Origin of the sequence: Arcticibacter tournemirensis, assembly GCF_006716645.1 — a bacterium.
Lineage (GTDB): Bacteria > Bacteroidota > Bacteroidia > Sphingobacteriales > Sphingobacteriaceae > Arcticibacter > Arcticibacter tournemirensis.
In genome coordinates this window covers 1-57,671 of sequence record NZ_VFPL01000002.1, presented here as the reverse complement: position 1 = coordinate 57,671, position 57,671 = coordinate 1, and the positions used below count along the sequence as shown (strand labels likewise).

38 protein-coding genes, 2 tRNA genes and 3 rRNA genes (1 of these 43 running past the window's edge) are annotated in these 57,671 nt (G+C 44.9%); 31 read left to right on the top strand and 12 right to left on the bottom strand.

Features of this window, described 5'->3' with window-relative positions; genetic code table 11:
- From BDE36_RS21950 to BDE36_RS21930, 5 genes are all read left to right on the top strand, one after another.
- Positions 1–7,841, top strand: the final stretch of a protein-coding gene (locus BDE36_RS21950; RefSeq protein WP_141816700.1) for a hypothetical protein. Its footprint begins 11,023 nt before the window's first position; the window shows 7,841 of its 18,864 coding nt (coding positions 11,024–18,864); the start codon falls outside the window, past its left edge; the stop codon is at positions 7,839–7,841.
- Positions 7,842–7,860: 19 nt separating this feature from the next.
- Positions 7,861–9,294 carry a TlpA family protein disulfide reductase gene (locus BDE36_RS21945; RefSeq protein ID WP_141816699.1) on the top strand — a complete coding sequence of 478 codons (1,434 nt, stop codon included), beginning with the start codon at positions 7,861–7,863 and terminating at the stop codon, positions 9,292–9,294.
- Between the two features lie 37 nt (positions 9,295–9,331).
- The gene (locus BDE36_RS21940; RefSeq protein ID WP_161987779.1) at positions 9,332–10,552 is read left to right on the top strand and encodes a T9SS type B sorting domain-containing protein; all 1,221 of its coding nucleotides are present in this window, start codon (positions 9,332–9,334) and stop codon (positions 10,550–10,552) included.
- Positions 10,553–10,671: 119 nt separating this feature from the next.
- On the top strand, positions 10,672–11,583 hold the full coding sequence (locus tag BDE36_RS21935; RefSeq protein ID WP_420837437.1) for an IS982 family transposase: 912 nt from the start codon (positions 10,672–10,674) through the stop codon (positions 11,581–11,583).
- A 46-nt stretch (positions 11,584–11,629) separates the two neighbouring features.
- On the top strand, positions 11,630–12,577 hold the full coding sequence (locus BDE36_RS21930; RefSeq protein ID WP_141816697.1) for a PorP/SprF family type IX secretion system membrane protein: 948 nt from the start codon (positions 11,630–11,632) through the stop codon (positions 12,575–12,577).
- A gap of 90 nt (positions 12,578–12,667) precedes the next feature.
- Here BDE36_RS21930 and BDE36_RS21925 read toward each other — a convergent pair whose 3' ends face one another.
- The gene (locus BDE36_RS21925) at positions 12,668–13,015 is read right to left on the bottom strand and encodes a HesB/IscA family protein (RefSeq protein ID WP_128770771.1); all 348 of its coding nucleotides are present in this window, start codon (positions 13,013–13,015) and stop codon (positions 12,668–12,670) included.
- Positions 13,016–13,108: 93 nt separating this feature from the next.
- Here BDE36_RS21925 and BDE36_RS21920 point away from each other — a divergent pair, with 93 nt between their 5' ends.
- The 4 genes from BDE36_RS21920 (at position 13,109) to dnaA (ending at position 16,938) form a co-directional block, all read left to right on the top strand.
- Positions 13,109–13,642, top strand: a complete 534-nt coding sequence (locus tag BDE36_RS21920; RefSeq protein WP_141816696.1) for a DUF7935 family protein — start codon at positions 13,109–13,111, stop codon at positions 13,640–13,642.
- 49 nt (positions 13,643–13,691) lie between these two features.
- Entirely contained in the window at positions 13,692–14,468 is a 777-nt protein-coding gene (locus BDE36_RS21915; protein WP_141816695.1) for a 5'-nucleotidase C-terminal domain-containing protein, read from the top strand.
- Positions 14,469–14,479: 11 nt separating this feature from the next.
- On the top strand, positions 14,480–15,403 hold the full coding sequence (locus BDE36_RS21910; protein ID WP_141816694.1) for a bifunctional metallophosphatase/5'-nucleotidase: 924 nt from the start codon (positions 14,480–14,482) through the stop codon (positions 15,401–15,403).
- Between the two features lie 107 nt (positions 15,404–15,510).
- On the top strand, positions 15,511–16,938 hold the full coding sequence (dnaA, locus tag BDE36_RS21905; protein WP_128770767.1) for a chromosomal replication initiator protein DnaA: 1,428 nt from the start codon (positions 15,511–15,513) through the stop codon (positions 16,936–16,938).
- A 76-nt stretch (positions 16,939–17,014) separates the two neighbouring features.
- Here dnaA and BDE36_RS21900 read toward each other — a convergent pair whose 3' ends face one another.
- The 7 genes from BDE36_RS21900 to BDE36_RS21870 form a co-directional block, all read right to left on the bottom strand.
- Entirely contained in the window at positions 17,015–17,872 is an 858-nt protein-coding gene (locus BDE36_RS21900; RefSeq protein ID WP_141816693.1) for a bestrophin family protein, read from the bottom strand.
- Between the two features lie 54 nt (positions 17,873–17,926).
- Positions 17,927–18,733 (bottom strand): MOSC domain-containing protein, encoded by an 807-nt coding sequence (locus tag BDE36_RS21895; RefSeq protein WP_141816692.1) that lies wholly within the window; start codon positions 18,731–18,733, stop codon positions 17,927–17,929.
- A 71-nt stretch (positions 18,734–18,804) separates the two neighbouring features.
- Positions 18,805–19,356 (bottom strand): NUDIX hydrolase, encoded by a 552-nt coding sequence (locus BDE36_RS21890; protein WP_141816691.1) that lies wholly within the window; start codon positions 19,354–19,356, stop codon positions 18,805–18,807.
- Positions 19,349–19,759, bottom strand: coding sequence for a hypothetical protein (locus BDE36_RS21885; RefSeq protein ID WP_141816690.1), 411 nt, complete (start codon positions 19,757–19,759; stop codon positions 19,349–19,351). The genes BDE36_RS21890 and BDE36_RS21885 overlap by 8 nt, the downstream gene beginning before the upstream one ends.
- Positions 19,760–19,805: 46 nt before the next feature.
- Positions 19,806–20,609 carry a TPM domain-containing protein gene (locus BDE36_RS21880; protein ID WP_141816689.1) on the bottom strand — a complete coding sequence of 268 codons (804 nt, stop codon included), beginning with the start codon at positions 20,607–20,609 and terminating at the stop codon, positions 19,806–19,808.
- Between the two features lie 57 nt (positions 20,610–20,666).
- Positions 20,667–21,095: a TPM domain-containing protein gene (locus BDE36_RS21875; protein ID WP_128770761.1), complete on the bottom strand. Its 429-nt coding sequence runs from the start codon at positions 21,093–21,095 to the stop codon at positions 20,667–20,669.
- Positions 21,096–21,180: 85 nt separating this feature from the next.
- On the bottom strand, positions 21,181–21,759 hold the full coding sequence (locus tag BDE36_RS21870; RefSeq protein ID WP_141816688.1) for a LemA family protein: 579 nt from the start codon (positions 21,757–21,759) through the stop codon (positions 21,181–21,183).
- Between the two features lie 91 nt (positions 21,760–21,850).
- Here BDE36_RS21870 and BDE36_RS21865 point away from each other — a divergent pair, with 91 nt between their 5' ends.
- The 3 genes from BDE36_RS21865 to BDE36_RS21855 are packed head-to-tail and all read left to right on the top strand — an operon-like array spanning position 21,851 to position 24,236.
- The gene (locus tag BDE36_RS21865; RefSeq protein WP_141816687.1) at positions 21,851–23,398 is read left to right on the top strand and encodes an NAD(P)/FAD-dependent oxidoreductase; all 1,548 of its coding nucleotides are present in this window, start codon (positions 21,851–21,853) and stop codon (positions 23,396–23,398) included.
- A gap of 4 nt (positions 23,399–23,402) precedes the next feature.
- Complete coding sequence (locus BDE36_RS21860) at positions 23,403–23,867, top strand: DinB family protein (RefSeq protein ID WP_128770758.1); 465 nt, start codon at positions 23,403–23,405, stop codon at positions 23,865–23,867.
- 9 nt (positions 23,868–23,876) lie between these two features.
- Positions 23,877–24,236, top strand: a complete 360-nt coding sequence (locus tag BDE36_RS21855) for a CoA-binding protein (RefSeq protein ID WP_128770757.1) — start codon at positions 23,877–23,879, stop codon at positions 24,234–24,236.
- 30 nt (positions 24,237–24,266) lie between these two features.
- Here the strand turns inward: BDE36_RS21855 and BDE36_RS21850 are convergent, their stop codons facing one another.
- Positions 24,267–25,622: a methyltransferase RsmF C-terminal domain-like protein gene (locus tag BDE36_RS21850; protein WP_141816686.1), complete on the bottom strand. Its 1,356-nt coding sequence runs from the start codon at positions 25,620–25,622 to the stop codon at positions 24,267–24,269.
- 444 nt (positions 25,623–26,066) lie between these two features.
- Here BDE36_RS21850 and BDE36_RS21845 point away from each other — a divergent pair, with 444 nt between their 5' ends.
- The 18 genes from BDE36_RS21845 to BDE36_RS21760 all read left to right on the top strand — a co-directional run bounded on the left by BDE36_RS21845 (position 26,067) and on the right by BDE36_RS21760 (position 52,439).
- The gene (locus BDE36_RS21845) at positions 26,067–26,324 is read left to right on the top strand and encodes a hypothetical protein (RefSeq protein ID WP_141816685.1); all 258 of its coding nucleotides are present in this window, start codon (positions 26,067–26,069) and stop codon (positions 26,322–26,324) included.
- A gap of 496 nt (positions 26,325–26,820) precedes the next feature.
- Positions 26,821–28,342, top strand: a 16S ribosomal RNA gene (locus BDE36_RS21840).
- A 203-nt stretch (positions 28,343–28,545) separates the two neighbouring features.
- Positions 28,546–28,620: transfer RNA gene (locus tag BDE36_RS21835), tRNA-Ile, on the top strand.
- Between the two features lie 89 nt (positions 28,621–28,709).
- Positions 28,710–28,783 (top strand) — tRNA-Ala (locus BDE36_RS21830).
- A gap of 254 nt (positions 28,784–29,037) precedes the next feature.
- Positions 29,038–31,910, top strand: a 23S ribosomal RNA gene (locus BDE36_RS21825).
- A 187-nt stretch (positions 31,911–32,097) separates the two neighbouring features.
- Positions 32,098–32,209 (top strand): 5S ribosomal RNA (gene rrf, locus BDE36_RS21820).
- The 16S, 23S and 5S rRNA genes sit together here with 2 tRNA genes alongside, the layout of an rRNA operon.
- A gap of 226 nt (positions 32,210–32,435) precedes the next feature.
- A complete protein-coding gene (locus tag BDE36_RS21815; protein ID WP_141816684.1) occupies positions 32,436–34,187 on the top strand; it encodes a S8 family serine peptidase in 1,752 nt (583 codons plus the stop codon).
- Between the two features lie 108 nt (positions 34,188–34,295).
- A complete protein-coding gene (trhO, locus tag BDE36_RS21810; protein ID WP_141816683.1) occupies positions 34,296–35,273 on the top strand; it encodes an oxygen-dependent tRNA uridine(34) hydroxylase TrhO in 978 nt (325 codons plus the stop codon).
- Entirely contained in the window at positions 35,270–35,641 is a 372-nt protein-coding gene (locus BDE36_RS21805; RefSeq protein ID WP_141816682.1) for a DMT family protein, read from the top strand. The genes trhO and BDE36_RS21805 overlap by 4 nt, the downstream gene beginning before the upstream one ends.
- 61 nt (positions 35,642–35,702) lie before the next feature.
- Positions 35,703–38,612, top strand: a complete 2,910-nt coding sequence (locus tag BDE36_RS21800) for a triple tyrosine motif-containing protein (RefSeq protein ID WP_141816681.1) — start codon at positions 35,703–35,705, stop codon at positions 38,610–38,612.
- Between the two features lie 246 nt (positions 38,613–38,858).
- Positions 38,859–41,867, top strand: coding sequence for a SusC/RagA family TonB-linked outer membrane protein (locus BDE36_RS21795; protein WP_141816680.1), 3,009 nt, complete (start codon positions 38,859–38,861; stop codon positions 41,865–41,867).
- 78 nt (positions 41,868–41,945) lie between these two features.
- On the top strand, positions 41,946–43,376 hold the full coding sequence (locus BDE36_RS21790) for a RagB/SusD family nutrient uptake outer membrane protein (protein WP_244939638.1): 1,431 nt from the start codon (positions 41,946–41,948) through the stop codon (positions 43,374–43,376).
- A 69-nt stretch (positions 43,377–43,445) separates the two neighbouring features.
- Positions 43,446–44,285 (top strand): LamG domain-containing protein, encoded by an 840-nt coding sequence (locus BDE36_RS21785; protein ID WP_141816678.1) that lies wholly within the window; start codon positions 43,446–43,448, stop codon positions 44,283–44,285.
- A 53-nt stretch (positions 44,286–44,338) separates the two neighbouring features.
- The gene (locus BDE36_RS21780; RefSeq protein WP_141816677.1) at positions 44,339–45,991 is read left to right on the top strand and encodes a glucoamylase family protein; all 1,653 of its coding nucleotides are present in this window, start codon (positions 44,339–44,341) and stop codon (positions 45,989–45,991) included.
- Positions 45,992–46,004: 13 nt separating this feature from the next.
- On the top strand, positions 46,005–47,360 hold the full coding sequence (locus tag BDE36_RS21775; protein ID WP_141816676.1) for a glucoamylase family protein: 1,356 nt from the start codon (positions 46,005–46,007) through the stop codon (positions 47,358–47,360).
- A gap of 44 nt (positions 47,361–47,404) precedes the next feature.
- A complete protein-coding gene (locus BDE36_RS21770) occupies positions 47,405–49,126 on the top strand; it encodes a family 43 glycosylhydrolase (protein ID WP_141816938.1) in 1,722 nt (573 codons plus the stop codon).
- A 21-nt stretch (positions 49,127–49,147) separates the two neighbouring features.
- Complete coding sequence (bglX, locus tag BDE36_RS21765; protein WP_141816675.1) at positions 49,148–51,430, top strand: beta-glucosidase BglX; 2,283 nt, start codon at positions 49,148–49,150, stop codon at positions 51,428–51,430.
- A 223-nt stretch (positions 51,431–51,653) separates the two neighbouring features.
- Entirely contained in the window at positions 51,654–52,439 is a 786-nt protein-coding gene (locus BDE36_RS21760; protein ID WP_141816674.1) for a carboxylesterase family protein, read from the top strand.
- A 48-nt stretch (positions 52,440–52,487) separates the two neighbouring features.
- Here the strand turns inward: BDE36_RS21760 and BDE36_RS21755 are convergent, their stop codons facing one another.
- The 3 genes from BDE36_RS21755 to BDE36_RS21745 are packed head-to-tail and all read right to left on the bottom strand — an operon-like array spanning position 52,488 to position 55,067.
- Entirely contained in the window at positions 52,488–53,354 is an 867-nt protein-coding gene (locus BDE36_RS21755; RefSeq protein WP_244939637.1) for an endonuclease/exonuclease/phosphatase family protein, read from the bottom strand.
- Positions 53,355–53,397: 43 nt separating this feature from the next.
- Positions 53,398–54,462 (bottom strand): FecR family protein, encoded by a 1,065-nt coding sequence (locus BDE36_RS21750; protein ID WP_141816673.1) that lies wholly within the window; start codon positions 54,460–54,462, stop codon positions 53,398–53,400.
- 53 nt (positions 54,463–54,515) lie between these two features.
- Positions 54,516–55,067 (bottom strand): RNA polymerase sigma factor, encoded by a 552-nt coding sequence (locus BDE36_RS21745; RefSeq protein ID WP_141816672.1) that lies wholly within the window; start codon positions 55,065–55,067, stop codon positions 54,516–54,518.
- Positions 55,068–55,373: 306 nt separating this feature from the next.
- Here BDE36_RS21745 and BDE36_RS21740 point away from each other — a divergent pair.
- On the top strand, positions 55,374–57,671 hold a 2,298-nt coding region (locus BDE36_RS21740; protein ID WP_211360933.1), incomplete at its 3' end, for a carboxypeptidase-like regulatory domain-containing protein.

Here is a 57,671-nt window from a genome sequence, read left to right as displayed (position 1 = left end):
GAACGGTGTTGACACCGTCAACAGGATGGGTTACAACTATCAATGAAAGTCTGAATTGGACATCAGCTACCGATCCATGTAACTTGTTGCTGAGCACAGGGTGGCGTATACCCACGGCAACGGAATGGACGAATGCAGTTGGTAATGGAGGATGGAGTTCGAAAAACGCGTATGCTTCTGAATTGAAACTGCATTATGGAGGGCAGCTGAAATTAGGAGCTCTAAGTGATCGTGGCAGCTATGGGATGTTCTGGAGTGCGACACAGGCAAGTACTACGAGTGGATCTTACCTGGAATTCAGTGCGGCAACAGGAGTGAGTAAGGTTGCAAGTTACACTAAAGCAGACAGGGGATGGTCGTTGAGATGTATAAGAGATGCACTTGTTATTGCTCCGCCCCAGGTGAGTAATGTAACGATTACTAAAATGACAGACAGCCTTGCAATCGGAACAGCTACGGTAACGCCGGACGGAGGGGCACCTGTAACGAAAAGAGGATTAGTTTGGAATGCTACTGGAAGTCCGACAGTTAATGATAACGTTGTTGCCGTTGATACAACAGGGCTCGGTGATTTCACCGCTGCAATCAATGGATTGGAGGATGGAAAAACATATTATGTTAGAGCTTTTGCGACAAATAGCGCCGGCACTGGTTATAGTCCTACTTCGGTACGATTTAAGATTTGTAAACCAATAGATGCCATACATGTCGCCGGACTTAATGGTGCGCCGGAAAATAAGACTGTTAAATATAATGCAATCAGTACTGAAATATCTGGAGCTTTAATGTGCTGGATAACTCAGAATTTAGGATCTGACCGTCAGGCGCTGGCAGTGAACGACGATACAGAAAGTTCATCGGGTTGGTACTGGCAGTTCAACCGGTCACAGGGTTACAAGCATGACGGAACAAGTTACAGTCCGAAGAATGGTTGGACAGCGTGGACGACGAGTATTTCGGAATGGAATGTAGGATGGGCTTATGCGAACGATCCGTGCGGGCTTCTGTTAGGATCAGGGTGGCGCTTGCCGACCTCTACGGAGTGGTCAACGGCGGATGCACCTCCACAGAACTGGAACAGTAGTGTTGATGCGTACAAGTCGGTTCTTAAGCTTCATTTGGCGGGATACCTGACGGCAGGAGCAGGGGCATTAACAGGTCGTGGAACAACCGGCTATTACTGGAGCAATAGCTTCGTAGGCAGTACGTATGTAGATGCGTATGCGATGCTGATCACAGGGACGAGCAGTTCAGTTGTAGGTCTGAACAAGGCCAATGCCACGCCTGTTCGTTGCGTTCGGGATGCGATCGTGCCGGCATTACCATCGGTGAGCAATGTGAGTATTCCGACCAGTACGATGACCGACAGCACGGCGCTGGGTACGGCAACAGTAGCACCCGACGGAGGTTCGGCTGTTACGGACCGGGGACTATGCTGGAGTACCTCGAAGGCCATACCGACGATTGCCGACAATATCATCAAGGCAGGTACGGGTATCGGCACCTTCACTTCGAAGCTGGAAGGCCTGGTACAAGGGACGACTTATTATGTGCGGGCCTACGCAACCAATGGAGTAGGTACAGCGTACAGTCCGGTGGTGAGCAGCTTTAAGATCTGTCCGACAGAGTTTACGGTGATCCATACAGAAGGGTTGAACGGGGCTCCGGAAGATAAGACAGTGACCTATCATTCGATCAGCAGCGGGATCAGTAAATCGGCTTTATGCTGGTTAACACAGAACCTGGGGTCGAGCCAGGAAGCCTCCGGGGCGACCGATGCGAGTGAGGCATCCTCAGGCTGGTACTGGCAGTTCAACCGTTCGCAGGGATATAAGCATGACGGGACGAACTACAGTCCGAAGAATGCCTGGACAGCCTGGGTTACCAGTATCTCGGAATGGAACGTGGGCTGGGCAGCGGGTAGCGATCCATGTATCCTTTTATTAGGATCAGGCTGGCGTTTGCCGACTGCCACAGAGTGGGACAGTGCAGATGATGCACCTCAGTTCTGGCAGAACTACACAGATACGTACAAGTCGGTACTGAAACTACATGCCGGGGGTTACCTGACAGCAGCAGGAGGAGTGCTGACGGGCCGTGGCACGACAGGTTATTATTGGAGCAGCAGTTTTGTGGGTAGTACGTATGAGAACGGATATGCCTTAGGTATCGGCAGCGGGAGCAGCGGGCTTGTAAGCCTGAATAAGGCGAACGCCACACCGGTACGGTGTGTTCGGGATGCCGTAGTGATCAATCTTGCATCGGTGAGCAATGTGGACATCCCGACCTCGACGATGACCAGCTCAACAGCAATTGGGACTGCTACCGCAGGACCTGACGGCGGGGCATCTATTACCGAGCGGGGACTATGCTGGAGTACGACGAATGTCACTCCTACGGTAGCAGACAATAAGATCCTGTCGGGTTCGGGAGTAGGGACTTTCAATACAACGATCAGCGGACTGACGGAAGGTCCGACCGTATATGTGCGGGCATATGTTATTAACAGTAAGGGTGTAGCCTACAGCCCTTCAGTGACCAGCTTCAAAATATGTCTTCCTTTAACGGTGACTCACGTGGGAGGACTCAACGGAGCCCCGGAAACCAAGACAATAACATACGGAACAATCAGTAGTAATATAGGAGGATTCTCCAGGTGCTGGATAACCCAGAACTTAGGATCTGACCGTCAGGCGCTGGCAGTGAACGACGATACAGAAAGTTCATCGGGTTGGTACTGGCAGTTCAACCGGTCACAGGGTTACAAGCATGACGGAACAAGTTACAGTCCGAAGAATGGTTGGACAGCGTGGACGACGAGTATTTCGGAATGGAATGTAGGATGGGCTTATGCGAACGATCCGTGCGGGCTTCTGTTAGGATCAGGGTGGCGCTTGCCGACCTCTACGGAGTGGTCAACGGCGGATGCACCTCCACAGAACTGGAACAGTAGTGTTGATGCGTACAAGTCGGTTCTTAAGCTTCATTTGGCGGGATACCTGACGGCAGGAGCAGGGGCATTAACAGGTCGTGGAACAACCGGCTATTACTGGAGCAATAGCTTCGTAGGCAGTACGTATGTAGATGCGTATGCGATGCTGATCACAGGGACGAGCAGTTCAGTTGTAGGTCTGAACAAGGCCAATGCCACGCCTGTTCGTTGCGTTCGGGATGCGATCGTGCCGGCATTACCATCGGTGAGCAATGTGAGTATTCCGACCAGTACGATGACCGACAGCACGGCGCTGGGTACGGCAACAGTAGCACCCGACGGAGGTTCGGCTGTTACGGACCGGGGACTATGCTGGAGTACCTCGAAGGCCATACCGACGATTGCCGACAATATCATCAAGGCAGGTACGGGTATCGGCACCTTCACTTCGAAGCTGGAAGGCCTGGTACAAGGGACGACTTATTATGTGCGGGCCTACGCAACCAATGGAGTAGGTACAGCGTACAGTCCGGTGGTGAGCAGCTTTAAGATCTGTCCGACAGAGTTTACGGTGATCCATACAGAAGGGTTGAACGGGGCTCCGGAAGATAAGACAGTGACCTATCATTCGATCAGCAGCGGGATCAGTAAATCGGCTTTATGCTGGTTAACACAGAACCTGGGGTCGAGCCAGGAAGCCTCCGGGGCGACCGATGCGAGTGAGGCATCCTCAGGCTGGTACTGGCAGTTCAACCGTTCGCAGGGATATAAGCATGACGGGACGAACTACAGTCCGAAGAATGCCTGGACAGCCTGGGTTACCAGTATCTCGGAATGGAACGTGGGCTGGGCAGCGGGTAGCGATCCATGTATCCTTTTATTAGGATCAGGCTGGCGTTTGCCGACTGCCACAGAGTGGGACAGTGCAGATGATGCACCTCAGTTCTGGCAGAACTACACAGATACGTACAAGTCGGTACTGAAACTACATGCCGGGGGTTACCTGACAGCAGCAGGAGGAGTGCTGACGGGCCGTGGCACGACAGGTTATTATTGGAGCAGCAGTTTTGTGGGTAGTACGTATGAGAACGGATATGCCTTAGGTATCGGCAGCGGGAGCAGCGGGCTTGTAAGCCTGAATAAGGCGAACGCCACACCGGTACGGTGTGTTCGGGATGCCGTAGTGATCAATCTTGCATCGGTGAGCAATGTGGACATCCCGACCTCGACGATGACCAGCTCAACAGCAATTGGGACTGCTACCGCAGGACCTGACGGCGGGGCATCTATTACCGAGCGGGGACTATGCTGGAGTACGACGAATGTCACTCCTACGATAGCAGACAATAAGATCCTGTCGGGTTCGGGAGTAGGGACTTTCAATACAACGATCAGCGGACTGACGGAAGGTCCGACCGTATATGTGCGGGCATATGTTATTAACAGTAAGGGTGTAGCCTACAGCCCTTCAGTGACCAGCTTCAAAATATGTCTTCCTTTAACGGTGACTCACGTGGGAGGACTCAACGGAGCCCCGGAAACCAAGACAATAACATACGGAACAATCAGTAGTAATATAGGAGGATTCTCCAGGTGCTGGATAACCCAGAACTTAGGATCTGACCGTCAGGCGCTGGCAGTGAACGACGATACAGAAAGTTCATCGGGTTGGTACTGGCAGTTCAACCGGTCACAGGGTTACAAGCATGACGGAACAAGTTACAGTCCGAAGAATGGTTGGACAGCGTGGACGACGAGTATTTCGGAATGGAATGTAGGATGGGCTTATGCGAACGATCCGTGCGGGCTTCTGTTAGGATCAGGGTGGCGCTTGCCGACCTCTACGGAGTGGTCAACGGCGGATGCACCTCCACAGAACTGGAACAGTAGTGTTGATGCGTACAAGTCGGTTCTTAAGCTTCATTTGGCGGGATACCTGACGGCAGGAGCAGGGGCATTAACAGGTCGTGGAACAACCGGCTATTACTGGAGCAATAGCTTCGTAGGCAGTACGTATGTAGATGCGTATGCGATGCTGATCACAGGGACGAGCAGTTCAGTTGTAGGTCTGAACAAGGCCAATGCCACGCCTGTTCGTTGCGTTCGGGATGCGATCGTGCCGGCATTACCATCGGTGAGCAATGTGAGTATTCCGACCAGTACGATGACCGACAGCACGGCGCTGGGTACGGCAACAGTAGCACCCGACGGAGGTTCGGCTGTTACGGACCGGGGACTATGCTGGAGTACCTCGAAGGCCATACCGACGATTGCCGACAATATCATCAAGGCAGGTACGGGTATCGGCACCTTCACTTCGAAGCTGGAAGGCCTGGTACAAGGGACGACTTATTATGTGCGGGCCTACGCAACCAATGGAGTAGGTACAGCGTACAGTCCGGTGGTGAGCAGCTTTAAGATCTGTCCGACAGAGTTTACGGTGATCCATACAGAAGGGTTGAACGGGGCTCCGGAAGATAAGACAGTGACCTATCATTCGATCAGCAGCGGGATCAGTAAATCGGCTTTATGCTGGTTAACACAGAACCTGGGGTCGAGCCAGGAAGCCTCCGGGGCGACCGATGCGAGTGAGGCATCCTCAGGCTGGTACTGGCAGTTCAACCGTTCGCAGGGATATAAGCATGACGGGACGAACTACAGTCCGAAGAATGCCTGGACAGCCTGGGTTACCAGTATCTCGGAATGGAACGTGGGCTGGGCAGCGGGTAGCGATCCATGTATCCTTTTATTAGGATCAGGCTGGCGTTTGCCGACTGCCACAGAGTGGGACAGTGCAGATGATGCACCTCAGTTCTGGCAGAACTACACAGATACGTACAAGTCGGTACTGAAACTACATGCCGGGGGTTACCTGACAGCAGCAGGAGGAGTGCTGACGGGCCGTGGCACGACAGGTTATTATTGGAGCAGCAGTTTTGTGGGTAGTACGTATGAGAACGGATATGCCTTAGGTATCGGCAGCGGGAGCAGCGGGCTTGTAAGCCTGAATAAGGCGAACGCCACACCGGTACGGTGTGTTCGGGATGCCGTAGTGATCAATCTTGCGTCGGTAAGCAATGTGGACATCCCGACCTCGACGATGACCAGCTCAACAGCAATTGGGACTGCTACCGCAGGACCTGACGGCGGGGCATCTATTACCGAGCGGGGACTATGCTGGAGTACGACGAATGTCACTCCTACGGTAGCAGACAATAAGATCCTGTCGGGTTCGGGAGTAGGGACTTTCAATACAACGATCAGCGGACTGACGGAAGGTCCGACCGTATATGTGCGGGCATATGTTATCAACAGTAAGGGTGTAGCCTACAGCCCTTCAGTGACCAGCTTCAAAATATGTCCAACAGAGTTTAACGTTATTCATACTGAAGGACTTAATGGATCACCGGAGAGCAAGACGATAACATATCATTCTATTAGTAGCGGAATAAGTAAGTCTGCATTATGCTGGCTTACTCAAAATCTTGGTGCAGAGAAACAGGCGACTTCTGTGACAGATGCTTCTGCATTATCCTCTGGCTGGTATTGGCAGTTTAACCAACTGCAAGGCTACAAGCATGACGGGACAAGCTATAGTCCGAAGAATGGCTGGACCCCATGGATAACAAGTATCTCGGAATGGAATGTTAGCTGGGCGTCAACAAATGATCCTTGTGTTCGTCTTTTGAGCTCGGGATGGAGATTGCCTACAGTTTCTGAATGGGTTAATGCAGACGACGCTCCTCAATTCTGGCTGAATTATAATGATGCTTTTGGATCTGTATTGAAGTTGCACGCAGCAGGCTATTTAACCGCAGCAGCAGGGGCATTGACAGGTCGTGGAGCAACCGGCTATTACTGGAGTAACAGTCACGTAGGAAGTACCTATGTTGATGCCTACGCCATGCTGGTAACTAGCAATAGCAGCTCAGTTGTCGGTCTGAACAAAGCAAATGCAACCCCCGTTCGATGCGTGCGTGACGCTCTGGTTCCCGCTTTAGCTTCAGTAAGTTCAGTAGATGTGCCTACAATAACAATGACTGGTTCAAGCGCCAAATGTACGGCCATAGCTGGGCCGGACGGAGGTGTAAATATCACAGAAAGAGGTTTCTGCTGGAGTACTACTAATCCAATACCAGCTATAACAGATAATAAAATAATGTCTGGCTTGGGAGTAGGATCTTTTACGGAAACAATTTCTGGTTTAAACGAAGGAGTTACTGTTTATGTAAGAGCCTACGTTATGAATAGTAAAGGCACCTCTTATAGCCCAAGTGTTAGCAGCTTTAAAATATGCCTGCCAGTGAGCGTAATTCATGAAATAGGAATAAACGGAGCTCCAGAGTCAAAATCGATTACTTATCAGACAATAAGTACCAATATAAGTGGATTAGCTAAGTGCTGGATAACCCAAAATTTAGGTTCTGCACAGCCTGCTTTATCAGTGAGTGATGCCACAGAATCATCGTCTGGCTGGTATTGGCAGTTTAACAGACTACAGGGATACAAGCACGATGGAAACAGCTATATTCCGGTTAGAGCATGGATTACAAGTATTTCTGAGTGGAATGTCGGATGGGCGGCATCAATAGATCCATGTACACGACTTCTTGGTAACCGATGGCGTTTGCCGACGTATACAGAGTTTTATAATGCCGATGATCAGCCGCAATATTGGCAAAATGCAGGACATGCATTTAATTCCGTGTTGCGACTCCATCCAGCGGGATACCTAGCTGCAGCGAACGGAGCATTGGTAGGTAGAGGGGTGACAGGGTATTACTGGACAAGTAGTTATGTTGGAAGTACTTATGAGAATGGGTATGCATTAGGTTTTGGTAGTGGGAGCAGTTCTGTTGTCAGCTTAAACAAGGCGATTGCAACTCCATTAAGATGTTTAAAAGATTAACGATGATAAAAAATAAAGGATGAAAAAGAGTTTGATTGTGAATGCTGCATTGTTATTCTTTCTTATAGATAGTGTAACTGTCAATGCGCAAAATGTTGAACTAAAAGTTCACATTTCAGAAGTTTATTCAACAAAGATAAGCTTGATGCCATTATCTGGTTCTGGAGCATTAAAACCTATAATAGAAAAGGATAATATTAAAAAGGGAGAGGTTTCTGTTTTAAGTATACCTTCAGAACGTACTCCTGGTCAATTCGTACTCCGCTTTGACTACAAGGAAAAGGAGTCAAGTACTCCTTACCCTTCTGAACGATATTTTTTTGTAGGGAAGCAAGGCTTAGAGCTTTGGGTCAATCCTAAAGCTGTAAATAACCCTGACAGTACCTGGTTCCAAAAAGGAGAGAAAGAGAATACACTCTTTGCTGAATTTTCTAAACAGAATTCGAAAAGGCGAACTCAGATTTCTCTTCTTCAGAGTTTTCTTGTCAGTTATGATCAGCCAGAGTCTGGTTTCTATAAGAATGGTATTGATGAATATGAAAGACGTCGGAAGGAATACAACGCCTGGCTAGCAGAGGAGATACAGCGACATTCCGACGCGTTTGTGTCAAAGGTTTTTCAATTTCAATACATTCCTCAAACTGAATTCAAAGGTACAGATGCAGCGAGAATGCAAAGTATAATGGATCATTATTTTGACTATATGGATTTTAAAGACCCCCTGCTGGCAAAAACTGCAGATCTTAAAGATTGGATGAACGCATATGTGAATCTCTATGGTGCAATGGCAACAACTGTTGCCCTTCGTGACTCTCTCTTTACCCTCGCTGGTCAGCGAGCAATTAAAAAAGCAAAATCAGGTCACCCTCTCGTCTACGGATGGATGGTCGATTATTTTTACAAGGGTTACGAGGGATTTAACATAGCTTCCGGCATTAAAATGCTTGAGCCTTACCTTCAGGATCCAAGATGTATAACAACCAAGCGCCTTGAGATCGAAAAGAGACTTCAGGGAATAGAAACAATCAGGCCGGGTACGGTCGCTCCTGATTTTGCAACAACGGATGCTTCAGGGAAACCTGTTCAATTCCATAGCTACAACACCACCTCTCCTTACAAGCTCGTCATGTTTTGGTCGGCCGACTGTCAGCACTGTAAGGAGCTTGTGGAAAAGCTATATCCATGGTATCAAAAGGCAGGCGGGAAAAAAGTGATGGAGGTTTTTGCCATAAGTGTAGACTTTACAGATACGGAAATCAAGGTTTGGGAGGATGCAAAACTTAAACTGACTGGCTGGAAGCATAGCAGAGCAAACGGTGGAATAAACAGTCCGGAGGCAAGTGCTTATTATATCCTTTCTACTCCCGTTTTGGTTCTTGTGGATTCTAAAACAAATAAAATAGTCGGCCTTCCTGAGACGGTTGAGGATCTTGAAAAAGCTATCCGAAAGTAAGAGAATGCGAAGGCAGGACAGATTTATAACTAATAAAATGAAGAAACTGATTGTATTTATGGTCTGTGTGATGGCGGTTTCCTTAAATAAGGACGCGAGAGCACAGCTCAAGGCAGACGGGCAGGGAGTCTATATTAAAAGCGGTACACTTTTTAGTACCGATGGCTTATCTCTTATTCCGTCTGTAGATTTTGAACTTAAAAACCTCACTGTCTTAAGAGGTAATTCCCCGGTTTCGTGGCCGCAGTATAATAGTATCACCCGGATATATCATTTTAGCAGCCCCGTGCTTTTTCGTGGAACGATGGCTCTCGACTTTTTAAATACGGAATTAAATGGGAATAATGCATCTTCGCTCAATCTGGCTTACACGAACACCACTGGGAGCAATAATTACAAAGATTATCTGCTCGCTAGCGGAAGTATCTCAAATGCGTACGATAAGTATGTAAGTCAGCTTTTCAGCGACGCTGTTAACGTCTCGGACGTTACAGCTGTATCTTCGGGCTTTGTTATCCCTCCCGTAATTGCATCAGGTAGTACCACTTTTTGTAAAGGATCGTCGGTAACGCTGAGCACGGTCTTGGCCTCTTCATGGCAATGGTACAGAAATGGAGTTCAGTTGCAGGGAGCAACCCAGAGAGAGTTAACGGTGATAGATAACGGTGACTACTCAGTGCAAACTGTTCTTGCAAATGGAATTTCCACTATTTCAGATCCTGTTACAGTTAAGGTGGTTCAGGCACCTAATGGGAAGATCTTAGCCGACAAAGGAGAAAACTTATCACTGGGAGATGAAGTGGTTTTAACAGCGAATGGCGGAACGACTTATCTCTGGGATGTCAGTGAAGGATTAATTGGTGGTCACACTACAGATTCTTCCATTGTAGTAAGACCGGTAAAAACCACTACTTACAAAGTAATAGTCAATAACGGCGCGGGATGTAGCGTTACACAAAGTATTGTAATTAACGTAGTAAACGACTATAAAACGCTTGTTGCCAACAACATGGTGACCCCTAACAGCGATGGGGTAAATGACGTATGGATCGTTAAAAATATTGACCTGTACCCTAATAACGAAGTTAAGATTTTTGACAGGGCTGGCCGGGTTGTGTTTAGCCAGAACGGATATAATAATACCTGGGATGCAACTTTTAATGGCGTTCCTGTTCCTGAAGATACTTTTTATTACGTTTTGTCGATCGATTCAGGGAAAAATAAAATGACAGGTTTTATTTCGGTGGTCAAAGAATAGTATAAGTAAACCCGTTGTGCGGTTTGAGTAAAAGTAAATAAATGAAAAAAGAAGAAGGAATAAAGTTGTGCACGTTACTGATAAGCAGTAAATTAAGAAAGTATTCGACATTTTCTTACATGCACAACTTAAAGACCAATTTCGATAAGATTCTTGAGATTAGCAAACTTGCTTTGACAGAATATATGTTAGCGGATGGCAACTTCTTCAAGTACAGGAATTTGCCAAAACTGTCAGATATAGAGATAGTTGCTTTGTCTATTACTTCCGAAGCACTGGGTATTGACTCGGAAAACCTGCTGTTTTCTAAACTTAGAACAGAATATAGCGGGGAGTTTCCTAATTTAATAGACCGGTCTAATTACAACAGAAGGCGAAAGAGACTTCAGGATTATATTGCCCTGGTGGCTCAACCTATATCGGAAATAATCAATCCCGATAACCGCCAGTTTATTATAGATTCGGTACCTGTTCCTATTTGTCAGAATGTAAGGATTTCCAGGACCAGCATTTGCAGAGAAGATTTGCATGTACAACCTTCCAGAGGGTATCATGCATCTCACAGGCTGCATTATTACGGCTTCAAAATGCAACTGATTATTTCGAAAGCCGGTGTTCCGGTATCAATGGGAATAACGGCTGCTAATGTACATGATGTACACTATCTCAGCCAGCTTGAAAATCTGGAACTAAATGAATGTGAATTAATTGCAGATAAAGGATATTTATCCCTGCCCTATCAAACCACTCTTTTTGAACAGGACAGGATTCGGTTAATCACCCCTTTAAGGAATAATATGAAGAAAAGAACAACGCTCTGGAATCCTTCTTACCGATACGTCCGCAAGAGAGTGGAAACTCTGTTTTCTCAGCTTTGCGACCACCTTTACATCAAAAGGAATTATGCAAAATCGCTCAGCGGGCTCTTCACAAGGATGTGTTCAAAGATAAGTGGCGTAGCCGTTCTGCAGTTGATCAATTTCAAAAACAACAAACCCATTAATCACTTAAAACATGCCCTTGCCGCTTAAACCGCACAACGGGTTAAGTAAGAAATCAGGGAAAATCATTGTCTATATGATACAGAAAATAAAGAAACAGACACATTGGAGAATAATACAACTGACGGGACTTGTTTTTGTCTGCGGATTTATGCAACTGTCGCAAACTGCAGCGCAAATAACACCTCTCGCGACACAATATTATCAGAATCAATATGTAGGAAACCCTGCATTGGCAGGAATGAGTGAGAATTTGATAGTTAATCTCGACTATCGTAATCAGTGGCGTGCAATACCGGGCTCTCCGGTAACTCAGTCGTTTACTGCTGATTATAAGATAAAAGAAAAGGTTGGGGTGGGGCTTAATCTTTATAATGATAAAGCGGGATTAATCAGACGCACCCGGGTAATGGGAAGTTATGCATATCATTTGCCATTAAACGGCGAAAAGCGGAGTGTTCATTTTGGTCTTTCTGTAGGTGCGTTGATTGAACGTCTGGATGATGGAAGTGTAATTGCCGCGCCGAATGATATATCGGCTGCCCGTTATAACGAACGTAAGGCATATCTCGACGGGGATTTTGGAATCGCTTATATCAGCGACAAGCTTACATTACAGGGAGCGTTGCCAAACCTGAAAAAGTTTTTGAAAAAGGACATCAGTAATTCTGCCGATGGCTCTACTTACTTTTTGTCTGTGGCTTACAATATGGGGAAAGATAACGATATGGTGGCTCTCGAGCCTAAGTTATATATACGTGGAGCGCGTGGATTTAACAACCTGTGGGACCTTGGTACTGCAATTAAATTTCCTAATAACCTTATTTCACTAGTTGGAATGTATCATAGCAGCAAAAGTACGACGCTGGGTTTCGAACTGAATATTGAAAACAGGGTTTTCTTTCATGGCTTTTATTCAAGCCAGTTAGCGGCACTGGGCGAAGATACAGGAGGAAGTTTTGAAATTGGATTCCAGCTTCCACTGAATATTATAAAGCTTACGCCAGCTAATCAGGGAAAATAGGATTGGCGGCAACTTCAGTGTCTGTATAATAACGAAGGGCCCCTTGATTAATCATCCAGGAACCCTCATTAAAAATTTGTAAACTGTTTACTATACTGAAAATGAAGTACCGCAACCGCAGGTCTTCGATGCATTTGGGTTGTTAAATGTAAACCCGCGGGCGTTTAACCCATTCTGGAAATCTACTTCCATCCCAGCCAGGTACAAGCCATGTGCTTTATGCATAAATACCTTTATGCCGTCAACAATAAACTCGTCATCCCCTTCTTTTTTCTGATCAAAGCCGAGTATGTAATTCATTCCGGCACATCCACCACCTTCTACGCCTAATCGTACACCGAATTCTTCACCGAGCTCCTGCTGATCCTTTAACTTTTTAAGCTCTTTCTTCGCACCCTCTGTTAAAGAAACAGGTATCTGCAGATTTGTAACCTCCATGCTTATTTCTTTTTCTTTTATAACAAATATACAGCGATAATTCTCATTTTTGCAGGGCCTCTATTGATTTGACTCTTTAACAACAAAACGGATATGGAATGGGTAACTGCGTTTTTTATAGATATTATTAAGTTTACAGTCTCTGGCTCGCTGATATTCTTAGTAGTATATCTAACCCTAAGGCCGGTTATTGAACGTGCTCAGGGATTAAAATTACTGGAGCTTAAAAAGGCCGCGCTTGAAACAACTCTTCCTTTACGTCTTCAGGCTTACGAACGCGTAGTGATCTTTGTGGAGCGAATAAACCCCTCCAGTTTACTATTACGTAACCACGCCAACGGAATTACTATCCAGGAATTGCAGCAGATACTTATTGCCGAGGTCAGGAATGAATATCAGCATAACATCTCACAGCAGATCTATGTAAGCAGCGCCGCATGGTCGGTAGTAAAGCGGATCAAAGAAGAAACCCTTACTATGATAAACAATGTGGCCAAAACGCTACCCCCTGATGCCACGTCTCTGGATATGAGCAAGATAGTGTTAACGCATCTGGCATCTCTGGAAGAGAACCCGTACGATACAGCACTCGAAATTTTAAGGCAGGATATTCAGAAACTTTTTTGATTAGTCGTCGTATTAGAATACTGTTCAAAGACCCGTTACAACTAAATTAATGTCAAGGCCCGCTTCTCAGTTTCCTTTGCGCTCATTGAGGCAGATGATGTATTCTCTGATCCTTGTCCCTTTGTTGTATATCACAGGATGCAGCCCCAGGCTATATCAGGCAGGATCAGCAGGGCGCTTGTATCCAATTGCTGACAGTCTTCCTACTGATACTTCCTTACTCGCTTTTTATCGCCCATACAAAATGAAACTGGATTCACAGATGAACGATGTGATTGCTCTTTCATCATCTGTGATAACAAGGGGAAAACCAGAAGGCCGGCTCAATAACCTGGTTACTGATGCGATGTTTGAAGTGGGAAAGCAACATCATTTGGAGTTTGATTTTGCCCACACAAATTACTTTGGATTAAGATCGCCCCTTCCAGCGGGAAAGCTGAAAGTCTTTAACATATTCGAGTTAATGCCCTTCGAGAATTATCTTGTAACTGTTACGCTGGATGGTCAAAGCACTCTTGATCTCTTTAATTATATGGCCGCAGGTGGAGGAGATCCCATTTCCGGAGCAACCTATAAAATAGATAACAACCAGGCTGTTGATATTCAGATTGGCGGACAGCCATTTAATATCAATAAACAATATATTGTTCTTACCAGCGACTACATTGCAAACGGCGGAGATAAGGCAGATGTATACAAAAAGGCGCTGAAGCGTGTGGAATCTCAAATTAAACAAAGGGATGCATTGTTTGAGTATCTGAAAGAGAAGAATGCAGCGGGAACACAGGTTGATCCGAAACTTGATGGCCGGATAATAAAAAAGTAATTGGCGCAGCGATGGATAGAAGGAACTTTATAAAAAATACGCTTGCAGGGTCGGCTTTAGTTGCGCTGGGTTTAAGGTCGGGTAGTGTGTACGCCAAAGATGCAGGTGTAAAGATTACCATCCTGCATACAAATGACGTTCATAGCCGTATTGATCCTTTTCCTATGGATGACCGTAACTATCCCGGACGTGGTGGCGTGGCCAGAAGGGCTGCTCTTATAAATAAGATCAGGAAGGAAGAAGAGCATGTCCTGTTGTTTGATGCCGGCGACATTTTTCAGGGAACGCCCTATTTTAATTATTATGGAGGGGAGCTCGAATTAAAAATGATGAGCATGATGGGCTATGATGCGGCAACCATGGGTAATCATGATTTCGACAATGGGGTGGAGGGATTTCATAAGCAGTTACCTCACGCTAACTTTCCGATACTGACAGCAAATTACGACTTCTCGGATACTGTCTTAAAAGGAAAGACAAAAGCCTTTCAGGTGTTCAGGAAAGGTGGATTAAAGATTGGTGTTTTCGGACTCTGTATCCAGCTTACCGGTTTGGTAAACAAACAGCAATATGGCAATACCATATATCTCGATCCGGTACAAAAAGCGAGGGAAATGGAAGATCTTCTGAAGAATGAAGAGAAGTGTGACTTGATAGTGTGTCTGTCGCATTTGGGGTATAAATATGAAGATAACAGAGTTTCTGACGTTGTACTTGCTGCTGCTACAAAGCATATTGACCTCATTATCGGAGGGCATACGCACACGTTTTTAGATCATCCAGACAGAGTTAAAAATCTTTCGGGAAACGAAACTCTGATTAACCAGGTGGGCTTCGGCGGAATCAACCTGGGGCGGCTTGATTTTGTGTTTGAAAGGAAAAAAACAGGTAAAATAGCTTATTCTTCTGCTGTTGAGCCAGTTAAAGATATTTGAAAAATTAGTTTAAAAAGCAGAATATTTTTAGAATATTCGATGTTCCAAACCGGTAGGTAATTTCGGTTCAGCACTGGTTGGAAATCAAATTCTTAGTAATAATTAATATGGAAAGAACTTGTACAAACGTATGGAGTCACTGTCTTCAGATCATAAAAGACAATATTCCGGCTCAGAGTTTCAAGACTTGGTTTGAGCCGATAAAAGCTTTGCGATTGGAAGGAAATGTACTCACTATACAGGTGCCAAGTTTATTTTTTTATGAGTGGCTCGAAGAGCATTATGTTGGCCTTTTACGCAAAACTGTAAAGAAGCAGCTCGGAGAAGAAGGCAGGCTTGAATATAACATAGTTGTTGAAAAGTCTTCCAATAATAAGCCTTACACAACGAATATGCCGTCCAATGGAAACGGAGCTGAAGGTAAACGTCAGTCTATCCCGGTACCGGTAGCATTAAATAAAGATATCAAGAATCCGTTTGTTATTCCGGGGCTGAAGAAACTCCAGGTAGATCCTCAGCTCAACCCCAATTATTGTTTCGAAAACTTTATTGAGGGTGACTGTAACCGCCTTGCACGCTCGGCCGGATATGCTGTAGCTGCAAAGCCAGGTGGAACTTCGTTTAATCCCCTGATGTTGTACGGAGGTGTGGGGCTTGGAAAGACTCACCTTGCACAGGCTATAGGCAATGAAATTAAGAGAACTAGTCCTGATAAGCTGGTGATCTATGTTTCCTGCGAGAAGTTCTGTCAGCAGTTTGTAGATTCGCTGAAGAACAATACAATTAACGACTTTGTTAATTTCTACCAGGCGATGGATGTGATCATCATGGATGATGTGCATAATTTTGCCGGTAAAGAAAAAACACAGGATATCTTTTTCCATGTATTTAATCATCTCCACCAGTCGGGCAAGCAAGTGATCCTTACATCTGATAAGGCTCCTAAAGATCTTGCGGGTCTGGAAGAACGTCTGTTGAGTCGTTTTAAATGGGGACTTTCAGCTGACCTGCAGGTTCCTGATCTTGAAACACGCATGGCTATCCTGAAGAAGAAGATGTATTCTGACGGGATAGAGTTGCCTGGGGAAGTAATTGAATATGTAGCTCACAACATTGACAATAATGTACGTGAACTTGAAGGTGCGATGGTATCTCTTCTGGCTCAATCTACACTCAATAAAAAAGAAATAGATCTGGCTCTGGCGAAGTCGATGCTGAAGAATTTCATTAAGAACACCTCCCGCGAGATCTCGATGGAATATATTCAGAAGCTTGTTTGCGAGTACTTTGAAGTACCCGTGGAAATGGTAAAATCGAAAACCCGTAAGAGAGAGATCGTACAGGCACGTCAAATATCAATGTATCTGGCAAAGAGCCTTACAAAAACATCCCTTAAATCTATTGGTCAGTTCTTCGGCGGTCGTGATCACTCCACTGTTATTTACGCCTGTCAAACGGTAGAAGACCTCATCGATACCGACAAGAAGTTTAAGAATTACGTTCAGGATATTCAGAAGAAACTCAAGATGAGTTAAGAACAATATTGCTATAAAAAAAGCGCTTGATTACTCAGGCGCTTTTTTTTGCGGCATACGCTGTATCGTGTGTGTTTTACAGCATTTCGCTCACATGCTTTCTTATATTGTGGCAGATCTGATCTACCGGAAGATCATTGTCGTCCTTGCCAAACGGGTTTTCTATTTCTTCGGCAATGAGCTCAAGACTGGCAAAAGCATAAAGTATAAACACAATAACCGGAATGATCAGATAGCCTATATTGAACACCCATCCAAAGGGTAAAGTAAGAATATAGAAGAATATAAATTTCTTGATGAATACACTATAGGTATATGGGATGGGTGTATTTTTTATCCGTTCGCATGCACCGCATATATCCGTCAATGATTTTATTTCTTCGTTGATAAGCCATATAGCATCTGCAGAGAGTTTTCCTTGCTGCTCAAGATCAATTACGCGGGCAAATATTTTCGAGGCGATCTGGTTGGGCAAATGATGGTTCCTTTTGAGGTCGAGTACAGGGTCGAGTTCGTGGAAGTCGTCATTTTCGCGGAGATGGTTCTTTAGAGCGAATGCATAATTTGGTATCATCAGCCTGAAGAAATGTTTATCTTCTTCATCCTTGATAAAAGCGTGTAATTTAATAGCGAGGTTCCTTGCGCTGTTCGTTAGAGCGCCCAGTTGTTTGCGACCTTCCCACCAGCGGTCGTAAGCCGTATTGGTGCGAAATACAAGCAGCAGGGAAATAACAAAGCCGAGGACACTATGCATCAGTCCTACATTACTTACATAGCTGTTTTTTGATAACTGAAAATATTCAAGCTCAAGCCAGGCAACTACTCCGGAGTAGACGGCTGCGAGGCACATCAGCGGGAATAGCCGCCGGAGCGTATCTGTTTTATTGAACTTGAATATGAACGGAAACCATACTTTGGGATTGTAATTAATCATAGTGTTATGTAATGTATTAAGCGAAGAGAGCGTTATTGCGTTGAATGAAAATAATCAGTCTTTATATGCCAGCACTTCCAGCTGATCGCCTTCTTTTATAATGCCTTCATTCAGCGCTATGAGGTTCTGACCGAAGAGAACTTTATTGTTCGCGGTCCGGTACCTGGATAATGTGAGTAATGGCTCTTTGCCTTTTATTCCAGTTTCCTGGTTGACCGTTGTCAGAACGCACCTGGCGCAGGGTTTGGCAACCTTGAACCGTACCTCTCCAATTTTGATCTCTTTCCATGTGTCTTCATCAAAGGCCGGGCTTCCTGCAACTACGATGCTGGGTCGGAACCTGTCCATGGGAACAGCTTCGGTTAAGCGTGTGTTCAGATCGTCGAGAGAGGCCTGCCCAATTAAGAGGTATGGAAAGGCATCTGCAAAGCTAACCTGCTCTCCGTTTTCTGCATATCTGGTGTCGACTGCCCGGGTGCCGTCTTCCGGAAGATAGACAAGCCTGCAGGGGAATTGGAGAAAAGCGCTGAACCATTCGTCAAGCTCCTCGTTAAGGTGAAATGCCTCAACGGTATCATCCCATATTGACACTGTTATTGTCTCTTCTCTTGTATGGTTAAAGGGAACGATGGTATTTAGTTCCGGATGTTGTTTGTGTGTGATCAGAATGCCGGCTTCAGCGATCTCTGTTTGAAGCAGTGCGAGCTGGTGATAGACTCTTTGGGTAATGAACCGTCCTTTTTCGTCAACGAGCATCAGACGTCTGTCAAACTCAAAGCCTCTTTGCAGCGCTAATGAGCTTTTAGTTTTAATTCCTCCGAGCGACTTAATTGGATAAATATATAGGTCCTGAACAAACATAGCGAAAGAGTTGAAAGCTAGAAGTTAAGCGTTGAAAGTTGAGAGTGGAAAGTTAATAACGGCTGATGAACCTATTTTAGCAATCCAAGCCTTACCAGTCCGTTAAAGATAGCCGTCACATGCAGGGCCTGCGGGATTTTGTTGTTCAGAACGAGATCTTTGAGTTCGTCCGGACTAACTTTCAATACTTCGATTTCCTCGCGTCCATCGAGATGCTGTTCCTGCACTTTCTTTCCTCCTGTCAGCAGATAGCTATGCGTTTTATTCGCAGAGGTTGAGGGGTTGGCATAAACCCAGCCCATGGGTTCGAGCGTTTCAAATGCATAACCGGTCTCTTCCAGCAGCTCTCGTTTCACCGCCTGTTCGGGTGTTTCACCTGGATCGATGCAGCCACCAGGTACTTCCAGAATAACCTCTTCGGCTGCATGACGATATTGCCTTATCAGGATCACTTCATTATCCTCTGTAACAGCGACCGCGTTTACCCAGTCGGGATATTCAAGCACATAATAATCATCAATCAAGGTACCGTCGGGCATGCGGCAGCAATCCACCCTAAGGGTGGCCCATTTTTCTTTTACCAGATACCGCGACGACAGCTTCTCCCAGTTCAGCTTACTCATATTGTCGGTTGTTCAGAAATTTATCAATTTGTTCCCTGCGGGCTATGTTGTCAAGCGATTGCTGGTGGTACTCTGTTTCCAGGAGATTAAGCACCGCCGCTGCCTTATTGAGGATGGCAAAGGTTTCTTCCGTTTCCTGAAAGGGATAAGCACTCTCGAAAAGTATCTGAGCAAGCATATCGAGTTTTTCGGCCGAATATTTACGGGATTTAAGATCCTCCTGGAATTCTTCAGGAGTGGTAGTATGTAAAGAGTTTGCATCCAGGCCGAAGTTATCAGAAAGAGTTTGATAGGCCAGTTCGGTCGCATCGTCTACGTTGCCTTCGTTTTTCAGTCCCAGGATTCTTGCGAGTACCAGCGCCAGTTTCTGGATTTCGGCCTCAATAAAATCTTTGCGGATCATAGTATTTATTGTTTTATCTGTTTATTATGTCAATTCCCGGCATTATTTACCAGCTTCCGCTGGCACCACCGCCGCCGAAGCTGCCTCCTCCAAAACCGCCGAAGCCGCCGCCTCCGCCACCACCAAAGCCGCCGCCGCCTCCACCAAAGCCTCCACCGCCGCCGCGTCCTCCCTGGCCCATACCAGCGAGCATGGTCCACCAGAAAATATCAGCTCCTCCGCGCGATCCTATTACACGGCCTCCTCTGCCGCCACCACCACCTTTTCTGCCGATGATAACAATGATAACGATAATGATGATAATAAGTCCCAGGGGAAATCCCATCGACCTACGGCCCTGTTTGGCTGGCTGGTCATTTTTATACTCACCCTTAGTATAGGCGATAATCGCATCGGTAGCTTTTTCGAGTCCTTGCGAATAATTACCCTGCCGGAACTCCGGCTTCAATTCATTCTCTATAATTCTCTTCGCAATCGCGTCGGGAAGAGCACCTTCCACACCATACCCTGTCTGAATGGTAACCTTCCTGTCCTCGAGGGCTGCAAGGAGTAAAACGCCATTATTATTTTTGGCACCACCTATTCCCCAGCTTTCGGCAAGGCGCGAAGCGTAGTCGGCAATCTCGTAGGAACCTACCGATCTCATTAACACCACTGCAATCTGGGTGGAGGTAGAATCGTCAAAGGCGACGAGCTTATTCTCAAGCTGCGACACCTCACTTTCCGAAAGAGTATGGGTATAATCATTAACCAGCCGGTCAGGTTTCGGAGGTAATTCCTGTGAAGATGCCCTGAGAAACAGAGCCAGGAATGCTGTTATTAAGAGAATTTGTTGTTTCAATTGTTTAATATTTTACTGTAGTCAAAGCTACAATTGCCTGCGCAAAACACATGCATTGATAATAGATTAGTCGATGAAGGATATCTCATCAGATAATTCGTTCTTGTCGCCGTCGAGGCAGGGGAAATACTCGCTGAGCTTTTCTCCAGCCATGGTAATGCCCGTTATAATGCCGTCGGCAAGCTGGTCTTCCCTGAATTTCTCAAGCATCGCATCTTTTGTTGTGTCCCAAAAATTATCGGGAACAACATTGTTAATACCGCTATCACCTATAATGGCAAATTTATGATCCTCGGTAGCTATATAAATTAAAACGCCGTTTTTCAACGCCGTTTTATCCATGCCGATCTTAGTAAAATAAGTTAAAGCACGTTCAATAGGCTCGCCCTGGCAGTGCTTTTCGGCGCATATCCTTATTTCGCCCGACGTGTTTTTTTCTGCTGCCTCTATTGCCTGCCTTATCTGCTCCTGTTCTTTCTCTGTGAATGACGCCATATTTTGGAAGATTTCAGCTTTGGCTATTAGACCAAAGCCAGATTATTACATTCTTAAAAAGCGGGGTGCTGCCTGGTTGACCAGCTTAGAACTCAACCTTTGGAGCTTTCTCTGATCCCGCTTCAGCCTGGAAATAACCCTTCTTCTCAAATCCGAACATTCCGGCTGTCAGGTTATTTGGGAAAGAACGAATTTTCGAATTATACTCCTGCGTAACTTCATTAAACTTCTGCCGCTCAACAGTAATCCTGTTTTCTGTCCCTTCGATCTGAGCCTGGAGTTCCTGGAAGTTCGCATTCGCCTTCAATTCAGGATAGTTTTCGGTAATCATCATCAGACGTCCGAGTGCGGTACTTAATTCACCCTGTGCGTTCTGAAACTTCTGAATATTCTCTGGAGTCAGCTTGTCGGGATCCACATTCACCGCGGTGGCTTTTGCTCTAGCTTCCACAACCTGCGTAAGTGTTTCTTTTTCGAAGTTCGCTGCTCCCTTTACAGTATTGACCAGATTCGGAATCAGGTCTGCACGACGCTGGTATACATTCTGGACCTGTGCCCATTGTGCCTGCACCTGTTCATCGAGTTTTACCATGCTATTGTAACCGCACGAGGAGAAAGAAAACAGAGCTATCAGTCCGGCAATCGTATAAAATAATCTTTTCATTTTTCTAAGTATTAAAAACTTTTTCAATTTACATCTTAGAACCCAAATTTCATACCTTTGTTACTCTCCGGGATAAAAACCTGGCAAATTTATGGTAAAAGAAATTGAAATCGTGCTGCTCCCGCACGAAGTAACAGACGAAACTGTTCTTTATCGAAAAGCCTCCGAATCGCTGAAAACTGCGCTAAAACGCATCAAAGACGTGAAAATCGTTAAGCGCTCTATTGATGCAAGAAGTAGAAAAGTAGTATATCGCGTAAAAGCTGAAGTTTATATTGACGAAAATAATACACCGGAAATTTTTTCAGTAAATTATCCCAATGTCAGCGACAAAAAGCCGGTTTTAATCGTTGGCGCCGGTCCCGCCGGACTTTTTGCTGCGTTGCGATGCATCGAACTGGGGTTAAAACCTGTGCTGTTAGAGAGGGGCAAGGATGTGCGGCAAAGACGGCGTGACCTTGCTTTGATCAATAAAAACGGACTCATTAATCCCGAATCGAACTATTGCTTTGGAGAAGGAGGGGCCGGAACATATTCAGATGGTAAACTGTACACCCGGTCGAACAAGCGTGGCGATGTTCAGTATGTTCTCAGGACCTTTGTTGCTCATGGAGCAGAGGAAGACATCCTGATAGACGCCCGTCCTCACATTGGTACAAACAAGCTTCCCCAGATCATCACGGCCATTCGCGAAAATATATTGAATGCAGGTGGAGAAGTTCACTTTGATACAAAAGTAACAGAGCTTCTGATCGAAGCTGGCAGTATAAAAGGAGTAAAGACAGCAGACGGGAATATATTTACAGCAGAGGCCTTGATTCTTGCGACCGGTCATTCTGCCCGTGATGTTTTTCGTTTGCTACGAAGGCAGGGGCTCTCTATTGAAGCCAAATCCTTTGCATTGGGTGTGCGTATTGAGCATCCTCAAAGCATCATTGATCAGGCGCAGTACCATTGCGCCGTGCGCGATCCGTACCTTCCTCCATCCTATTATAGTTTAGTAGAGCAAGTGGATCAGAGGGGCGTCTTTTCCTTTTGCATGTGTCCTGGGGGGATCATTGCGCCCTGTGCTACCGGTTATGATGAGATTGTGGTTAACGGTTGGTCGCCCTCTAAAAGAAACAATCCTTACGCAAATTCAGGCACAGTTGTTCAGGTAAACTTAACCGACGTCAGCAATCCCGAAGATCCGTTCAGTTTGCTTGATTATCAGGCCGAAACGGAGCGCAGGGCATGGACTGCCGGTGGAGGTAATCTGGTAGCGCCGGCACAAAGGATGATCGATTTTGTGAACGGAAAGCTGTCAAATGATCTTCCCTCCAACTCTTATCTGCCAGGAGCAAAAAGCGCCGATCTGCGGGATGTGCTCCCGGACGAGATACATAGCCGCCTTCAAAAGGCTCTCCCTGCGTTCGGCAGGAAAATGAAGGGCTATTTTACAAACGAAGCGATACTCGTGGGAGTTGAGTCAAGAACGTCTTCTCCTGTACGGATTCCACGCGATCGGGAGACGCTGCAACACCCACAGGCAAAAGGACTGTTTCCCTGCGGTGAAGGTGCCGGATACGCTGGCGGTATTGTCTCTGCTGCTATTGATGGCATGAATTGTGCGGATGCTGTAAAGAAGCTTTTAACATGAGGTTATGAATTCATTTATCAGTTCAGAACTTAGAGAAGTATACGCCGGTAGTCCCTGGTATGGACCGTCGGTCACAGACGTATTGACCAGCATCGACGCGTCAGTTGTTTATAAGCATGTTGGAAATACACATAGTATTGCCGAACTATTGCTGCACATGGCTGCCTGGACAGAAGAAGTGGCGGCACGGCTGAGAGGTAAAGTGGCCAGTGAGCCGTCACGAGGTGACTGGTCTGATGCCTCGGCAGCCCCCTGGCCTGAGCTGATCAGGATATTCAGAGATGCTCATTTTGACCTTCTCAACGCCGTGGCGGAATTTCCTTCGGATAAATGGGAGGATATGGTGCCCTATGAAAACGCGGAAAGTGAAACAACAACCTTCATCAAAACCGTGAATGGGCTTTTACAGCACCATGCCTATCATCTGGGGCAGATTTCAATTTTAAATAAACAGTTATCAAAAAGCTAAACGATAGATATGAAAAAGACATTAGTAATCGGGGCTACTCCCGATCCGAGCCGTTATGCCTATCTCGCCGCTAACAAACTTGTAAGATACGGACACAAAATAGTAAATGTGGGAATTAAGAAAGGGGAAGTAGCAGGTGTGCCTATCGAGCCCCCCGTAGCGGTTCATAACGATATAGATACGGTTACTTTATACGTGGGTACACGAAATCAGCCGCCTCTTTACGATTATATCTTAAATACCAAGCCCAAACGGATCATCTTTAATCCGGGCACGGAGAATGCCGAACTGGAAGCAATGGCTCGCCAGCGGGGGATTGAAATAGTAGAAGGTTGCACACTGGTTATGCTCTCGACCGGTGAATTCTGATCTATAAGCGTGCAATGCTGCCTGTAGTCATTAGTTGAACTCCTTCAGAATCCTTAACTCTTTGGGATAATAGTTGTTGATGCGGTTGGGTAACACCTTTGCCCAGCCGAGGCCGAACCCCTCATAACACATCAAAGCCCAACCGGTTTTTGCGTCCGGAATCAGAAGAGTGTCTTTTCTCAGGTACTTCAAAGCCTCTTCCTTTGCAAGCCCGATGCGCGAGACAGTGTTATTCAAAACATTACTTTGCGCAAGTTCCTGATCAGGAATGAAATCTTTTCCTGCAAATTTGCCCGCATACACCCCCGATTTTTTAAGATATAATTTCGATTGCAGCAGCAGGATATCATTTTTTAAAGACGAAGGAATAAGACAGTATCCATCCTTAGCTGGTATGAGAGAAAGGGTTTCGGATGCTATCCATTTCTCGATTGCTAATACGTCATTCTGATTAAGCTTTGGAAGTTTCAACTGGGGGGTATCCTTTTCTATTCCATCCTGCTTTCTAAAACAAGTAATGAAAAATCCCTCTCCCTTTACTTTATGGGGATAAAAGCGGTATCCATAGCAAGCGTGTTTTTCTGAGACCGTTTCTTCAATGCCCCACGAGGCTTCTATCGGGAGTCTAACGGAGCTTAACTTATAGGTGTCGCAGAGCCAGTCGGCAATCTGTTCATTTTCTTCCGACGAATAAGAACATGTAGAATATATAAGAAGGCCGCCTTCCTTTAGGGCGGGGTAAGCATCCGCGAGAATTCGCTGCTGTCGTTCACTGCACAGCTGGACGTTGTTTTCAGACCATTCGTTGATTGCGGCAGGATCTTTTCTGAACATGCCCGAGCCTGAACAAGGGGCGTCAACCACCATAATGTCGAAATAACCCTCCAGCCGGCCGAAATCCCTGGGATCGTTATTGCTAACCGCGCAATTCAAAGCTCCCCATTTGGTAAGGTTATCTGATAATACAGGTACACGGCTTTTAATGATCTCGTTAGAAACGAGCAGACTTTCCGGATGAAGCAATGAAGCAATTAAAGTACTCTTTCCGCCAGGGGCTGCACACAGGTCGAGCACTTTGACAGGGACGCTCAGGTCAGCTTGTTCCAGCGCTCTTTCAAGAAACATAGAAGATGCTTCCTGTACATAATAACAACCGGCATGAAATAAGGGGTCCCCGATAAAGGAGGGTCGCTCTTTTAAGTATCTTCCATTCTTACACCAAGGAACCTGTTCTTCTGCATTGAACTTGTCGGTTTTCTTAAGCGGGTTTAGTCTGATGGAAGTGAGCTGAACATTATTCTCGTGTTCGTCCAGAAAAGACCGCTCTTCAATTCCATGTTCTTCAATAAGCGCCCGTAGTAGTGCGGATGGAAGTCTGTTACTCATTAGGATCAAAAGTACAAATAATAAAATTTTGCGGCGGTTGTTGTTTAATCTCGCGTGTAGTTTTAAGTTATACGTAATAAGTCGTAAGTATAAAAAACTGATAATTGTTTTGTGAGCCCTGGTGGTATGGCCCTCCGGCAGACGGGTTCGACCCTGGGCTGGCCCTGCGTTCGGACGGCTTCGGGAAAATGGGCAAAAAAAGGAAAGCCAGTATGCCCGCAGGACAGAAGCAAGGTTTACTACGTTTACTCAAACCGCACAAAGGGTTACTGATAAGTGGCCTTCCATTCATAGGTACTTCCCCGGCAGACTGCTGGCGCCCTTCCGGCAGACTGCTGGCAGACTGACGGCCGGAGCGATGCGGGGCGCGACGCCAGTTTGAGCCGGATTGTTCGAGTCTTTGTCGATAAAAAGTCGATGAAAGCAGCATAGCGAGTCGATGAAATGACGACCAATTGGGCCGCAAGCCTGCCATCAGCCTGCCTCCTGTGCGCCACCAGTCCCCGGATCGGGGCCCGATCCGGGGACACCCTGGGTCACCCGTTTTCCGATGCCGTGCCGGTAAAAAGAGGGCGCAGAGTGCCTTCAGGTACGGCCATGGTACGGCAAAGGCGCGGAATACAACAAAAAAAGAGGGGTGTTAGACGCCTGAAGATGAGCAGGGTGGAAGGGAGAAAACCCCTGGAGGAGGAAAAGGTTTGAAAAAAAGGGAAAAAAGATTTGCAGGGGGCCAAAAAAGTGTGCATCTTTGCAATCCCAAAACGGGAGATACGGCGCAAGGCTGTTGAGGTAAAAAGGATGAGAGAAGGGTGCCGGGAGGCCTGAAAAGGGGGAACGGAAGCGGAGAAAGGGGCGAGAAAAAAAAGTAAAAAAAGTTCTTGCAGAAAAGAAAAAAGATTCTCACCTTTGCAGTCCCAAAACGGGACAACCGAAAAGGGAAAAACAAAGCAGAAGGCGCGACGCTGGAAGCCAATAAAAAAGAGATCAAAAGCTGCAAAGCTTTGAAGATAGCCAAGCCGTGAGGGGGAGGCGCAAAAGTTCTTAAAAAAGAAATGTCATGTAGCGTAACAGGTAGGAATATCTGTTAACAAAACAACAAGAAGTTAACGAAATCCCAAGTCAATTCAGCAAATAGCATTAATACAAACGATTCTATTTGAATAATACTTAAATAGGGTCAGAGAACAAAAACTTCATTACAATGGAGAGTTTGATCCTGGCTCAGGATGAACGCTAGCGGCAGGCCTAATACATGCAAGTCGAACGAGATTGAAGAGCTTGCTCTTCATGAAAGTGGCGCACGGGTGCGTAACGCGTATGCAATCTACCTTACTCAGGGGGATAGCCCGGAGAAATCCGGATTAACACCGCATAACATCATGATATGGCATCATATTATGATCAAATATTTATAGGAGTAAGATGAGCATGCGTGACATTAGCTAGTTGGTAAGGTAACGGCTTACCAAGGCGACGATGTCTAGGGGATCTGAGAGGATGACCCCCCACACTGGTACTGAGACACGGACCAGACTCCTACGGGAGGCAGCAGTAAGGAATATTGGTCAATGGAGGCAACTCTGAACCAGCCATGCCGCGTGCAGGAAGACGGCCCTACGGGTTGTAAACTGCTTTTGTACCGGAATAAACCCTCTTTCGTGAAGGAGGTTGAATGTACGGTAAGAATAAGGATCGGCTAACTCCGTGCCAGCAGCCGCGGTAATACGGAGGATCCAAGCGTTATCCGGATTTATTGGGTTTAAAGGGTGCGTAGGCGGCTTATTAAGTCAGGGGTGAAAGACGGTGGCTCAACCATCGCAGTGCCTTTGATACTGATGAGCTTGAATCTACCTGAGGTAGGCGGAATGTGACAAGTAGCGGTGAAATGCATAGATATGTCACAGAACACCAATTGCGAAGGCAGCTTACTAAAGTGGTATTGACGCTGAGGCACGAAAGCGTGGGGATCAAACAGGATTAGATACCCTGGTAGTCCACGCCCTAAACGATGAACACTCGATGTTGGCGATATACAGTCAGCGTCTAAGCGAAAGCGTTAAGTGTTCCACCTGGGGAGTACGCCCGCAAGGGTGAAACTCAAAGGAATTGACGGGGGCCCGCACAAGCGGAGGAGCATGTGGTTTAATTCGATGATACGCGAGGAACCTTACCCGGGCTTGAAAGTTACTGAATGACTCAGAGATGAGTCAGTCCTTCGGGACAGGAAACTAGGTGCTGCATGGCTGTCGTCAGCTCGTGCCGTGAGGTGTTGGGTTAAGTCCCGCAACGAGCGCAACCCCTGTGAATAGTTGCCAGCATGTAAAGGTGGGGACTCTATTCAGACTGCCTGTGCAAACAGAGAGGAAGGCGGGGACGACGTCAAGTCATCATGGCCCTTACGTCCGGGGCTACACACGTGCTACAATGGATGGTACAGAGGGCAGCTACGTAGTAATACGATGCCAATCTCAAAAAGCCATTCACAGTTCGGATTGAGGTCTGCAACTCGACCTCATGAAGTTGGATTCGCTAGTAATCGCAGATCAGCAATGCTGCGGTGAATACGTTCCCGGGCCTTGTACACACCGCCCGTCAAGCCATGGAAGCTGGGGGTACCTGAAGTATGTAACCGCAAGGAGCGTCCTAGGGTAAAACCGGTAACTGGGGCTAAGTCGTAACAAGGTAGCCGTACCGGAAGGTGCGGCTGGAATACCTCCTTTCTAGAGGCTGGAAAGAGCCTGTTATGCTACAGATATTCTTTTAGAGTTAAAAGTGGAAAGTAGAAAGTTAAAAGCTGGAAACTGAAAGCAGAAGACGAAAAAAGAGAAAGACATTTCAAAAGAAACACAAGAAGAAACACCCGCAAGAGGAAAGCCAGAACAGTGGCAATAGCCAGAAGAGCTGGCGTGATTGGAAAGAAAACAGTCCCGTAGCTCAGTTTGGTTAGAGCACTACACTGATAATGTAGGGGTCAGCAGTTCAAATCTGCTCGGGACTACAGGCGAGGAGTTTAAAGTTGAAGGTTGAAAGTGAAGCGTAGCAATACGGTAACTTTAAACACTGAACGTTAAACGAAAAACTCAACACGGGGGATTAGCTCAGCTGGCTAGAGCACCTGCCTTGCACGCAGGGGGTCAACGGTTCGAATCCGTTATTCTCCACCGGTAAGCAGAAAGAGGGCAGTAAAAGAGAGAAGACGATGTCTTGATACCTGATACTAGCTACTTGATACTGTTTAACAACGTTCTTTGACATATTGGAAGAAGTAATTGAAGAGAAAACAACAGAAAGAGTCTCTTAAGTTAAAAGTAGAAAGTTAAAAGTAGAAGGTAGCGATACACGAAACTTTAAACGTTGAACTTTAGACTTAGAACTCAAAAAAAGCATTATCATGTGAGCAAAAGCATATGATAAGAAGAAAGTAAGAAAGGGCACACGGGGAATGCCTTGGCTCTCAGAGGCGAAGAAGGACGTGATAAGCTGCGATAAGCTGCGGGGATCAGCAAATATGAATTGATCCGCAGATTTCCGAATGGGGAAACCTAACTAGTTGAAGACTAGTTGCAATAGCGCGAACGTGCTGAACTGAAACATCTAAGTAAGCATAGGAAGAGAAAATAATAATGATTTCCTGAGTAGTGGCGAGCGAAAGGGAAAGAGCCCAAACCAGCTATGTTACGGCATAACTGGGGTTGTAGGACCACAACATGATTAGTAAAGCGAAGAAGAACGGGATGGGAAGCCCGGCCATAGAGCATGATAGCTGCGTATTCGTAAGCAATACTAAACTAGTGGAATCCTGAGTACCGCGAGGTCGGAGACGCCTTGTGGGAAACTGCCGGCACCATCCGGTAAGGCTAAATACTCCTGAGAGACCGATAGTGAACCAGTACCGTGAGGGAAAGGTGAAAAGAACCCCGAACAGGGGAGTGAAATAGAACCTGAAACCGTGTGCTTACAAGCGGTCGGAGCAGACTTGTTCTGTGACGGCGTGCCTTTTGCATAATGAGCCTACGAGTTACTCTTCTCTGGCAAGGTTAAGCGGTTAAGCCGCGAAGCCGAAGCGAAAGCGAGTCTGAATAGGGCGTATAGTCAGAGGAGGTAGACGCGAAACCTTGTGATCTACCCTTGAGCAGGTTGAAGGTGCCGTAACAGGTACTGGAGGACCGAACCGATAAGCGTTGAAAAGCTTCCGGATGACTTGAGGGTAGGGGTGAAAGGCCAATCAAACTGGGAAATAGCTCGTACTCCCCGAAATGTTTTTAGGAACAGCGTGGATGTTAAGTTTTATAGAGGTAGAGCTACTAATTGGGTGCGGGGGAGTCACATCCTACCAAATCCAGATAAACTCCGAATGCTATAAAATATAATCTGCAGTGAGGCGCGGGGTGCTAAGGTCACGCGCCGAGAGGGAAAGAACCCAGACCATCAGCTAAGGTCCCAAAATTAACGCTAAGTTGAACTAACGAGGTCCGATTGCACAGACAGCTAGGATGTTGGCTTGGAAGCAGCCATTCATTTAAAGAGTGCGTAACAGCTCACTAGTCGAGCGATCGGGCATGGATAATAAACGGGCATTAAGCGTTATACCGAAGCTATGGATGCAGCAATGCGTGGTAGGGGAGCATTCCAATATCAGTGAATCAGTACCGTAAGGTATTGTGGAGAGATTGGAAAAGCAAATGTAGGCATAAGTAACGATAAGGCGGGAGGGAAACCCGCCCACCGAAAGACTAAGGTTTCCTGATCAACGCTAATCGGATCAGGGTTAGTCGGGACCTAAGGAGACGCCGGGTGGCTCATCCGATGGACAACTGGTTAATAATCCAGTACTTTCTTTAACTGCGATGTGGAGACGGAGTAGTGACACTGCCGCGATCTGACGGAATAGATCGTTAAAAGGCGTAGGTATATCAGAGACAGGCAAATCCGTCACTGATGCTGAAACCCAATAGTACCGCGAACCTTCGGGGGAGCGGATAGAGCAGGTAACCAGACTTCCAAGAAAACCCGCTAAGCTTCAGGTTAAAGAAACCCGTACCGTAAACCGACACAGGTAGTCGAGGAGAGAATCCTAAGGTGCTCGAGTGAATCATGGCTAAGGAACTCGGCAAAATGGCCCTGTAACTTCGGGAGAAGGGGCGCTGAGAGTAATCTCAGCCGCAGTGAAAAGGCCCAGGCGACTGTTTAACAAAAACACATGGCTTTGCAAAATCGAAAGATGAGGTATAAGGCCTGACACCTGCCCGGTGCCGGAAGGTTAAGAGGGGATGTCATCTGTTAAAGGAGAAGCATTGAATCGAAGCCCCGGTAAACGGCGGCCGTAACTATAACGGTCCTAAGGTAGCGAAATTCCTTGTCGGGTAAGTTCCGACCTGCACGAATGGTGTAACGATCTGGGCGCTGTCTCAGCCATGAGCTCGGTGAAATTGTGGTATCGGTGAAGACGCCGGTTACCCGCAACGGGACGGAAAGACCCCATGCACCTTCACTACAACTTAACATTGATACTGGGTACAGAATGTGTAGGATAGGCGGGAGGCAGTGAAGCGGTGGCGCCAGCCATCGTGGAGTCAACCTTGAAATACCGCCCTTTCTGTACACGGTGTCTAACTCTCTAGAGGGAGGACATTGTTTGGCGGGTAGTTTGACTGGGGTGGTCGCCTCCAAAAAGGTAACGGAGGCTTTCAAAGGTAAGCTCAGTACGCTTGGTAACCGTACGGGGAGTGCAATAGCATAAGCTTGCTTGACTGTGAGACAGACAAGTCGAACAGGGTCGAAAGACGGATATAGTGATCCGGTGGTTCTGCATGGAAGGGCCATCGCTCAAAGGATAAAAGGTACGCTGGGGATAACAGGCTGATCTCCCCCAAGAGCTCATATCGACGGGGAGGTTTGGCACCTCGATGTCGGCTCGTCACATCCTGGGGCTGGAGAAGGTCCCAAGGGTTCGGCTGTTCGCCGATTAAAGTGGCACGCGAGCTGGGTTCAGAACGTCGCGAGACAGTTCGGTCCCTATCTGTTGTGGGCGCAGGAAGTTTGAGTGGGGCTGTCCTTAGTACGAGAGGACCGGGATGGACAAACCACTGGTGAATCTGTTATGGCGCCAGCTGTACTGCAGAGTAGCTACGTTTGGAATAGATAAGCGCTGAAAGCATCTAAGTGCGAAACTAGCCACAAGATGAGACTTCCATATAGGGTCGTGAGAGACTATCACGTTGATAGGCTACAGGTGTAAAGGTAGTGATACCATAGCCGAGTAGTACTAATTACCCGAAGCTTTCAAGGCAGAATATTCTGTTGAGAGGATCTTCAACTACTTCTTCTGATCATGTTAAATTGAGTTATAGGTAGTAAGTTATAAGTAATAAGACTTGCTAAGTATAAAGCAATAAGATATAAGAGAGTAAAGGAATAAGGAGGCGATAAGGAAACTTATCACTTACAACTTAGAACTTACAACTCTAAAAGATCTTCAGGTGCCTATATCGGCGGTGTCCACCTCTTCCCATTCCGAACAGAGAAGTTAAGCCCGCCAGAGCCGATGGTACTGCGGTAACACGTGGGAGAGTAGGTCGGTGCCAACCTTTCTAAAGCCCGTTAGTTCATTCTGACGGGCTTTTTTTATGCCCTGATCTGTCCTTTTTTTGAGATGGAACCTTTCATCTGTTTTTTCGTACCAAGACCCTGATATAAACGACATACCGCTCCTTAGATACCTGGATTATTTATATATTCAGCGTGAAATTAATGGCACGGTTATTCGTTATAAAATAATCATTATAAGATAAAGGACCACGAACTAGAAATAATATGAATTTTATACAAAGAACACTTTTACTTTTTACCTTCCTTCCTCTCTTCGCTGTTGCTCAGCAAAAAGATAAACCTGTTCCAAACTGGCAGAACCTCGACCTGGTAAAAGACGGGGTTATGGGTGTAAGTACAGAAAAAGCATATCAGGAATTGCTGAAAGGAAAGAAAGGTGCGCCGGTTGTTGTAGCGGTAATAGATGGTGGAGTTGATGCGCAGCATGAGGATTTAAAGAGTGTAATGTGGTCTAACCCTTCGGAAGTTGCAGGTAACAATAAGGACGATGACAAGAATGGGTTTACAGATGATATCCATGGTTGGAACTTTATTGGTTCGCCGCAGTACAGTGTTCAGTACGACAACCTCGAAGTCGTAAGGTTGATCAGAAAGTATCGGGAGAAGTACGCCTCGGTGGTGAATTCTACTCCTTTATCACCGGATGAAAGAAAAGAGTTCAATCTGTATAAACAGATGGTGACGGACTATATGACTAAACTGGAGAATGCAAGAATGGGTTATGAGAGTACAAGTATCCTTCGCAAGAACGTAGATTCAATAGCGAGTCGTATTGGAAAAAAACAACTTACTCTTGACGATTTTGAACAATATAAGGCCCGGAACGAAATTGAATCCAAGGTATTGAAAGTAGTAAAGTCGGAGCTTAGGAAGGAGCATGACTATAAAAAGTTCAAAGAGGATCTGGACGACGCTTATAAGTATTACAGCAGTCAGGTGAACTACAATTTAAATATAGATTTCGATCCCAGAGACTCTGTTAAAGATGATTACAGTAATGGAGCCCAATATCATTATGGTAATGCAGATGTGAAAGGCCCGGATGCTGATCACGGAACGCACGTTGCCGGTATTATCGCTGCCGATAGGCATAACAATAAAGGTGTAAAGGGCGTAGCGGAAAACGTTCAGATTATGTCGGTGCGCACCGTGCCTACTGGCGATGAGCGCGATAAAGATGTAGCAAACGCTATACGCTATGCAGTGGACAATGGAGCCAAAGTAATAAACATGAGCTTTGGGAAAAGTTATTCATGGGACAAGCATTTAGTAGACAGCGCTGTGCGATATGCCGCTTCGAAAGACGTATTACTTGTTCACGCCGCTGGCAACGACTCTAAAAATACCGATATAGAGAACAACTTTCCGACACGCATTTTTGCAGATAGCGTGGATGCAAATTTTTGGGGAATGAACCGGAAAGTCTCTATCGTTCCTGGTGCCGGCCAACGACCTATGGGAAGCATGGGAATGCCCGGATCACCGCGCTCTAATGCCGCCGTGAAAGTTGAACCTGATACCCTTAAGTTTACGAAACCGAAGGCAGAAAACTGGATTGAGGTAGGAGCTTCTCACTGGAAGAATGATGATGATCTTGTTGCAAGCTTTTCTAATTATGGTAGGAGATCGGTAGATGTATTTGCTCCTGGGGTACAAATTAACTCTACTATGCCGGGTTCAAAGTATAAAGAAAACGACGGAACAAGTATGGCTGCTCCTGTAGTTGCTGGCGTAGCTGCTTTAATACGATCTTATTATCCTTCTCTTACAGCAGTTCAGGTTAAAGATATTATCATGAAGTCTGTGACCAAGGTAGACCAAAAGGTTAAGGTAAAGGAAGAAGGGTCGACCAAGCGCGTCAAATTCTCGGAGGTTTGTATTTCCGGTGGCGTAGTAAATGCCTACAATGCTTTACAGATGGCCGCCGATATGCAACAAAGGTTATCGAGCAAATAAAACAACAACTTTAACGGTATTAGTGGTTAGAATAAACTATAGCTATTCTCACCGGATTTTTTTACCTTTGCGATCCATTTAACGCTGTTTGCAGCAGTATCAATGATTATGGCTAAGTATCAAACACTTCTTTACTATTGTTATAGTACAATAGCGAATGCGGAACAATTTGCCGCAGATCATCTTCAGTTTTGTAAGTCACTCGGACTCACCGGCAGGATTATTGTAGCCGATGAAGGACTAAACGGTACCGTTTCGGGCACAACCGAAGCGTGCGGTACTTATATGAATGCTGTCCATGCAGATGAACGCTTTGCATCTACAGAGTTCAAGATCGACGAGGTCGACGAGCCTTCGTTTATTAAGATGCATTGCCGCTATAAAGCAGAGATTGTACATTCCGGCTTGCGTGACCCTCATATCATTGATCCTAAGAAACAAACAGGGGTCCATTTAGACCCCAACGAGTTTTTAGAGATGAAGGACCGCGACGATGTTGTCATACTGGATGTCCGTTCAAATTATGAGCATTCCTTAGGGAAGTTTAAAAATGCAGTAACCTTAGATATTGACAACTTCCGTGATTTTCCGTCAAAGATTAATGAGCTCGCGCAGTATAAAGGTAAGAAAATATTGACCTATTGTACTGGCGGCATTAAATGTGAAAAGGCGTCTGCCCTTTTATTACATGAAGGCTTTGAGGAGGTGTACCAACTTCATGGGGGCATTATAAACTACGGGAAAGAAGCAGGGGGGAAGGATTTTGAAGGGAAATGTTACGTCTTTGATAACCGCGTCGCAGTCGATGTGAATACTGTTAATCCGGTTGTTATTTCCAAATGTCATAATTGTGGTAAAACTACAGCCAAGATGATCAACTGCGCCAATCCCGAATGCAATGAACATTTTACTCAGTGCGACGAATGTGGATGGGAACTGGACGGCTGTTGTTCAAACGAATGCAAAAGCCATCCCCGCAAGCGTTTGTATGATGGCACGGGGTATTACGTGAAAGTGCCACAACAGATTAATTTGAACAAGGAAGGCCGCGGTGCCTTTATTAAAGACCTTCGTCCTCTTGCATGAAAGCAATCTTCACCGTCTCGATGCTATGCATCTCCAATGTATTTATGACTCTTGCCTGGTACGGACATCTTAAGTTCGGCGAAATGAAATGGAGCAAAACACTTGGATTAACGGCTATCATTTTCATTAGCTGGGCGATTGCTCTAGCTGAATATATTTTTCAGGTTCCTGCAAATAAGTTTGGTTTTAGGGCTAACGGTGGTCCTTTTAGTCTTCTGCAGTTAAAGGTTATACAGGAAGCTCTTTCCATAAGTGTGTTTCTTATCTTCACTGTTCTTTTCTTCAAAACCGAGAAAATAGCCTGGAATCATATAGTTGGTTTTCTTTTTATTATTCTCGCTGTTTTCTTTATTTTTAAAAAGTGGTAAAATCATTTTTCCCCTTTTAAGCGCCTAGCAAGTTCTAGCGATTGAACCTAATTTTCTTTTAATGGAATTACTCAGGAATCTCCGTTTATTGATATTTACTTTCATTCTATTCCTCGCGTTTAACAACGGCACGGCGGCCGATATTAAAGGCCTCGGGGTGCCCTACGTTCAGAATTATACAAAACATGTTTACCAGTCGGGCAACCAGAACTGGGCCGTTACCAAAGACGAAAACGGCATCATGTATTTCGGTAATTCCGAGGGCTTGCTGTCGTTTGATGGACGCTATTGGCAGTTGAACCGAATGCCAAATCATCTGATAGTTCGTTCTGTAGCTGCCGACGGTAAAGGAAGAGTGTACGCCGGTGGATTTGGCGAGTTTGGCTACTGGGCCTATAATCACAAAGGCCGACTCGTGTACCATTCTCTTACAAGGCTCCTTCCCGCCGGTTTTACGTTGAAGGATGAGATATGGAAAATATATGTTGATGGAGAGAGAGTACTTTTCCAATCATTCGCTTCTGTCTTCATTTATCACAAAGGAAAGATCAGGGTTTTAGAAAAGGGCGGACCTTTTTTCTTTTTGCTAAAAGCAGGTTCCCGGTTTTTTATTAAATCCATGGGTAAGGGCTTTTACGAGATAAAGGGCGATAAACTTGCAGGTATTCCTAACAGCGAACTACTCGACAATACAGAAGTTCTTTGTATACTCCCTTTTCAGAAAGGGAAATACCTGATTGGCACAGCTAAAAAAGGACTGTTTATTTACGATGGCATTAGTATTAAGCCCTGGGATAATCACGCAAACGGTTTTCTTAAAACATACCACCTCAACAACGGCTGTGTGGTGATGAACAGGTATTTCGCCTTTGGAACCATCCTTAACGGGATAGTGATATTGGATGAGGCTGGACGGATTGTGCAACAGATCAATAAATCAAGCGGACTGCAGAATAATACGGTACTAAGTATATACTCTGATAATGAACAAAATTTGTGGGCTGGTCTGGATAATGGGATTGACCGAATTGAACTAAACTCGCCTTTATATTTTTATTTCGATAAAAAAGGCGATTTGGGTACTGTATACTCAAGTATTATACACCAGAGTAAGATCTATCTGGGGACAAATCAGGGCCTGTTCTATAGTGATCTTCAGAATCACGGCAGCGATAGTTTCCAATCGTTTGATTTTAAGCTGATTCCCGGTTCACAGGGACAGGTATGGGATCTTTCATTGATTGATGGCCAGCTATTTTGCGGACATAACGATGGTACTTCCCTCGTTATTGGCAATACATTAAAAAAGATCTCTTCGGTTAGTGGTGGCTGGATAATCAGGCGTTTAAACTCAAACCCCAATTTGCTTATTCAAGGTACGTATAACGGCCTTGCAGTGTATAAGAAGGGGCCGGACGGCAAATGGGAGTTCTCCCATAAGGTTAGCGGGTTCTCAGAGCCTTCGAACTATGTAGAACAGGACGCTAAAGGACAAATATGGGTAGGCCATGCTTATAAGGGACTGTATAAGCTACAGCTTAATTCAGATTACAGAAAGGTGGTATCCTTCCGTTACTATGGAAGCAATAATGGCTTGCCGGGGAGCTACCATCTGAATGTATTTAATCTTGAAAACCGGGTAGTGTTTTCCTCTGATTCAGGCTTTTATATATATGACGATATAAGCAACCGCTTTTCGAAATACAATCATTTGAACAGAGGCCTGGGCTCTTTTGCCTTCTCCAATAAAATCATCCCGGCGGCTGCAAGGAAATACTGGTTTATCAATCATGGAAAGGTAGCTTTAGTAAGCTTAACCGAGCCGGGGCAGATTAAAGTTGACTCCTCCAGTTTTACCATTCTCGACGGAAGAATGGTTCAGTATTACGAGAATATAAGCCGGATAAATAGCTCATTGTATCTGATTAGCATAGACGATGGCTTTTCTATCTATGATGGGAACAGCATCAATGTAAATGCTTATAATGCGAAATCTTTACCAAGGGTGCTGATTCGGAAGTTTGAAAACATAACTTATGGGAATATGCTGATTTCGGAAGCTGCGGGGTTAGACATAACAGAAATTCCATATAACAGAAACAATGTTCGGATCTCTTTTGCATTACCATATTACCGGCAGGCTAAGATAAGATATCAATATTACCTGGAAGGATATTCATCACAATGGTCAGAGTGGAGCTCACAGGCAGCGAAGGAATTTACCAACCTCGGAAATGGCTCATACACATTTAAAGTCAGGGCTATCATTAATGACAGAAAGATATCAGAGTCCGCGTCGTTCCAATTTATAATTCTTCCTCCATGGTATCTTAGCAAGTGGGCCTATTTTAGCTATCTGCTTCTACATATAGCTCTCTTTCTTATACTCCGGCGGATGTATTTTTATAACATAAAAAAGCACCAGGAGAGATTACGTAAGAAACTACAAAAAGAGAAGGAAGAACAACTGAGACAGGAGGCTATCATAAACGAGCAAAAAATAGTAAAGCTGAAGAATGAGCAGTTACAGGCGGATCTTGAAAGTAAAAGCCGTGAGCTGACAAGCTCGGCCATGAATATTGTTTACAAGAACGAACTGTTGCAAAAGATCAGAGACGAGATATATGGTTTGAAGGATAGCAGCGGCAAAAAGCTGGGCTCAGATCAACTGAAGCGCCTTGATAAGGTGATCAACGAAGGGCTGAATGATGAGCGTGACTGGAATGTCTTCGAAAGCAGCTTTAATGAGACGCATGAAAACTTTTTTAGGAAACTCAAAAGTAAGTACCCTGAGCTGGTACCCAACGATCTGAAGTTATGTGCCTACCTGAGGATGAATATGAGCAGCAAGGAAATTGCCTCTCTTTTAAATATCACCTTAAGAGGAGTGGAGATTCGGCGATACCGGCTACGAAAGAAGCTGAATCTTGAGCATGACAAGAACCTCGCCGAGTTCTTTATGCAGTTATAGTACTACATCATTACCTCTCATAGTGTAAATCTTCCTATCTCATAGTAACTTTTACCATTGCATGCGTCTGATGAGCTAAAACGAATTAGAAACGTTTAAAAAGCCTCATTTCAGGCCCTCGAAATATTTACAGATTTGATGTAGTGAAGTGAAAGTCAATTTTTCGGAAATCCAACTATTTCACACAAAATTTGTTGTGTCTAAATAGTGACAACCAAATAAAGTTAGGACCTAATTCAATTAATTATGAGAAAAATTTTTACAAACCTGTCGGGTCTTGTTCTCGTACTCTTCCTTTTTCTCGGAAGTGCATACGCGCAGAATACTTCCGTCAGGGGTAAGGTTACCGACGCCTCCAATGGAGAAGCTCTAATTGGAGTGAGCGTAAAGATTAAGGGAACAAATCTCGGAACCTCAACTGACGTATCCGGGGTATTTACAATTAGCGCTCCCCCTACCGCGACTCTTGTGATCAGCTATGTGGGTTTCACGACACAGGAAGTTCCTATAACCAATCGCACATCTATTCAGGTAGCACTGAAGGCGTCGTCGTCGGCGCTGCAGGAGGTGGTAGTAATTGGATACGGAACAGCAACAAAGCGAGACCTGACCGGTTCAATTACTTCTGTAAAGGCAAGTGATGTAGCTGATCGACCAACAACTAACCCTGTAGCTAACTTACAGGGACGAGTAGCAGGGGTTCAGATAACGAACTCCGGGCGACCAGGTGCCGAACCAGATGTTCGCATAAGGGGAACTATTTCTATTAATAATGCAAAACCTTTGTATGTAGTAGATGGAATCCTGAATGATAATATCAATTTTCTTAATCCTGCAGACATTGAATCGTTTGAGATTTTGAAAGACCCATCCTCCCTGGCCATATTTGGGGTAAGGGGAGCGAGTGGAGTCATTATCATCACAACAAAACAGGCCAAGAGCGGACAGCTTACTTTTAACTTTAATTCCAATACAGGTGTTAAGCATGTCAATAACAAGATAGATGTTACGAATGCTGAACAATTCCGAATGCTTTACGACGAGCAACTGGCCAATCAGGGAAGCGTTCCATTCAATTACACCAATTGGCAGGCTAATACTGACTGGCAGGACGCGATTTTTCAAACTGCTGTATTTACGAATAATAACCTCAGTGTAAGTGGTGCGACTGAGCGAAATAAGTTCAGAATGGGTTTGGGGTATATAGCAGAGCAGGGAATAATTAAGCATGAGCAATTAAAGAAGATTACTTTAAGCTTGAACGATGAACTCCGTATAACTGAAAACTTTAAGGTTGGAGTCACTTTCAATGGGTATAGATCCGAGTTGCCAAATGAAAGAGGCGTTGCAAACGCGGTTTTGGCAGCTCCTATCGCTCCCACATTCAATGATGAGTATGGATTGTATCACACTATGCCGTCATTTCAGCGGGCACAGGTAGGAAATCCGTTGGTGGATGTAGAACTGAGAAAGAATACCGCCTTCAGGAGAGAGTATAGAGCTGTCGGAAGTGTATTTGGAGAAGTTGACTTTTTAAAGCATTTTAATTTTAGAGGGTCGTTCTTTGTTGACTACGGATTCAACAATAACAGATCATACTCACCACTGATCTACGTATACAATCCTGAGATCCCGGGAGCTAATAAAACAGACCAGCTTACCACGTTGACTACTGTTAATCAGGATCAGAATATTTACAATAAGATTCAATCTGACTGGATTTTGACCTATAAAAATAGTTTCGGTGATCATAATCTGACTGCAACTGCCGGTTTTACTTCATATATCACCGGCTATGAAGGTTTAGGTGCCAGCAGGAACCAAGGAAATGGAGCACCGATTCCCAATAATCCTGATAAATGGTATCTCGGCATAGGTTCGCCAGCAACTTCGACAAACAGCGGTGGTGCCTGGGAGAACAGGACTCTTTCTTATCTCGGCAGAGTGTTATACAATTACAAACAGAAGTATCTTTTTAATGCTTCCTTTAGACGCGATGCAAGTTCTGCCTTTGTCCTGGGCGAACCATGGCAATCGTTTGGAGCATTAGGTGCCGCGTGGGTTGTTTCTGAAGAAGAATTTATGAAGTCGCAGGATATCATAAACAATCTGAAAATAAAAGGCTCCTGGGGCGTTCTCGGCAATCAGAATACTGGAGGCTCGGATAGAGACAGATACCCGATGTATCCTGTACTAGTGAGCGGGAGTTCGGCTGTTTTCGGAGAGAATGTCGTTCCGGCATACGAACCTGCTTATATTCCAGATCCAAACCTTCATTGGGAAACAGTTCATTCGTGGGAAACCGGCTTCGAATTAAATGCCTTTACTAATCGCTTAGGATTAGAGGTGAACTACTATAATAAGCTTACTAAAGGTATAATGACAGAGGTTCCAGGTCTCCTCGGAACTCTCCCTGGCCTTTCCAATCAAGGCGAGCTAAGTAATAATGGTATCGAACTGGTTACTTCCTGGCGTCAGAGCTTTAACGACTGGACATTAAATGTGTCAGGAAACCTGACAACATTAAATAATAAAGTAAAGAGCCTGTCGAATAAAGGCTATCAAATCGTAAGAGGAGCATCCCGGACTACTGAGGGGTATCCTATCGGGTATTTTTACGGGTATGTGCACGATGGGATCTACCAGAGCAATGAGGATGTAAGGCTTAATCCCAGCAACTTAAACGAGGTATTTCCAGGGGATATTAAATACAAAGATGTTAATGGCGATGGGATGATATCTGAGGATGACCGGACGATGATCGGAAATCCAACACCTGATTTTACGTACGGATTTACTGTTGGGTTGAAATACAAAGATTTCGATTTTGGTGCAGATTTCATGGGAGTTTACGGTAACGAAATATTCAGGAGATGGAACCAACAGCCCTATGCGCAATTCAACTATCAAGTGCAGAGGCTCGATCGCTGGCATGGTATTGGAACATCCAACTGGCAGCCAATCTTAAATGATGCAAGAACTAATAACCAACTCACTTCTTCATATTTCATTGAAGATGGAAGTTTCTTTAGGGTGAGAAACATACAGTTGGGCTATAACTTAAATAAGCGGATGCTCGATAAAGTAAAACTTAAGTCTTTAAGGGTGTTCCTGAACGCCCAGAATCCATTCACATTTGCTAATAATACAGGATATACGCCTGAAATCGGTGGCAGTGCTATTGAGTTTGGAGTGGATAATGGAACTTATCCCGTTCCTGCTATATATACTTTAGGGGTGAATATGAATTTTTAAATAAAATCAACATCAGTTATGATCAAGATATATAATAAAAGTAGCCGATTGCTACTAATGCTGATTACCACAGTGTTTATGCTGTCTAGTTGTAGTACAGACTGGCTGGATGGGGAGCCAAAAGGCCGGCTCACAGAAGACGATCTTCCCCCCGGTTCTCTTGAGGGACTAGTTTTCGCAGCTTACGCTTCTTTACGAAGTGAAGGAACGAGCGGATTGCCTTATGCTGCTATTCATAATATCCGTTCTGACGATGCAAGTTTAGGTGGATCGGTTGGAGACGAAGCAGGCGCAGGCCCAATATTTGATAATTTCCAATATCCCAAAGACTACTGGTTAATCAATAATTATTGGACCAATCATTATCAGGCAATTGCAGCTACTAACAGAGTAATGGCAGCTGCGGATTCTATAGGAATTACTACGGATGAGACTCTATCTCTCGTCGCAGAGGCCAAATTTATAAGAGCCTGGGCTTATTTTAATATGGTTAGAGCATTTGGCGAAGTGCCTAAAATCGATTTTAGAATTTATACTCAGGATCAAGCCAATGTACCAAAGTCTAGTGTAGCTGATATATACGCTCTTATTGATGCGGATTTACAAGCAGCCGTAATGAATTTGCCTTTGAAATGGGAATCACGGTATATTGGTCGCCTTACGAAAGGAGCAGCTTACGCGTTACAGGCCAAGACTTTTTTAGCGAGGAGCCAGTGGGGGAAAGCTTTGGCTGCTGCACAATCGGTAATAAATTCGGGTCAGTATGATTTGAGTGTACCATACGATCAAATCTTTACAGAGAAAGGAGAAAATAGCAGTGAGTCGGTGTTTGAAATTCAAGCACTTTATAATCAAAATGTAAAGGACTTCGGTATCACCTGGGCGGGCCGACAAGGAGTGCGTGGTTCGGGTGCGATGGATCTTGGCTGGGGATGGAATGTTCCTAATACACGGTTAATAGATGCATATGAAGCGAACGATCCCCGGAAGGAAGCAACCATTCTCTTTGCAGGTACAACTACGAATTACAGAGAAACAATTCCAACTGGGCTGGCGCGAGAATACTGGAATAAAAAGGTATATACCGATCCTGCAATCAGAGCTCAGACCGGCAGTCGTTTCGGCGAATGGTTCAATCTGAGAATCATAAGATATGCTGATGTGGTCCTGATGGCGGCAGAAGCGGCCAACGAAACAGGCGATCAGCAGACGGCTTTGAATTATCTTGAATTGGTTAGGGCGCGCGCCCGGGGAGCGAATAGCGCTATTCTTCCGAGAGTTACAACTACCAACCAGGTGGAATTACGAAATGCGATACGCCACGAGCGTCAGGTTGAGCTCGGAATGGAAAATGAACGCTTTTTCGATCTTGTCCGTTGGGGAATAGATATAGAAACCATGCACGCCGCAGGAAAAACGGGCTATCAGGAAAGGAATAGATTTCTCCCCATACCGCAACCAGAAATTGACCGTTCGGGAGGTGTATTGAAACAGAATCCTAATTATTAGTGAAAGACGTATCCGGAAAAATCAGAGACGGGCAGCTTTAATTGTCCGTTCTCTCAAAGTTAGAATAAAATGAAAAATTTAATAGCTAAATATACTGCGGGGCTTTTGTTGTCTTCCATTATAATTTCTGGTATAACTTCCTGCCAGAAAATGGAGCGCCCGGAAATGAATATTATCCCTGATGATACGGCGAGAATGAACGCGCCGCTTCAGATATACCTTCCTTTCGAAAGCTCGGTTCTTGACAGTGCGCAATATCAAAAAGGATCGGCTAACAATGTTACATATGTAGATGGTGTAAGAGGAAAAGCATACAAGGGTGCTACAAACGCTTTATTGCAATATCCCTCCGCTCTCAAAATGGCCACAATGACCAGTTTTACCGTGTCTCTTTGGATTAAAACAGAGAAGCATACAGGCGGTGCTCAGAGTGTGTTTATGATGCCTAATACCGGGGATTTCTGGGGTAACTTATTTCTAATGATCGAAGGCAATAACAGTACGACTGATAACTCTATGCTCGTAAAATTCAATTTTGCAGGAAATTGGGTTGAGTTTAACGGAAACAATGGTGTGAATCGTCTGCCTGATATGTATGGAAGATGGAGGCATCTAGCTTTCTCGTATGATGCGGCTACATCTAGATTCGCTGCATATCTGGATGGTACAAAACTTGCTTTGCCAGCCAGCGTGACAGATAGGAAAAACGGACAGAATCCTCTTGGCCCATTGCAGTTTAAAACAGCTTCCAAGTTTGTGATAGGAGGATATCAACAGCATATAGGAATCCCTAACAATACTGCGGACAGCTGGATGCTTCGCTACACAGGCGCCTTAGACCAGTTCCGTGTCTATACCAGAGCTCTGTCGGATGCCGAGATTAGCACCTTGTACACAACAAAACAATAGTTCAATTCGAGCAGACCGGTAATCTGGTCTGCTCGATCATTCCCTTCTGTTCGATGAATAAGCCGGTTATAATTTTCTTTCTTGTTTTTTTGATTTTTGTATCCTGCAAAAAGGACAAGGAGGTAGAGCAGTATGCGGAAGATTTTAATTATACTGCCATTAGTGTAAATGGTGCGTCAAACGGCTTTAACTATTCAAATCTTACCGGATCTCCGGTTATACGTTTGGCATTTTCAGCTCCTTTAGCTAAGGGATCACTTTCGAGTGGTATCGTTTTCAAAGATAATCAAGGAAAGCTTATAGAGGTCGATTATTCGTTGGAAGAAGGCAATAGGATTGTAGTGTTGAAAGCAGCAAAGTCTTTGTTTTCTTTTAGCAAATACACTATAGAAGCTGGCGATAAGCTAATGTCAGAAGCAGGAGGGCGGCTACGAACCCCGTTTACTTTGACTCTTGTTACATCTCTCGATCCTGCCGATAAGTTTCCCCGTATTTCAGATGAAGAGCTTTTAACTCTCGTTCAACGGCAAACCTTTAAATATTTCTGGGATTTCGGGCATCCTGTTAGTGGTATGGCGCGAGAGCGCGATTCCTCCGGAGACATTGTAACTACAGGGGGTACTGGTTTTGGAGTAATGGCTATCATCACAGCTATTCATCGCGGGTTTGTTACCAGGGAAGAAGGGCTAGCGCGGATCCAGAAGATAACGACATTTCTTAAAAATAAAGCTCAACGCTTTCATGGTGCGTTTCCTCATTGGTTAAACGGAAACACTGGCGCGGTTCAGCCTTTTAGTACGAAAGATAATGGGGCTGATTTAGTGGAAACATCTTTGCTGATGCAAGGATTACTTACAGCTAGACAGTATTTTAATGGAGCGGGACAAGAGGCAGATTTGCGAAATGATATTAATAACCTTTGGAATGCAGTTGAATGGAGCTGGTTCAGAAAAGATAATGGTAATGCATTGTACTGGCATTGGAGCCCCGACTACAACTGGGATATGAACCTTCCCGTGAGAGGCTGGAATGAAGCACTGATCACCTATGTGCTCGCTGCATCATCCTCTTCACATGCTATTCCTAAGTCAGTATACGAGAATGGGTGGGCGAATAACAGCAGCTTTAGGAACGGGAATACCTATTTCGGTGTTCAATTACCCTTAGGGCCGGCGATGGGTGGACCTCTCTTTTTTTCACACTACTCTTTTATGGGGATAAATCCTTTGGGACTGAGTGATACTTATGCCAACTACGAAACACAAAACAAAGCTCACGCACAAATAAATTACCAGTATTGTAAATCTAATCCGAAGGGATTCTACGGATATGGACCTGACTGTTGGGGACTTACCGCGAGTGATGATATTAACGGCTATAAGGCTCATGAGCCAACTAACGACAACGGTGTTATTTCTCCAACTGCAGCACTTTCATCATTTCCTTATACTCCAGAAGAATCGATGAAGGCTTTGAAGTTCTTCTATTATAAGTTGGGCGACAAGGTCTGGAAAGAATATGGGTTTGTTGATGCTTTTTCTTTACACGAACCGTGGTTTGCAAGTTCTTTCCTTGCCATAGATCAGGGGCCTATTATAGTAATGATAGAGAATTACCGGAGTGGTTTGCTCTGGAACCTGTTTATGAGTTGTCCGGAAGTAAAAACGGGGATGCGAACATTGGGCTTTAGCAGTCCACGATTGTAAATAAATGAATAAGATGAAAAATACACACTTTGGCATATTATTCCTGGCTTTTTTCTTTGTATTTAACGCATGCGGGGAGAATAAGCGCCCTGCCTCTTCTGAAGCTGCGCCTAAAGATTCTATTTCTGACGACTCTCTTCTCACCCTGGTTCAAAAGCAAACATTCAATTATTTCTGGGATGGGGCAGAGCCGGTATCGGGGCTGGCCAGGGAACGTATTCATATAGACGGAGATTATCCTGAAAATGATCAGGATGTGGTGACGATCGGCGGCGGAGGTTTTGGCGTTATGGCTATTCTTGTTGGTATCGAGCGTAAATTCATAACGCGTGATCAGGGTGCTGAAAGATTGTCCAGGATTGTTAATTATTTGGAGAAAGCCGATCGTTTCCATGGTGCCTGGCCTCACTGGCTACACGGTCCGACCGGGAAAGTGAAGCCTTTCGGTAAAAAGGATAACGGCGGTGATCTGGTGGAAACTGCATTCATGGCTCAGAGCCTGATTTGTGTCAGACAGTATTTTAAAGATGGAAATGAACAGGAACGGAAACTGGCTGAAAAGGCTGATATGCTTTGGAAAGGAATAGACTGGAACTGGTATCGTAAGGGTAATCAGAATGTTCTGTACTGGCACTGGAGCCCCCAATATAATTGGGAAATGAACTTCCCGGTAACTGGTTATAATGAGTGCCTGATAATGTACGTGCTCGCGGCATCTTCACCCACTCACGGAGTACCGGCTGAAGTGTATCATCAGGGCTGGGCTAAGAACGGTGCCATTAAGTCGGATGCAGAGCAGTTTGGGTATAAGGTCGTTCTGTCGCATAACGGCGCTCCGGGCAGCGTGGGCCCTCTTTTCTGGGCGCACTACTCTTACCTCGGCTTAAATCCGAAGGGACTAAGGGATCGTTACGCCGATTATTGGCTGCTGAATAAAAACCATACGCTGATTAATCGCGAGTATGCTATAAAGAATCCGAAAGGATTCAAAGGCTATGGAGAAAATGCATGGGGCATGACTTCAAGTTATTCAGTAGATGGTTATGCAGGGCATCAGCCTGGTGATGACCGGGGAGTTATTTCGCCGACAGCGGCATTGTCCTCATATCCCTATACGCCTGAATATTCCATGCAGGTAATACGTCACCTTTATGAAGATCTTGGTGATAAGATATTCGGAAAGTATGGTTTTTATGATGCGTATAGCGAAACAGACAACTGGTATCCGCAACGATATCTGGCAATTGATCAGGGACCAGAAGTGGTGATGATTGAGAATGGACGGTCGGGTTTGCTCTGGAAGTTGTTTATGTCGAGCTCCGAAGTGCAAAGCGGACTTAAGAAGCTAGGTTTTGAATTTGACCATTAAAGCGAGCTGACGATATGGAACTATTAACGAACATCTGCAAACCAATGAAAGTACTATCTATTTTATGGGTGCTTGTTTGCTCTAGTTCGCTTAGCCGTGCGCAGACTACTCAGATGAGCACCTACTGTAATCCACTCAATGTTGATTATACGTATGCCATTTACGACGCTGCCAGAGATATATCTTACCGCTCGGGGGCAGACCCTGCTGTGGTGAAATTTAAGGGTGAATATTATATGTTCGTAACCCGCTCTATGGGATACTGGCATTCAACAGATCTTCTAAACTGGAATTTTATAAGCCCTGAGAAATGGTACTTTCAGGGCTCGAATGCTCCTGCTGCTCATAACTATAAAGATTCGGTTTTATACGTTACCGGCGATCCTTCGGGATCTATGAGCGTTCTTTATACGGATAATCCCAAAAAAGGCGATTGGAAACCTCTCCCATATATCCTTACCGATCTTCAGGATCCGGACCTCTTTATTGACGACGACGGACAGGCCTATATGTTCTGGGGCTCATCTAATACATATCCCATAAGAGCAAAGAAGCTTGATCGCGAAAAGAACTTCCGCCCTGTTGGCGAAACCGTAGAACTGTTTAAGCTCGACGGGGACAAACATGGCTGGGAGCGCTTTGGTGAAAATCATGCAGACACCGTTCTGAAAGGATATATGGAGGGTGCATGGCTTACCAAACATAATAATATATATTACATGCAGTACGCTGCGCCGGGGACGGAATTTAATGTATATGGCGATGGAGTTTATACGAGTCGCTCGCCGCTAGGCCCTTATAAATACGCACCTAACAATCCGGTGTTCTATAAGCCTGGCGGATTTGCTAACGGAGCGGGCCATGGAAGTACCGTTTTGGGTCCGGCGAACCGATACTGGCATTTCGCTTCTATGTCGGTTTCGGTAAATGTGAACTGGGAGCGAAGGCTCTGCATGTTCCCTGCCTACTTCGACCAGGACGGTCTTATGTATTCGAATACCGCCTTTGGCGATTATCCCCATTATGCGCCTGCGGTTGCTGGTAAAGGGGGTGAATTTACAGGCTGGATGTTGTTGTCATATAAAAAACCAGTTAGGGCATCTTCATCCCTCGCTGAGTTTAAGCCTCACTACATTACCGATGAAAGTATCAGAACATTTTGGGTAGCGCAAAAAAATGACGATAAGCAGTGGCTTGAAATCGATCTTCAAAAGCCGGGAAAGGTTTTTGCCGTCCAGCTAAATTACCATGATTATAAGTCTGATTTGTACGGAAGGGTTGGAGGACTTTATCACAGGTATGTGATCGAGGGATCGTCTGACGGGAAAAGCTGGAAGACTGTTGTCGATAGGTCAGATAGTTATAAAGACGTTCCCAATGACTATATTGAACTCGCAGAACCTCAAACGCTAAGGTATATACGGTATAAAAACATCCATGTTCCTACGCCGAACCTGGCTATTTCGGGCATCCGTGTTTTTGGACAAGGCCAGGGTAAAGCACCCGGGAAGGTCGCCAATTTTTCGGTGAAGCGAAAAGCCGACCGCCGTGATGCTGTAATAACCTGGAGTAAACAGTCGAATGCGCAGGGATATAACATTCTTTGGGGAATAGCTCCCGATAAACTATATAATTCGTGGATGGCATATGATAATAATATGTTAGATCTGAAGAGCTTGTCGGTTGATCAGAAATATTATTTTTCGATCGAAGCGTTTAATGAAAACGGGGTCTCTAACCGGGGCAAAGTGATAGAAATAAATTAATTAAGAGTAAAATTTAATAGAATGAAGTTTTTTAAAGCGAGTTTGTTTTTACTTGTAGTGACAGTATCTGGTGCAAGGGCACAGACGACGAAGGACGCTAAAATGGATCAGTTTATCTCTTCTCTTATGCAGAAGATGACCCTGGAAGAGAAGTTAGGCCAGTTAAATCTCCCTGGCGCTGGCGATATTACAACCGGACAAGCGTCGAGTTCAGATATTGCAGGGAAAATAAAAGAAGGAAAGGTAGGTGGTTTATTTAACATTAAAACAGTTGAGAAGATCAGGGATGTTCAGAAAATTGCAGTTGAAAAAAGTCGCCTGAAAATTCCTCTGATCTTTGGGATGGACGTTATTCACGGCTATCAAACTGTTTTTCCCATTCCCCTGGGATTATCATGTAGCTGGGATATGCCGCTTATTGAAAGAAGTGCCCGCATTGCCGCTACTGAGGCGAGTGCTGATGGTATTAACTGGACATTCTCACCAATGACAGATATTTCACGCGATGCGCGTTGGGGACGTGCTTCCGAAGGATCCGGCGAAGACCCATACCTGGGATCGCAAATCGCGAAAGCAATGGTGAAGGGATATCAGGGCGATGACCTCTCAAAAAACAATACCATTTTATCATGTGTGAAGCACTTTGCATTGTATGGCGCTATTGAAGCGGGTCGGGACTATAACACGGTAGACATGAGCCGGTTGAGGATGTACAATGAATATTTTCCACCCTATAAAGCTGCCGTTGAAGCAGGTGCCGGAAGTGTAATGACCTCTTTTAACGAAGTGGAGGGTGTTCCAGCCAGCGCAAATAAGTGGTTGATGACGGAAGTATTGCGTAATCAATGGGGATTCAACGGGATGGTCGTAACCGATTATACCGCCATTAACGAGATGATCGATCACGGATTAGGTGATCTGAAAGCGGTGTCGGCTTTAGCTCTTGCAGCCGGTGTGGATATGGATATGGTAGGAGAGGGATTTTTGACAACCTTGAAGCAATCGCTGCAGGAAGGTAAAATCACTCAGCAAGAAATAGACATGGCTTGCCGCAGGATACTCGAGGCCAAATATAAGTTAGGGTTATTTCAGGATCCTTATCGTTACTGCAACGTGAAGCGAAGCAAGACAGAGATCTTCACTCCTGCATTCCGCAAAGAGGCAAGAGCAACGGCTGCACAGAGTTTTGTCCTGCTTAAAAATGATAATAACGTTCTGCCAGTGAAGAAGAATGGTACGATTGCTTTGGTAGGGCCTCTCGCCGATGCAACTGAGAATATGACTGGAACATGGAGCGTTGCCGCAGACTTCAGTAAGTCAGTTTCGTTGCTTAAAGGTCTTACAAATGCGGCGGGAAAACAAGCTAAAGTGTTATATGCTAAGGGATCTAACCTTACTGCCGATTCAGTACTCGAAGCGAACTCGACTATGTTTGGTAAATCGCTGCGTCGCGATAATCGCCCTGCTGATGTAATCAGGAGAGAAGCTCTTGAAATTGCGCGCCAGTCGGACGTTATTGTAGCAGCATTAGGCGAGTCGGCCGAGATGAGCGGCGAGAGCTCCAGTCGTACAGATATCGGAATACCGCAGGTACAGACAGAATTGCTGGCTGAGCTGCTAAAAACCGGGAAGCCGGTAGTACTGGTGCTTTTTACAGGAAGACCATTGACGTTAAAATGGGAAAGTGAAAATGTACCTGCTATATTGAACGTTTGGTTTGGCGGTTCGGAAGCAGGTGACGCGATTGCAGACGTACTTTTCGGAGATGTAAATCCCTCAGGAAAGCTAACGATGACTTTCCCGATAGACGTGGGTCAGGTTCCAATCTTCTACAATCATAAAAACACAGGAAGGCCTCTTGCTGAAGGAAAGTGGTTCACCAAGTTCCGGTCTAACTATTTAGATGTTCCAAACGATCCGCTTTATCCATTCGGGTTCGGCTTAAGTTATACAAAGTTTGATTACAGCGATGTAAAACTTAGCAGTACTTCGTTAAAAGCAGGACAGGAAATAACTGCAAGCGTTACGGTAACCAATACCGGCTCGAAGGAAGGGAAGGAAGTGGTTCAGCTTTATATCCGCGACATGGTAGGAAGCATTACACGACCGGTGAAAGAGCTTAAGGGATTCAAAAAAATAAATCTGAAAGCGGGCGAGTCGCAGGAGGTTACTTTCAAAATCACGGAAGAGGAACTCAAGTTCTATAACAACGATTTGAAGTTTGTTGCAGAACCCGGCGATTTCAAGGTATTCATCGGCACGAATAGCCGCGATGTTAAAGAAGCTGACTTTAAACTGCAGTAAATATTATATATACAAGAGAAATAAAGGGCGCCTGACTCAGCTAACAATTGCGTCAGGCGGCCTTTATTTTGTACCTGCCTTACGCAATTCCGGAAGCAGCAGAAACTGCTAATCCATTAATTCTTGTTGCTTCATATTAAATAAGATACATTTGTCAGTATCTAAGCAATTCTTGTTTAAGCCATTATCTTGATACTAACATCTTGATACTTGATACTAAAAAATGAAACTAAAACTCTTTTTATTAAGCCTGATCATACTGGTTTCCGCATCTTTGGAAGCTCAGGATTTGAAAAAGTATGAACGCAGTACTTTTGTATCGAAGAATGATACCTTGCCATACCGCATTCTTTTTCCAGAAGATTTTGACAGCAGCAAAAAATATCCTGTATTGTTTTTCCTGCATGGACGGGGGGAGAGTGGCGATAACAACGAGTCGCAGTTGACGCATGGTGGCCGCTTATTTCTGAAGAAAGACATCCGGAAGAACTATCCTGCTATTATTATCTTTCCTCAATGCCCGAAAGATAGTTATTGGGCAAATGTTGACATCAGCACAGACAGCACTGGAAAGCGATCCTTCGATTTTCAAAAAGGAGGCGAGCCAACGAAAGCAATGCATGCCTTACTTGGGTTGGTAGAGAGAATGCTCGAAAAGCCCTACGCCGATAAACAGCAAATTTATGTTGGAGGCCTCTCTATGGGCGGGATGGGCACCTTTGAACTACTGCGCCGGAAGCCGGAGGTATTTGCCGCTGCTTTTGCCATTTGTGGCGGCGACAATGTGAAGAATGTAAAGAAGTATCGCAAGATTCCTCTCTGGATATTTCACGGTGCCAAAGATGATATCGTGGATCCCCAATTTTCGGAAAGGATAGTGGAAGAACTTCACAAAAAAGGTAATGATGTAAAGTTTACTGTTTATCCTGAAGCTAACCACAATAGCTGGGATTCCGCCCTTGCTGAACCGGATTTGCTTCCATGGCTATTCTCGAATATTAAGGATTGATTTAAACTGGTCAGGCTGCAGGTATTGTTGCAGCCCGACCAGGAGGTCTTAAAAACTTACCTTACAAACGATAGGGAAGTGGTCGGATGGGAAACGAAGGTCTTTACTGTCTGTCAATACGCCGTATTTCAGTACCTGCACATTTTTATTTACAAAAATGAAGTCAATACGGCCTTCCGTTACTTCAGTAGTATAGGTGTGATATTTGAATCCGTTAAAAGTTTCTTCCGGTCCGTAGGGTTTGGCAGATGAAACCAATTTTGAATCTGAAAAAGTACCGACAATAGTTCCGTAAGCAGTTGTTGACGGATCGGAGTTAAAGTCGCCTGTTATGAAAACCGGAGATTTTGCATTAGAGATCGCTTTAATTTTCTCAAGAATCATCTTCGCTGCATTTTCCCTGGCCTGCACTCCCTCGTTGTCGAAGTGCGTATTGAACATGAAAAACTCTTTTCCATTTGCCCTGTCTCTAAACTGGGCCCAGGTGCAGACGCGGATATATGCAGCATCCCAGCCTTTTGATGGCTTGTCGGGAGTTGGTGACAACCAGAAGGTTCCTGATTTAATTACCTGATACTTTTTACTTTTATAAAAGATGGCGGAAAATTCACCTCCGGTTTTTCCGTCGTCACGGCCGACTCCTACATGGCTATATTGCGACATTTCAGAGAGATCGCTCATTTGTACGACAAGAGCCTCCTGAACCCCAAAAATGTCGAAGTCATGATATTGAATAAGTTCTTTAACCATGTCTTTCCTGTTAGGCCAGGCGTTTTCCTTATCGGAAGCCGTATTGAGGCGAATATTAAAGGTGGCAATATTGAGTGTTGTTTTTTTCTGCGCAGGGCTGGAAAATGGTAAAAGCACTGACAAAAAGAGCACGATTGTGCTAGTAAAAAAAGTACGGGTCATCATAATTTGTAATCTATTTATAAGTGTATGGTTTAAATAAAATGACTCATCGGCGCTTTAACAAGATCGTAGAACTATCCCGCCTGATAACGTCTACGTTCGATACTGTTGAAATAACGAATAAGGCATCATTCAGTGAACTAATGGGAATAGGTCCTGCAATCATCTTATTGTTTAAGGCGCTGTCACTGGTAATTATCTTCTTCCCGAAATTATCTTCCAGGTATTGTGCGATCTCCTTTATAGTAGGATTAATTAATAAAAGCTTTTTCTCTTTCCATGCGGTATAGTTTTGTGTTTCTACCAGATCTTCCTTTACATTCTGGTTCGAATACACAATCCTCTTTCCGGGAGTTAATATTAAATCAGCCAGATGCTTCCTGTCAAAAGAAACCTTCACTTTACCTTTCTGAAGCACAACCTCTGTAACTTCGCGTCTCTGCCTTACATCGAAAACAGTCCCAAGAACAGTTATCTTAAGTCCCGCCGTGCGGACAACAAAATATTCTTCCGGCCTTACATTTAGCGAATCCTGATTGATATGCACAACTTTAAACAATGCTTCTCCTTCAAGCCATATCTCGCGTTTTCTTCCTTTCTTCCACTCCTTCTCATACCGGATACTTGAATTGGCGTTAAGTTCCACCTGTGAGCCGTCTGGTAAAACAAGTTGCTTTGTTTCTCCGAAATCTGTTTTTACAATCGTCTCATGTTCCCTGGTTTTTAAGAGAAGGTAAAGACCCGAAAGCAGGAGAAGTCCGATGAAAGTAGCTGCTATTTTTCTGATATTGTACCAAAGCTGACGAGGTGGCTGAGTTGCAGAGGTGGAATAGTCAAGCAGTCCGGCTTTGTTTAGCGAGTCAATGTGATTGGCAAATGCAGCATCCACCTGCTGCTCATCAGGAATATGTTCTTTAAACCGGATCGACCTTAAAGTATAGAGCGCTTTTTGTATAGTATCTTTTTTTTCAGGAAACAGTTGTTCCATTTCTGTCCAGAAAAGTTCGTTCTCCGGATTGGGATTAAAAGCCCAGTCCTGGAAGGAATCGTCAGATAGGAAATCAGGTTCTCCATAGTGTAAATATTTTCTATATAAATCTCTTTTTTCCATCCTATATATACGTGTTCATTTTTGCTGTTTTTACCCCGTCTCTTAATAAATTTTTAACATAAAAACAGCAAGAGTTTAATGTTGTCCTTTAAGGTTGATATACTTCGTGCCATAATCTTATAGGTTGCTTTTACTGATATTTTCAAAATATCGGCGACTTCCTGATATGAAAGCTTCTCGTAATACCGAAGGAAGATAGCTTCATACTGCCTCGGCGTTAAGAATTTACAGGCTTCTTTGAGGCTCTTATGATCTTCGGCATTTTGCTCCTGTTCTATAATTACGTTTTCCACAGAAAATTCAAAAGTTGCATCCTCCTCGTGTTCCTCACGAAGGCTCAGCCGTTGCTGCTCTTTTAATCTTTTTATCAGCGTATAGCGAAAGGCAGAGTATAGATAGCTGTTTAACGAGTCAATTCTTTTAAGCTTATCTCTCCGGCTCCATAGATCAAAGAAAATCTCCTGGATACAGTCCTCTACAAGCGCGGTATCATGACTAAACTTACGCCCATAATTATACAACTTCCGATAGTACTCCTTGTATAAAAGAGAATATGCTTCTATATCGCCTTCTATGACCTTGTTAAGGAGAACAGGGTTATCCATCGTGTAAATCGAATCTGGTGATTAAAACAGCTTATAATTGAGTCCCCGCATCGGTTATTATGCTTACTCTTACGCGGCATAAGAATAGGCTTTTTTGAATTCAATACCAAATTTGGCGACTTTCACAAAACCTCTCATACATGCTATTGTATTTGACGGATCGGTAAAGAAGGTTTTTTTTGCCACTGATAAAAAAATATTTAAATCGCTGGGGTAAAAAGTCGGGGACCGGACACATCCTACTGAAAGGAAAACTAAAAAGCTTTTTTAAACCAAAATTTGATTATGAAGCAAAATTACTTTAGGATGTTTCTGCTATTTTTGATGATAGCATTTAACCAGGCGTATGCACAGAGATCCATTCCTGTAAGCGAAGCCTTAAAAAAGATCACAAGGATCTACAAAGCAGAGTTTGCTTACGATCCGGTACTTCTCAAAGACAAGGTGACCAGCTACAACCTTGACAAGCTTCAGGGCAAGTCGCTTGAAGATGTTTTGAAAGGCGTCCTTTATCCCAATGAGCTCGTATTTTTATATGTAAAGCCTCATCTCTATACTATTGTGGAGAAAAGCAGGATAAAGGAGGCTTCCCCAAAGACGACGTCAACGGAGGCCGAAGCCGGAACGGGGGCAACCATTAAAGAAAACCAGTTGAAGGTTTCGGGGACTGTAAGAGACGAAAAGGGGATACCCGTTGCTGCCGTTACCGTTACAGAAAAGGGGACACGGAATGCCACCGCTACACGCGAAAACGGAACCTTTAGTTTGACGGTGTCAGATGCCAACGCTGTGTTAATCTTCAGGTCGGTAGGTTTTAATCAACAAGAGGAGGAGTTAGTTGGCCGGTCGTCTGTAGACGTATTTCTCAGTTCCGAGAACAACCAGCTAACTGAAGTAGTCGTAACTGCTCTGGGTATAAAGAGGGAAGAGAAAGCACTCGGGTATGCAGTCCAGACTGTCAAAGGGAACAAGCTTCAAACCGTAAAAGGGGTGGATATGGCAACCTCTTTAACCGGGCAGGTTGCCGGACTAGTGGTGAAAAACTCGACAGAATTTAACGCTACTCCGGTCTTACAGATGCGCGGCGAAGACCCTATGCTGGTAATTGACGGAATTCCGTATCAAAATATGACTCTCAGGGATATCCCAGCCGACGATATCGAAAGCATCAACATGTTAAAAGGCCCTACTGCGGCTGCCCTTTATGGCTCTCGTGGTGCAAAGGGTGCAGTAATGATCACTACAAAAAAAGGCAAGTCGGATAAGATAAGCATAGACGTCAACAGCAATACGATGATGACCCTGGGCTATATCGCTATACCCAAAACACAAACTTCTTATGGACATGGTCTAAATGGCAAGATCGGTAACGACTATGTGTGGGGGCCTAAGCTGGACATAGGCAACGAGGAAAAACAGTGGAATCCTGTTACTAAGCAGGAAGAGATGATGCCTTTAGTATCAAGCGGGAAGAACAACCTTAGGAATTTCATGCAAACAGGTTTTATTACCAATAATAATATTAGCCTTACGCAAGGTGGCGAAAAGGGCTTTTTCAGGGTGGGATTAAACCAGATCCACAACAAAGGCCAATTTCCAAATCAGAAGCTGAATATCTACAACTACACCATGAGCGGCGAGATCAAGATGGCCGAAAAGTTAACTCTGGAAGGGCATATGGGATATAGCCGCAATCAGGCACCACAGGTATGGGGAGGTGGTTATGGAACCCAGGGGTACATTTACCAGATTATGATGTGGACAGGCCCGGACTACGATATCCGTCAGTATCGCGACTATTGGGTGACTCCTAATGTTAAGCAAAACTGGATGTACAATGCCTGGTACGACAATCCGTACCTAATTGCTTATGAGAAGTTAAAAGGAGTGGAGCAGAACAAGCTAAACGCCAGTCTGATCATGAACTATGCCGTAAGCAAAGACCTGAAGATTATGTTCAGAAATGGATATGATTATTACAAGAATGAGGAAAGTATCAGGAATCCGGCCGGCATCTTTTCAACCAACGGGGGATCGCTTGGATCAAACTTCAACTTTGCATTTAACGGAAAAGGACTCTTCGGTTTTGACCAGCTTTGGGGAAATAGTATAAATAGTGACCTTATTGTGAATTATAATAAGAGTTTTGCCGGAAAGTGGAATATTGATGCATTAGCAGGGGGAAGTATTTTTTATTTTAAAAATCGTGAGTTTGGAGCGCGTACTAGAAACGGTCTTTCAGTGCCAGGATGGTATTCGTTAGCAAACGCTGTGGCCTCAACTACTGCAGGCGTAGATGCGATTGTTAATAATTATGGAACCTGGGCGCAACAGATCAACAGTGCTTACGGGAAGATGACCCTTTCATGGAATAACGCGGTGTATCTGGATGTAACCGGCAGGAACGACTGGAGTTCCACTCAGGCATCTAATGTCCGTTCTTACTTCTATCCATCGGTAGCGGGGAGCGTTGTAGTATCTGAGTTGATGGGCGATCTGCCGGAATGGCTGAGTATGTGGAAGGTTAGAGGATCGTGGACCGTTACAAAAAAACCTGCAGAGATCTATGAGAACAATTTGAGTTACACTACTTCTAAACTTATG

Bases quoted from the DNA above. Each gene is read 5' to 3' on its own strand.
- BDE36_RS21945 (WP_141816699.1), top strand. From the start codon at position 7,861: ATGAAAAAGAGTTTGATTGTGAATGCTGCATTGTTATTCTTTCTTATA.
- BDE36_RS21940 (WP_161987779.1), top strand. From the start codon at position 9,332: ATGAAGAAACTGATTGTATTTATGGTCTGTGTGATGGCGGTTTCCTTA.
- BDE36_RS21935 (WP_420837437.1), top strand. From the start codon at position 10,672: ATGCACAACTTAAAGACCAATTTCGATAAGATTCTTGAGATTAGCAAA.
- BDE36_RS21930 (WP_141816697.1), top strand. From the start codon at position 11,630: ATGATACAGAAAATAAAGAAACAGACACATTGGAGAATAATACAACTG.
- BDE36_RS21925 (WP_128770771.1), bottom strand. From the start codon at position 13,015: ATGGAGGTTACAAATCTGCAGATACCTGTTTCTTTAACAGAGGGTGCG.
- BDE36_RS21920 (WP_141816696.1), top strand. From the start codon at position 13,109: ATGGAATGGGTAACTGCGTTTTTTATAGATATTATTAAGTTTACAGTC.
- BDE36_RS21915 (WP_141816695.1), top strand. From the start codon at position 13,692: ATGTCAAGGCCCGCTTCTCAGTTTCCTTTGCGCTCATTGAGGCAGATG.
- BDE36_RS21910 (WP_141816694.1), top strand. From the start codon at position 14,480: ATGGATAGAAGGAACTTTATAAAAAATACGCTTGCAGGGTCGGCTTTA.
- dnaA (WP_128770767.1), top strand. From the start codon at position 15,511: ATGGAAAGAACTTGTACAAACGTATGGAGTCACTGTCTTCAGATCATA.
- BDE36_RS21900 (WP_141816693.1), bottom strand. From the start codon at position 17,872: ATGATTAATTACAATCCCAAAGTATGGTTTCCGTTCATATTCAAGTTC.
- BDE36_RS21895 (WP_141816692.1), bottom strand. From the start codon at position 18,733: ATGTTTGTTCAGGACCTATATATTTATCCAATTAAGTCGCTCGGAGGA.
- BDE36_RS21890 (WP_141816691.1), bottom strand. From the start codon at position 19,356: ATGAGTAAGCTGAACTGGGAGAAGCTGTCGTCGCGGTATCTGGTAAAA.
- BDE36_RS21885 (WP_141816690.1), bottom strand. From the start codon at position 19,759: ATGATCCGCAAAGATTTTATTGAGGCCGAAATCCAGAAACTGGCGCTG.
- BDE36_RS21875 (WP_128770761.1), bottom strand. From the start codon at position 21,095: ATGGCGTCATTCACAGAGAAAGAACAGGAGCAGATAAGGCAGGCAATA.
- BDE36_RS21870 (WP_141816688.1), bottom strand. From the start codon at position 21,759: ATGAAAAGATTATTTTATACGATTGCCGGACTGATAGCTCTGTTTTCT.
- BDE36_RS21865 (WP_141816687.1), top strand. From the start codon at position 21,851: ATGGTAAAAGAAATTGAAATCGTGCTGCTCCCGCACGAAGTAACAGAC.
- BDE36_RS21860 (WP_128770758.1), top strand. From the start codon at position 23,403: ATGAATTCATTTATCAGTTCAGAACTTAGAGAAGTATACGCCGGTAGT.
- BDE36_RS21855 (WP_128770757.1), top strand. From the start codon at position 23,877: ATGAAAAAGACATTAGTAATCGGGGCTACTCCCGATCCGAGCCGTTAT.
- BDE36_RS21850 (WP_141816686.1), bottom strand. From the start codon at position 25,622: ATGAGTAACAGACTTCCATCCGCACTACTACGGGCGCTTATTGAAGAA.
- BDE36_RS21845 (WP_141816685.1), top strand. From the start codon at position 26,067: ATGACGACCAATTGGGCCGCAAGCCTGCCATCAGCCTGCCTCCTGTGC.
- BDE36_RS21815 (WP_141816684.1), top strand. From the start codon at position 32,436: ATGAATTTTATACAAAGAACACTTTTACTTTTTACCTTCCTTCCTCTC.
- trhO (WP_141816683.1), top strand. From the start codon at position 34,296: ATGGCTAAGTATCAAACACTTCTTTACTATTGTTATAGTACAATAGCG.
- BDE36_RS21805 (WP_141816682.1), top strand. From the start codon at position 35,270: ATGAAAGCAATCTTCACCGTCTCGATGCTATGCATCTCCAATGTATTT.
- BDE36_RS21800 (WP_141816681.1), top strand. From the start codon at position 35,703: ATGGAATTACTCAGGAATCTCCGTTTATTGATATTTACTTTCATTCTA.
- BDE36_RS21795 (WP_141816680.1), top strand. From the start codon at position 38,859: ATGAGAAAAATTTTTACAAACCTGTCGGGTCTTGTTCTCGTACTCTTC.
- BDE36_RS21790 (WP_244939638.1), top strand. From the start codon at position 41,946: ATGCTGTCTAGTTGTAGTACAGACTGGCTGGATGGGGAGCCAAAAGGC.
- BDE36_RS21785 (WP_141816678.1), top strand. From the start codon at position 43,446: ATGAAAAATTTAATAGCTAAATATACTGCGGGGCTTTTGTTGTCTTCC.
- BDE36_RS21780 (WP_141816677.1), top strand. From the start codon at position 44,339: ATGAATAAGCCGGTTATAATTTTCTTTCTTGTTTTTTTGATTTTTGTA.
- BDE36_RS21775 (WP_141816676.1), top strand. From the start codon at position 46,005: ATGAAAAATACACACTTTGGCATATTATTCCTGGCTTTTTTCTTTGTA.
- BDE36_RS21770 (WP_141816938.1), top strand. From the start codon at position 47,405: ATGAAAGTACTATCTATTTTATGGGTGCTTGTTTGCTCTAGTTCGCTT.
- bglX (WP_141816675.1), top strand. From the start codon at position 49,148: ATGAAGTTTTTTAAAGCGAGTTTGTTTTTACTTGTAGTGACAGTATCT.
- BDE36_RS21760 (WP_141816674.1), top strand. From the start codon at position 51,654: ATGAAACTAAAACTCTTTTTATTAAGCCTGATCATACTGGTTTCCGCA.
- BDE36_RS21755 (WP_244939637.1), bottom strand. From the start codon at position 53,354: ATGATGACCCGTACTTTTTTTACTAGCACAATCGTGCTCTTTTTGTCA.
- BDE36_RS21750 (WP_141816673.1), bottom strand. From the start codon at position 54,462: ATGGAAAAAAGAGATTTATATAGAAAATATTTACACTATGGAGAACCT.
- BDE36_RS21745 (WP_141816672.1), bottom strand. From the start codon at position 55,067: ATGGATAACCCTGTTCTCCTTAACAAGGTCATAGAAGGCGATATAGAA.